Origin of the sequence: Streptomyces olivochromogenes, assembly GCF_001514115.1 — a bacterium.
In the GTDB taxonomy this organism is placed as follows: domain Bacteria; phylum Actinomycetota; class Actinomycetes; order Streptomycetales; family Streptomycetaceae; genus Streptomyces; species Streptomyces olivochromogenes.
Window position 1 is genome coordinate 106659 of record NZ_KQ948453.1, and the last position, 56647, is coordinate 163305.

Below are 56647 nucleotides of genomic sequence, written 5' to 3' on the forward strand. Positions count from 1 at the left end.
TCGTCAGCCTGCCGCGTCGGATCAAAAGTTCGCCCGTCAGTTCGCTGCGCCGGATCAAGAGTTCGTCTGCCGGCCTGTCCTGCCGGAAGGCGAGTTCGCCCGCCCGGGCCGTGCTCCCCACCCGCGGCGCCTTCCCCCCGGCTCCCGACACCCCCGTATCCGCGCCCTGGAACTGCCCAGCCGCGCCCCGCACCCCCAGGGAGGCGTCGTATGAGCGTCCTCGACCGTCTGCTGCGCCGCGATCTGCACTCGCTCGCCGCCCCCTACGCCCTCGACGCGCTGGAACCCGACGAACGCCGCCGCTTCGAGCGTCATCTGCAGGGCTGCCCCCGGTGCGCGGCCGAGGTGCGGGAGCTGGGTGAGGACGCGGTGCGGCTCGCCTGGTCCACCACGGCACCCGCCCCGGCCGCCCTGCGCGAACGGGTCCTGACCGCCGTACGCACGACTCCTCAGGAGGCACCGGACCCGTCACACCCCGCCCACCCGTCGCAGGCGTTGCCGAACGGCGTGCCCCGTGGGCGCGCGGCGCACGGGCCCGCGCGCGGCCGGACCCCGCGCTTCCGGTCGCTGCTCGCCCCGCTCTCCACCGCCACCGCCGCCGCGGCGCTCGTCGTGGCGTCCCTCTTCGCCGTGCAGGCGACGCAGACCCAGGACAAGCTGGACCAGGAGCGGGCCCAGGCACGTGAGATCGCCCACGTTCTGGCGGCCCCCGACGCCCGGGCGACGAGCGACCGGGACGCACAGGGCCGCGGAATCGGAGTGGTCGCCTCCGCATCGGAGCGGCGCGCCGTCGTGACCTTGAGCGGACTTGCCACTCCGTCAGGGGGGCGCGTGCACCAGTTGTGGCTCATGCGCCCCAACGTGCAACCGCGCTCCCTGGGGCTCTTCGAGGGCGACACGCCCTTGATAGCCGACGGACTGAACACCAACGCCACGTCACTCGCTGTCACCGTCGAGCCGCAGGGAGGCTCGACACAGCCCACGACCTCGCCAGTTGCGCAACTCGCCCTGAAATCGGTTGGATTCGGAGAGTAACCGTCAACACCCTTACGGGGAAGGTGAATCCTGTCGCCGCGATACACGAGTGCCACGAGGGAGCGATAGGGTTAGCCTGCCCGGGCCGGGTGGACTCGTACGGGTGGGGAGAGACATGGAACAGATAACAGTGCGCAGCAGGGCACGCGTCCCTGCGATCACCTGCGGGAGCAGCGCGACCAGTTCGCGCCTCGACCGCCATCTGGCGGTGCTGGGCGGCCCTGCCGTCCCGCAGCGCGAGACGGCCGAGGCGACCTCGCTGATGCGTGAACTCACCGCGCGTGACACCGCGCACGACAGCAGCGGGAGGAGCGCGCGCGTACGGCGGGTCTCGCTCTTCGCCCCTCTGAAGCGGCTGCGTCGTTCGCTGTTCGGCGGCCACTAGTACGGTCGCGCGGTACTCGAACCCGCGCTCGGGCGATCACACCGCCCCGGCGTAAGCGCTGCGTTCTCGCCGCCCGTCGTCCCCACGGCACGCAGCGCCGCCCCGGTGTGTTCCCGGAGCGCGGGTGCACCCCCGTTCGTCTTTTTGTGCGCCTCGTTCCCACCCGGCGGCGCGCGGCGGTCTCCGTCTCCCCTTCCTCCCGGCCCCCGGCCGTCGTCAACCCCGGGTGTCCGAACTCCCGTTGGGTCTCACCGCCCGCCGGTCGCGTACCGGCGCACGGCGAGCGGCACGAACACGGCGAGAATGACGGCGCACCAGGTCAGCGCCCCGGCCACTGGATGCGTCACCGGCCAGGCCCCCTCGTCCGGCACCGGTGCGTTTCCGAAGAGGTCCCGCAGTGCCGTGGTCACCGCGCTGATCGGATTCCACTCGGCCACCGTGCGCAGCCAGCCGGGCAGGTTGTCGGTGGGGATGTACGCGTTCGACAGCAGCGGCAGGATGAACGTCGCGGCGCCCAGTTGCCCGGCCGCCTCCTCGCTCTGTGAGGCGAGCCCCAGCACGATGCCGACCCACGTCGTCGCGAACCGGAAGAGCAGCAGGAGTCCGACGCCGGCCACCGCCCGGAGCGCCGACCCCTCGATCCGCCAGCCCACGGCCAGCCCGACCAGCATCAGCGGCACCGTGCCCACGGCGGTGACCACGAGGTCCGCGAGCGCCTGTCCGAGCGGCACGGCGGCCCGGCTCATCGGCAGGGTACGGAAGCGGTCCATCACGCCCCGGTGCGAGTCCTGGGCGGCCTGGAACATGCCGGTCATGATCCCGTTGGCGGCGGTCGCCACCAGTAGTCCCGGCAGCAGGAAGGCGCGGTACTCCTGTCCGGGTGTCGCGAGCGCGCTGCCGAAGACATAGCCGAAGAACAGCAGCATCGTGATCGGCATGGACTGGGTGAGGATCAGCAGCCCGGGATTGTGCCGGATCCGCCTCAGGTGCCGCCCCAGCATCGCGGTCCCGTCGTACGCCAACGTACTCATGTCACAAGCTCCTTGCGGTCGGTGCGGCCTCCGGTGAGGCGCAGGAAGACGTCGTCGAGCGTCGGCGGGCGCAGGCTCGCGTCGAGCAGGGGCACCCCCGCGGCGTCGAGTTCACGGACGAGCCGGGGCAGGGTCAGTGTCGGATCGGTGGTCACCGCCCCGACCGCGTGCCGCTCCGGGGCGAACGCCGGTTCGGAGCCGGTGAGCCGGTCGAGGACGGCCGCCGCGCCGGGCATCGCATCCGCGTGGGCGACGACGACCTCCGCGTACGAGCCGATGAGCGCCTTGAGTTCGGCGGGCGATCCGGTGTGCGCGACCCGGCCGTGGTCCACGAGCGCGATGTCGTCGGCGAGGTGGTCGGCCTCCTCCAGGTACTGCGTGGTCAGCACCACGGTCGTGCCCTCGCCGCGCAGGGCGCGCACGGCCTCCCAGATCTGGTTGCGGCTGGCCGGGTCGAGCCCGGTGGTGGGTTCGTCGAGGAAGAGCACCTCGGGGCGGCGGATCAGGCTCGCGGCGAGATCGAGGCGGCGCCGCATCCCGCCCGAGTAGGTGGAGGCGGGCCGGTCGGCGGCCTCGGCGAGCCCGAAGCGTTCGAGGAGTTCACCGGCGCGCGTGGGAGCGTCCCGCATCCGGTGCAGCCGCGCGAACAGCCGCAGGTTCTCCCGGCCGGTGAGGTCGCCGTCGACGGAGGCGTACTGCCCGGTGACCCCGATGGCGCCGCGCACCGCGGCCGCCTCCCGTACGAGGTCGTGCCCGGCGACCCGCGCGGACCCCGCGTCCGGCCGCAACAGCGTGGTGAGCAGGCGCACCGCCGTGGTCTTGCCCGCGCCGTTGGGTCCGAGCACCCCGCAGACGGTGCCCTCGGCCACCGCGAGATCGAGCCCGCGCACCGCGTGGACGACCTCCCCCTTGGTCCCGAAACTCTTCTCCAGACCTTCACTAAGTACGGCGTACGTAGTTGTCATGGGGTGACCATAGCGCACTACGTACGGTGTACGTAACTAGGATGGTGGCGAGGTGATCGACGACATGACAGGGCGCAGTGCCGTACCCGAAGTGATTTGGGCCCGCCCCAAGCGTGCGGGCCGTGGTCCGCGGGCGGCCTACAGCCGGGCGGACATCGCGGCCGCCGCGGTGCGGATCGCGGACGCGGACGGGCTCGACGCGGTCTCGATGCGGCATGTGGCCACCGAACTGGGCTGCGGCACGATGTCGCTGTACAACTACGTCCCGCGCAAGGAGGACCTGTACGAGCTGATGGTTGACGCCATCAGCGGTGAGCACGAGCCCTGGGAGCCGACGGGCGACTGGCGCGCCGACATGCTCCGGGTCGCCCATCAGACCCGTGCCCTCATGCACCGCCACCCATGGCTGCCGCGCCTGATGTCCCCGGTCTACGGCTTCAGCCCCAACGCCCTGCGCTACCTGGAGCACTGTCTCGTCTGCCTCGACCCGCTGGACGCGTCGTACGGCACGAAGATGGAGCTGATCGCGATGCTCAACGGCGTGGTGACGACGTACGTGGGCAACGAACTGGCCACCGCCGAGCGCACCCGCTCGCTGCCCTGGTCCGAGGAGCAGGAGCAGGCGATGCGGATCGCCTACCTCGGCAGCCGGATCGCGACCGGCGCGTATCCGCGGATGGCGGCCGCCTTCACGCAGGACGCGGGCCCGATCGACCTGGAGGCGGTGTTCGAGCGGGCGCTGGGGCGGGTGCTGGACGCGTTCGAACCGAAGGGGTAGATCTACGGGGCGGTCGGACCTACGGGGTCAGATGAGCGCGAACTGTCCTTCCGGGCCCTCTTCGTGATGATCGAGGACGGACGCGGGCCGGTGCGCCGCCTCCGGAACCGGCAGCACACCCGCCTCGCGCAGCTCCGTCCGCGTGATCGGCGGGCCGATCGTCAACTCGGCCAGCTGGGGACGGAGTTCCGCGAGCAGTGTCAGCACCGTGACGAGTTCCAGCAGCTCGGACGTCCAGGCCTGCTGCCAGCCGGCGGGCCGGATCGCCTCCAGGGTGCCCGGCTCGGGTGGTTCCGCCGGCTCGGTCCTGGCCGCGAACCACTGCTCCAGGACGCGCGCTCCGCCCACCTCGAAGTCCCAGGCCTCCGGCGGCACGGGCGAGATACGGCCCTCGTCGAGGAGGAGAGCCTCCTCGTCGCGGTCGTAGCGCACGTCGACGGGGCGCGACGGGAGCGGGGCGCGGACATAGGGGCGGCGGCCCCCGGGGAGCTTGGGGCGCTCGCCGTCGCGGCGCATCAGCCACAGCATCCGGCGTCCCAATCCGACGCCGTGCGCCCACACCTGCGGGTCCGCGGTGAGCGGGACGGCACACCCCTCCCGGCCCGACCGCGCGACCGCGACCGCCCAGGCGAGTACGTCGACGGGGTCGGGGTCGGGGGAGTGACCGAGGCGGGTGCCGAGGTGCTCCAACAGGCCGGGCGCCAGATTCGGTTCGAGGCCCCCGGGGCGCCGGTGGAGGGGGCGGACACGGCCGCCGCGACCGGTGCTCAGCGGCAGCACGGACGCGACCAGCAGCACCGGCCCCGATGTGTCAGGCACCGCCGTCTGCTCCATCACGAACACCTGCCGGTCGTCGGCCACCCGCCACAACTCGGGGCGCGCCGCGTCGATCAGCCGGTGGTCCGGGATCAGCCACTGCTCGTCGAACGGGCCGTGCAGGACGCGTACAGGCTCCGGACAGGGCCCCGACTCGCGCTCCAGCCGGGCCGTCCCACTGGACTGCCCCGGCAGCTGTCCGACGGCCGAGTGCGTGGTGCGCGAGCGCGTCGGGCCGAACAACGCCTCGCGGCCCTGCCCCTCGGCCTTCATCAGCGTGTCCCAGCGCGCCTTCAGGGACGCCGCGTCGGGCGCCGTCGGCCACCCCCGGCCCAGCCTCGGCGGTGCGACGGACCACGGCATGAGGTCCGCGAGCAGCGGAGCGTCGTCGTGCGTCACGCCCGGCATCGTACGACGTGGGCGCTGCGCGCCGGTCTCGTACGCCATCGTCAGTGGGCGTCGAGGGTGACCGTGAAGGAGAAGCGGTCACCGCGGTAGTGGATGCGGGCCACGTCCAGAGCGCGGCCGTCCTCGCCGTGCACGATGCCCGTGTAGTGCAGGATCGGGCTGAGCAGCGGCACCTGGAGCAGCCGGGCCGTCTCCGGATCCGCGAGCCGCGCCTCCACCGTGTCGGTGATCCGGCTGATGCGCACGCCCACCACGTCCCGCAGCACCTTGGTCATGGGCCAGCGCACCAGGTCCTGCGGGTCGATCCGCGCGGCCAGTTCGGGACGGACGTAGTTGCGCGCGTGGTTCGTCGGCTCACCGGTCTTCTCGTCGCCGCGCAGCCGGTGGTACGTCCCCACCTCGGCCAGATCCGGGAAGTACTCGGCGAGTTCGGCCGGCACCGGCACGCTCCCGTGGTCCAGCAGCTCGGTCGTCATGCCCGACTGCTGCGCGACGATCGTGTCCACCGAGCCCAGCAACCGCACCGGAGCCCCCCGTTGCGCGCTCGGCTCGATGAACGTGCCCCGCCGCCGATGGCGGGTGATCAGTCCCTCGTCCTCCAGTTCCTTGAGCGCCTGCCGCATGGTGAGCACGCTCACCCCGTAGTGGCCCGCCAACCGCTCCTCGGTCGGCAGGCGCAGCGGTTCCTGGGGCGAGCGCCCGAGTATCGAGGCACGCAGGGACTGCGACACCTGGTACCAGAGCGGGAGTTTGCGGTTCAGGACGATCGAGTCCGGGGCGAAGGAGGTCACGAGGGATATCCGTACCGGTCGCCGACGCTCAGTGCAACGGCCTGAAGTGCCGCTGCAGGCCCCGCCACACGTCGTCGTACCCGCTCTGCAGATGCTCCGCGTGCGCCGCCTGCGCCGTGGCGGTCACCGGCCACCGGGTCTCGAACATGAACGCCAGCCCGTCGTCGATCTTCTGCGGCCGCAGCTCGGCGGCGCTGGCCCGGTCGAAGGTCTCCCGGTCCGGCCCGTGCGCCGACATCATGTTGTGCAGCGAACCGCCCCCCGGAACAAAGCCCTCCGCCTTCGCGTCGTACGCCCCCTCGATGAGCCCCATGTACTCGCTCATCACGTTCCGGTGGAAGTACGGCGGCCGGAAGGTGTCCTCGCCCACCAGCCAGCGCGGCGCGAACACCACGAAGTCGACCCCGGCGAGGCCCGGGGTGTCGCTCGGCGAGGTGAGCACCGTGAAGATCGACGGGTCCGGGTGGTCGTAGCTGATCGTGCCGATCACATTGAAACGACGCAGGTCATAGACGTACGGCACATGGTTGCCGTGCCAGGCGACGACATCCAGCGGCGAGTGGTCGTACGTCGCCGTCCAGAGGTTGCCGCAGAACTTGTTGACCACCTCCACCGGGCCCTCGACATCCTCGTACGCGGCGACGGGAGCGAGGAAGTCCCGCGCGTTGGCGAGCCCGTTGGCGCCGATCGGGCCGAGGTCGGGCAGCTGGAAGGGCGCCCCGTAGTTCTCGCACACATAGCCGCGGGCCGTCGGGCTCTGCCCGCCGTCGGACGCGGCGTCCAGCAGCTCCACCCGGAAGCGGACCCCACGGGGAATCAGCGCCACCCCGCCCGGCTCCACGTGCAGCAGCCCGAACTCGGTCCGCAGCAGCAGCCCGCCGCGCTCCGGCACGATCAGCAGCTCCCCGTCGGCGTCACTGAAGACGCGGTCCATCGAGGAGTCGGCGTGATACAGGTGCACGGCCATGCCGGTGCGCTGGGTCGCGTCGCCGTTGCCGCCCAGCGTCCACAGGCCCGCGAGGAAGTCGGTACCCCGCGCCGGCTCCGGCAGCGGGTTCCAGCGCAGCCGGTTCGGGTCCGCCTCGGTCTCCGTGAAGGGCGCCGAGCGCAGCGCCCCGTTGTCCGTGCGCGTGAACGCCGGGTGCGCGGCCGACGGACGGATCCGGTACAGCCACGAACGCCGGTTGTGCGCCCTCGGCTCCGTGAACGCCGTACCGCTCAGCTGCTCCGCGTACAGCCCGAGAGGGGCGCGCTGGGGCGCGTTGCGGCCGTGCGGCAGCGCCCCGGGGAGCGCCTCCGAGCTGTGTTCGTTGCCGAATCCGGTGAGGTAGGTCAGCCCCTCGGCCGTCTTCCTCGCGTCCCCGCTCATGATCGCTCCCTCGCGCCTGATTCCTATGCTTCACCGTAGGATTCAGTTTTTTCGCGCGCAAGAGGTACGTCGAGGTGCGTGGCCGGCGAACGCGCGGCACCGGGAACCTCCGTGCGGAGTACATCCCAGGGTCGGCGGTACGGCCCAAGAACCCGACTCCAGGGGGATCCGCCTGTCAGAGCGTTGTTCTAATGTCCCCGGCATGTCGTGGAAGCGTGGACTGCTCGCCGCGCTCGCGGTCTGCGTCCTGCTCGGCGGATCGGCGGGCTGCGGCACCGGCGCCGCACACGAGCGGAGGGACGCGGTGTCGCCCTCACCCGTGGGCAAAATCCTGGACGATACGGACAAAGAAGGACGGCACTACCGTGAGGTCGACAAGAAGAGCGCACCCGAGGTCGCCATCGAGGTCCAACCCGCCTCCGACGACGGCTGGGACGTCCGCCTGACCGTCCACCGCTTCCGCTTCTCGCCCGCCGACACCAAGGCGGAGGCCGTGGCCGGCCGCGGCGTCGCGCTGCTGTCCCTGGACGGCCGGAACCTCGCCACGCTGCGCACCGCCGAGTACCACCTCGCCGGCGGCCTGGTCACACGCGGCACCCACCACGTCACCGCGCGTCTGTACGCCGACGACCGCACCGCGTGGGCCGTCGGAGGCAAGCCCGTCGAGAGCACGGCGGACATCACCGCCTCCGGGGCCACCGCCTCGACCCGGCCCTCGACACCCGCCTCGCCGCCGCCGTCGAGCCCGTCGGCCCCCGCGTCGACACCGGCATCGACGGCGAGCGGGAACGCAGTCGCGGGCCGTAGCGACACGCGAGGTTCACCGGATCCCGGCGGAAAGGCATCATGAAGCCTGTGCCCCACGCGACCTCGCTGCGCCGCGCGCCCGTTCAGCGGCGCAGCGCCGAACGACTGACCAGGATCCTCGACGCCTGTGCCGACCTCCTCGACGAGGTCGGCTACGACGGCCTGAGCACCCGGGCCGTGGCCCAGCGCGCGGGCGTCCCCATCGGCTCCGTCTACCGCTTCTTCGGCAACAAGCGCGCCATGGCCGACGCACTCGCCCAGCGCAACCTCGAGCGCTACACCGAACGCGTCACCGAACGCCTCCGAGCGACAGGCGCACAGGGCTGGCGCGCCGCCATGGACGCCGTACTCGACGAGTACCTCGCCATGAAGCGCACCGCACCCGGCTTCTCCCTCGTCGACTTCGGCAACCAGATACCCGTCGGCGTCCGCGACGCCGAGCCCAACACCCGCGTCGCCGACCGCCTCACCGACCTCCTCTCCGCCTTCCTCGACCGCACCCCCGACGAAGACCTCCGGCGCACCTTCCTGGTCGCTGTGGAGGCCGCCGACAGCCTGGTCCACCTGGCCTTCCGCATCGCCCCGGAGGGGGACGAGCGGATCATCGGGGAGACGCGGGAGCTGCTGCGCGCGTATCTGGCCAGGGTTCTGGACTGAACCGCTGCACCGCTCTACCGCTCCACGGCCCTACCGCTGCACCGTTCCGTCGCTCCACCGCTGAAGCGCGTGGGCCGGGGGCGGGCTCGCGATTTCCCGACCTCACCCCCTTCAAGCCCTCCCTCCCATCCGTACCGGTCGGTATGCTCGGCCAGGTCCGTGTGCCACCGCCGCCACCGTCCTCCGGGAGGACCCGTGTCCCGCACCTCCGGCGCCACCCCCGACTCCCGCACCGCCCTGCGCGTCTGCCCCCTCTGCGAGGCCACCTGCGGGCTGACCCTCACCATCGAGGGCACCCGGGTCACCGGCGCCCGCGGCGACCGCGACGACGTCTTCAGCAAGGGGTTCATCTGCCCCAAGGGCGCCTCCTTCGGCGCCGCCGACGGCGACCCCGACCGGCTGCGCACCCCCCTCGTCCGCACGGACGGCGAACTGCGCGAGGCCACCTGGCAAGAGGCCTTCGACGCGATCGCGGCAGGCCTCGGCCCGATCGTCGAGCAGCACGGCCCGCACGCCCTCGGCATCGTCCTCGGCAACCCGAACGTGCACACCATGGCCGGCGCCCTCTACCCCACCGTCCTGCTCACGGCACTGCGCACCCACAACGTCTTCACCGCCTCCACGCTCGACCAGATGCCCAAACACGTCTCCAGCGGTCTGCTCTACGGCGACGCCAACGCGATCCCGGTCCCGGACCTCGACCACACCGACCACCTCCTCCTCATCGGCGCCAACCCCCTGGAATCCAACGGAAGTCTGTGCACCGCCCCCGACTTCCCCGGCAAGCTCAAGGCACTGCGCGCCCGCGGCGGCACCCTGACGGTCATCGACCCGCGCACCACCCGTACCGCCAAACTCGCCGACCGCCACGTGACCGTCCGCCCCGGCACCGACGCCCTGCTGCTCGCCGCGATGACGTACGTCCTCTTCGAGGAGAAACTCGTCGACCTGCGCGACCTCGCCCCGCACGTCCAGGACGTCGAAGAACTCGCCACCGCCGTACAGGACTTCACCCCCGAGGCCGCGAGCGAGGCCTGCGACGTGGACGCCGACACCATCCGCGCGCTCGCCCGCGAACTCGCCGCCGCCCCCACCGCCGCCGTCTACGGCCGCATCGGCAGCTGCACCGTCCCGCACGGCACCCTCGCCAGCTGGCTCGTCGACATCCTCAACATCCTCACCGGCAACCTCGACCGCCCCGGCGGCGCCCTCTTCCCGCAGGCCGCCACCGACAAGACCCCCCGCCCCGCCGGACCCGGCCGCGGCTTCGCGCTCGGCCGCTGGCACAGCCGGGTCAGCCGCCACCCCGAGGCCAAGGGCGAACTGCCGCTCGCCGCACTCGCCGAGGAGATCGACACCGCCACACCCGAGGGCAGCCCCGTCCGCGCCCTCATCGCCATCGCCGCCAACCCCGTACTGTCGGCACCCGACGGCAACCGCCTGGACAAGGCGCTCGACTCCCTCGACTTCATGGTCAGCGTCGACCCGTACCTGAACGAGACCGCACGCCACGCCGACGTCGTGCTGCCGCCGCCCCCGCCCTCCCAGAGCGCCCACCACGACTTCGCCTTCAACACCCTCGCCGTACGCAACCAGGTCCGCTACAACCGCCCCGCCGTCCCCCTCGAACCGGGCCGCATGGCCGAGACCGAGATCCTCGCCCGGCTGGTGCTCGCCGCGACCGGCATGCACGGCGCCGACCCGTCCGCCGTGGACGCCATGGTCATCGACTCCACCCTCGGCAAGGCCGTCCAGGACCCGCACGGACCCGTCCACGAACGCGACCCGAAGGAACTCGCCACGCGGCTCACCGGCGAGAGCGGACCCGAACGCAGGCTCGACATGATGCTGCGCCTCGGCCCGTACGGCGAGGGCTTCGGCGCCCGGCCCGACGGCCTGAGCCTGGAGAAACTGCTCGCCCACCCGCACGGCATCGACCTCGGACCGCTGCGCCCACGTCTGCCGCAGCCGCTGAAGACGCGCAGCGGAAAGATCGAGCTGATGCCGGCACCGATCGTCGACGATCTTCCCCGGCTGCGCGCCGCCCTGCGTGAGCGCCCGTCCGCGATCGTCCTCGTCGGCCGCCGCCATCTGCGCTCCAACAACAGCTGGATGCACAACGTCCCCGCCCTCACCGGCGGCACCAACCGCTGCACCCTGCACATCCACCCCGAGGACGCGGCACGCCTCGGCCTCGCCGACGGGGCGGCCGTGCGCGTCAAGGGCGCCGGGGGAGAGGTGGTCGCCCCGGCCGAGGTCACGGACGCCGTACGACGCGGGGTGGTGAGCCTGCCGCACGGCTGGGGACACGACCGCCCCGGCACCCGGATGAGCCATGCGGCCCTCGACCCGGGCGTCAACGTCAACCAGCTCCTCGACGGCTCGCTCCTCGACCCGCTGTCGGGTACGGCGGTGCTCAACGGGGTGCCGGTGGAGCTCGCGGCGTGCCCGTAGCGGGCCTCCGCTCACCGAGACAAGCCTGTGACCTGGAGTTTTGCGCTTATTGCTCGCGTGTCAACATCTTGTTAACGCAATCTTGCGCGACCTAACGTCATCGCACCGCCGTCCCTGGTGGGAGTTCAAGGGCGAACGTTAGGTAATCCAAGTCATGCTGACCATCCTCGGCTTCACCATGATCGCGACCTTCCTGGTCCTGATCATGCTGAAGAAGATGTCGCCGATCGCGGCGCTCGTGCTGATCCCGGCACTCTTCTGTGTCTTCGTCGGAAAGGGCGCCAAGCTCGGTGACTACGTCATCGACGGCGTCACCAGCCTCGCCCCCACGGCGGCGATGCTGATGTTCGCGATCGTCTACTTCGGTGTGATGATCGACGTCGGTCTCTTCGACCCGATCGTCCGGGGGATCCTCAAGTTCTGCAAGGCCGACCCGCTGCGGATCGTGGTCGGCACCGCGGTCCTCGCCGCGATCGTCTCCCTCGACGGCGACGGCTCGACCACCTTCATGATCACGGTCTCGGCGATGTACCCGCTGTACAAGCGCCTCAAGATGAGCCTGGTCGTGATGACCGGCGTCGCCGCCATGGCCAACGGCGTCATGAACACGCTCCCCTGGGGCGGCCCCACGGCTCGCGCCGCGACCGCGCTGAAGCTCGACGCCAGCGACATCTTCGTCCCGATGATCCCGGCCCTCGCCGTCGGCCTGCTCGGCGTCCTCGCCCTCTCGTACGTCCTCGGACGCCGCGAGCGCAAGCGGCTCGGCGTGCTGACGCTGGACGAGGTCCTGGAGCCGGAGACCGAGACGGTGCTCGTCGGCGCGGGTGCGGGCGCCTCCGGCGACGGCGACGGCACCGTCGCCGTCGCGAAGAAGGCGGCGCGCACGGGTGGTCCGGGCGCCGGCACCGGCGGCAGCGGCACTGGCTCCGGCACCGACGCCGATCTGTCCGAAGCGGACGACGACTTCCAGGGTCTCGACCCCCACCGCGCCACCCTGCGTCCCAAGCTCTACTGGTTCAACGCGCTCCTCACGGTCGCGCTCCTCACCGCCATGATCATGGAGTGGCTGCCGATCCCGGTCCTCTTCCTGCTCGGCGCCGCACTCGCGCTCACCGTCAACTTCCCCCACATGCCCGACCAGAAGGCCCGCATCGGCGCCCACGCCGAGAACGTCCTCAACGTCTCGGGCATGGTCTTCGCCGCCGCCGTCTTCACCGGCGTCCTCCAGGGCACCGGCATGGTCGACCACATGTCCAAGTGGCTGGTCTCCAACATCCCCGACGGGATGGGCCCGCACATGGCCCTCGTCACCGGTGTCCTCAGCATCCCGCTCACCTACTTCATGTCGAACGACGGCTTCTACTTCGGCGTCCTGCCGGTCCTCGCCGAAGCGGGCCAGGCACACGGAGTCTCGTCCCTGGAGATCGCCCGCGCCTCGCTCGTCGGCCAGCCGCTGCACATGTCCAGCCCGCTGGTGCCCGCCGTATACGTCCTCGTCGGCATGGCGAAGGTCGAGTTCGGAGACCACACGAGGTTCGTGGTGAAGTGGGCGGCGCTGACTTCGCTGGTGGTGTTGGGGGCGGGGATTCTGTTCGGCATCATCTGACGGGTGGGTGTCGACTGACAGATTCTGTCATCTGTTATCTGTCATCTGAAATCCGTCATCTGTTATCTGTCGGTCGATATCGGCCGGTCGATACCCGTCATCTGCCACCTGTTCTCTGAAATCCGTCATCTGTAATCCGTCACCGGATGGAGGGGTGTCCCCGTGGGGCCCGGTCGGAACCGCGGCTGGCTGCTGCGCCTCGTCATCGCCTTCGGCTTCGCGCAAGGGGCGGTGTCCATGGCCCGGCCCGCCGTCTCCTACCGGGCCCTTGCCCTGGGCGCCGACGAACGCGCCATCGGTGTGATCGCCGGTGTGTACGCCCTGCTGCCCCTCTTCGCCGCCGTACCCCTGGGCCGCCGTACCGACCATGGACGTTGTGCCCCGCTGCTGCCGGTCGGGGTCGTCCTCATCGCGGGCGGTTGCGCGCTCAGCGGTGCGGCGGACTCGCTGGGGGCGATGGCTGCCTGGAGCGGGGTGATGGGCCTGGGTCACCTCTGCTTCGTCATCGGGGCCCAGTCGATCGTGGCCCGGCAGTCCGCGCCGCACGAACAGGATCGCAACTTCGGCCATTTCACCATCGGCGCCTCCCTGGGCCAACTGGTCGGGCCGATCGTCGCGGGCCTTCTGATCGGGGGTCCGGACAGGGCGGGCAGCAGCGCGCAGGCCCTGCTCGTGGCGGGTGCGCTCGCCGCGGTGTCGTTCAGCTCGCTCTGGCGCATCGAGCACCGTACGCCCGCCGAATCCCGTACGGCTCAGGCCGGCCGCGTGCCCGTGCACCGCATTCTGCGTGCCCGGGGCGTGCCCGCCGGAATCCTCATCAGCCTCTCCGTGCTGTCCGCGACGGACGTCCTGACCGCGTATCTGCCCGTGGTCGGCGAGCACCGGGGCATCGCGCCGTCGGTGATCGGTCTGCTGCTCAGTCTGCGCGCGGCGGCGACCATCGCCTGCCGACTGGTCATGACGCCGATGCTGCGACTGCTGGGCCGGGCGGCGCTGCTCACCGCGACCTGTCTGGTGGCCGGTGTGCTGTGCGCGGGTCTCGCGCTGCCCGTGCCGGTGTGGGCGCTGGCCGCGATGCTGCTGGTCCTCGGCTTCTGTCTGGGCGTCGGGCAGCCGCTGTCCATGACGACGGTCGTGCAGGCCGCCCCGGACGAGGCCCGCTCCACGGCCCTGGCCCTGCGGCTGACCGGTAACCGTCTGGGGCAGGTGGCCGCCCCGGCCGCGGCGGGGCTGGTCGCCGGGGTCGCCGGTGTGGCCGCGCCGTTCGTGATGCTGGGCGCGTTGTTGGTGCTGTCCTCGGGGGTCGCGCTGCGCTCGCCGCGGAAGGCGCCCGCGGGCCGTGCCGAGCCCGTTCGGCGCGCAGTGCCCCTGCGTCGCAAGAGCGACATCTGACCTTCCCGACCGGCCCGACGAGGGTGCGGCGACGTGTCTGCGGGCCGGTAGGCGATCGTCCGTTTCCGCCGCACCCGAGCAGGGACGGGAGCCGCGGCGGGAACCGACACGCCGGATCCCGCCGGGTGTCTTCCCCCAGGTGGTCGCGGTCCGTTAACTTCCGTGACTCATACGTCCCTTGCGGCCCGCTCGGGGCGTCTCGACCGTGGAGCGACAGCGCCCTTTGAGCCCCCGGGGGCACCCTTCATGACACGCGCCATCTCCCTGCACCAGGTCAGCAAGTCGTATACGCGCGGTGTCCGCGTGGTGGAGCGGCTGTCGTTGGACATCCGGCCGGGCGAGTTCCTCGTCCTGCTCGGGCCCTCCGGCTGCGGCAAGTCGACCGTGCTCAGGATGATCGCCGGCCTGGAGAGCGCCACTGAGGGCGAGGTGCGTCTCGACGGTGAGGACGCGGGCGATCTGCCGCCGTCCGAGCGGGACATGGCGATGGTCTTCCAGAACTTCGCGCTCTACCCGAGCATGACGGGCCGCGACAACATCGGCTTCCCGTTGCGCATCGAGACCCCCGGCGAGGACCCGCGTCCGCGTGTCGACGCCACCGCCCGGATGCTCGGCATCGAGGACCTCCTCGACCGTTTCCCCCACCAGCTGTCGGGCGGCGAGCGCCAGCGCGTGGCGATGGGCCGTGCGATCGCCCGCCACCCGTCCGCCTTCCTGATGGACGAGCCGCTCTCCAACCTCGACGCCAAGCTCCGCAACCACCTGCGCGCCGAGATAGCCTCGCTCACCAGGGAGTTGGGCGTCACGACGGTGTATGTCACCCATGACCAGGCGGAGGCGCTGTCGCTCGGCGACCGGGTCGCCGTCCTGCGCGGTGGCGTCCTCCAGCAAGTGGGCACACCCCGGACGGTCTACGCGCTGCCCGCGAACGTCTTCGTCGCCGCCTTCATCGGCACCCCGCGCATCAATCTGCTGCGCGGCCTGGTCCGGGCCCCGCTCGACGGGGCCATGTCGATCAGCCTCGGCAAGCAGTATCTGCCGCTGCGCGAGCCCTGGTCGGTGGATCAGCGGTTGCTGCGGGTGCAGCAGGGCCGCGAGGTCATCGTCGGGCTGCGTTCCGAGGCCGTCCGTCTGGCCAAGCCGTCGGAGGCCCGGCCGGGCGAGGTGGCGATCAGCGGTCTCGTGGAGCATGTGGAGTTCCAGGGGCACGAGGTGCTCGTCCACTTCAACACCGGCTCGCGGCCCGCCGTCGTCCCCGATCTGGAGGCGCCGCGCCCGGTCCGCCCGGTCCGGCGCCGCCGTCGCGAGGGCTCGCTGCTCGACCGTCTCCGGGACCGCCGGGCCGGTCTGCGGGCCGGTCCGGTGGTCGATCTCGACGACCCCGCCGACGCGGGTGCCGGGCGCGACGGCGAGATGCCGCCGGAGGGCCGGCTCCCCGGCGACCTGGTGGTCCGCACCACCCCCGACTTCGACCTCCGTCACGGCATGCAGGTGCCCCTCCTTGTCGACCTCGCCCATCTGTTCGTCTTCGACCAGCACGGCGAACGCATCTGCCCCGCTCCGGCGCGGCTGCCGGACCTGGACGAGTGAGGTGAGCAGGGTGAGTCGCGGGAAGACGTCTGGCGCCTGAAAACTAACACCGCTAGTTTGTGGGTCGGACGACGCCGCGAGGCGGACGGCACGCCCCCGCCCGGGAGGAACACGATGAAGGCACATGACGGCATGTACATCGACGGTGCCTGGCGCCCCGCCGCCGGGACGGACACCATCGAGGTCGTGAACCCGGTGGACGAACAGGTTCTCGGCCGGGTGCCGGCGGGTACGGCCGAGGACGTCGACACCGCCGTACGGGCCGCCCGCGCCGCGTTCCCGGCCTGGGCCGCGACCCCGCCCGCCGAGCGGGCCGCGCGGCTCGGCGCCCTGCGTGACGTCCTCACCGCACGCAAGGACGAGATCGCCGAGACGGTCACGGCGGAGCTCGGCTCCCCGCTGTCCTTCTCGCAGGCGGTCCACGCGGCCGTACCGATCCTGGTCGCGGGCTCGTACGCCGAACTGGCGGCCACCTACGCCTTCGAGGAGAAGGTCGGCAACTCGACCGTCTACCAGGAACCGATCGGTGTGGTCGGCGCGATCACACCCTGGAACTACCCGCTGCACCAGATCGTCGCCAAGGTCGCCCCCGCGCTCGCGGCGGGCTGCACGGTCGTCCTGAAGCCCGCCGAGGACACCCCGCTCACCGCCCAGCTGTTCGCCGAGGCGGTCGCGGAGGCGGGCGTCCCGGCCGGCGTCTTCAACCTCGTCACCGGCCTCGGCCCGGTCGCGGGCCAGGCCCTCGCCGAACATCCGGACGTGGACCTGGTCTCCTTCACGGGCTCCACGGCGGTGGGGCGGCGGATCGGGGCGACGGCCGGTGCGGCCATCAAGCGGGTCGCCCTCGAACTCGGCGGCAAGTCCGCCAACGTCATCCTGCCGAGCGCCGACCTCGCCAAGGCCGTCAACGTCGGCGTCGCCAACGTGATGTCCAACTCCGGCCAGACCTGCAGCGCCTGGACCCGCATGCTCGTGCACGCCGCGCAGTACGAGGAGGCGGTCGAGCTCGCCGCGACCGCCGCGGCGAAGTACGGGGACCGCATCGGCCCGGTCGTCAACGCCAAGCAGCAGGCGCGGGTGCGCGGTTACATCGACAAGGGCGTCGCCGAGGGCGCCCGGCTCGTCGCGGGCGGCCCCGAATCCCCGCGCGAGCAGGGGTATTTCGTCCAGCCGACCGTCTTCGCGGACGTCACCCCGGAGATGACGATCGCGCAGGAGGAGATCTTCGGCCCGGTGCTGTCGGTGATCCCGTACGAGGACGAGGAGGACGCCGTCCGGATCGCCAACGACACGGTGTACGGGCTCGCGGGCGCGGTGTGGGCGGGCGACGAGGCCGAGGCGGTCGCCTTCGCGCGACGGCTCGACACCGGGCAGGTCGACATCAACGGCGGCCGGTTCAACCCCAGTGCCCCGTTCGGCGGTTACAAGCAGTCGGGGGTCGGACGGGAACTGGGCGCACACGGCCTGTCCGAGTACCTCCAGACGAAGTCCCTCCAGTTCTAGCCCGTTCCACTCCACTCCACTCCACTCCACTCCGTTCCACTCCATTCCAGTCAGTTCCAGAGTTCTGGGCCGAGGAGCTTTTACGTGGTTCGCGCTGCCGTACTTCCCGCCGTGGGCGCCCCCCTGGAGATCGCCGAGATCGACCTCCCGGCACCCGGTCCGGGTCAGGTCCGCGTCCGGCTGGCCGCCGCCGGCGTCTGTCACTCCGACCTCTCGCTGTCCGACGGCACCATGCGGGTGCCCGTCCCCGCCGTCCTCGGCCACGAGGGTGCCGGGACCGTCGTCTCCGTCGGGGAGGGCGTGACGGGTGTCGCGCCCGGCGACGGAGTCGTCCTCAACTGGGCTCCCTCCTGCGGAAGTTGCCACGCCTGCTCGCTGGGGGAGGTGTGGCTGTGCGCCAACGCGCTGACCGGCGCGGGGGACGTGTACGCGCGGCGCGCCTCCGACGGGAGCGACCTCCATCCCGGCCTGAACGTCGCCGCGTTCGCCGAGGAGACCGTCGTGGCCGCCGGCTGCGTACTCCCCGTCCCGGACGGCATCCCCCTCACCGACGCCGCGCTCCTCGGCTGCGCCGTCCTCACCGGGTACGGCGCCGTCCACCACTCGGCGCGGGTCCGTGCCGGTGAGACCGTCGCCGTGTTCGGGGTGGGCGGGGTCGGGCTCGCGGCGCTCCAGGCGGCGCGGATCGCGGGCGCGTCGCAGATCATCGCGGTGGACATCTCTCCGGAGAAGGAGTCACTGGCACGTGAGGCCGGCGCCACGGACTACGTCGTCGCCTCCGACACCACCGCCCGCGAGATCCGCTCCCTCACCGGCAAGCAGGGTGTCGACGTCGCCGTCGAGTGTGTGGGCCGTGCCGTGACCATTCGCGCGGCCTGGGACTCCACCCGCCGCGGCGGACGTACGACGGTCGTCGGCATCGGTGGCAAGGACCAGCAGGTCACCTTCAACGCGCTGGAGATCTTCCACTGGGGCCGTACGCTGTCCGGCTGCGTGTACGGCAACTCCGACCCCGCGCGGGATCTGCCGGTGCTGGCGGAGCATGTGCGGGCGGGGCGTCTGGATCTGGGGACGCTGGTGACCGAGCGGATCGGGCTGGACGGGATCGCGGGGGCGTTCGAGAACATGGTGGCGGGGAAGGGCGGACGAGCGCTGGTGGTGTTCTAGGGCCTGTCCGGCGTGCTCCGCCGGACAGGCCCTAGTCCCGGGTGGCCCGGTTGTCCACGGGCGGGCGGGGGCTGGTCGTGCGGGTTTCCGCGCCGCTGAAGGCCTTCGGCCGGGGGCGGGAGCGGGACACCGCGACCCCGGCCAGGCACAGTGCGCCGCCCGCGAGCGTGAGCAGCGCCGGTACCTCGTCGAGGAACAGCCAGGACATCGCGACGACGAGCGCGGGTACCGCGTAGGTCGTCGCGCCCATCCGGCTCGCGGTGGTCCGGGCCAGCGCGTACGCCCAGGTCGTGAACGCCAGCGCGGTCGGGAAGACGCCCAGGTAGAGCACGTTGAGGGTGGCGGTGGCGGGCGCGTGGGCCACGTCGTGGACCAGTTGCCCCGCGAACGGCAGGCACGCCACCGTCCCCACCAGACAGCCGAACGTGGTCACCTGGAGGGCGCTCGCCCGCCCGAGCGCCGGCTTCTGTGCGACGACCCCCGCCGCGTAGCCGACGGCGGCGAGCAGGCACAGGACCACCCCGAGCACCGAGGAACCGCCCTCGCCGGACATCGACAGCCCCACCGCGACCGCCCCCGCGAACGACACCGCCATGCCCGCGAGCAGCCGCGGCGGCATCGCGTCGCCGAGCAGCCGGGAGCCGAGCAGCGCGATGAGGATCGGGCCGATGTTCACGACCAGCGCCGCCGTGCCGGCGTCCACCTGCTGCTCACCCCAGTTGAGCACCACCATGTAGAAGCCGAACCAGAGCAGGCCGGATATCGCGATCCCGCGCCAGGCCGCGCGCGGCGGCCACCCCTCCCTGCGTACGAGACAGATGGCGCCCAGCGCGACGGATCCCGCCAGCAGCCGCCCGAGTGCCAGTGCGCCCGGCGAGTACGCCGCGCCCGCGCTGCGGATCGACACGAAGGCGGAGGCCCACAGCACGACCGTGACGGTCGCGGCGCCCGCGGCGAGCAGGTCCGCGCGACGGGCGGACGCGGGGGAGGTGGCGTTCATCATGGTCCCGAGGCTAGGTGGGGTACGGGGCGGGGGGCTCGCGGATTTCGGACGCCGCGGTGGGACATGGCTGCTCAGCGGAGTGCCCTCGCCTCGATGCCCAGGAGTTCCGCGAAGGCCCGCTCGCCGTCCGGCGTGACCTTGACCGCGCGCTCCGAGCCGATACGTACGCACCAGTGGGCGTCCAGGGCGTGACGGCACAGGGCCGCGCCGGCGGTACCCGCGAGGTGGGGGCGGCGTTCGGTCCAGTCGAGGCAGCCGCGGGTGAGGGGACGGCGGCCGGTGCGGTTCAGGTCGATGCCTGCCTCGTCGAACCATCGCAGGCCCGCGTCCGTGAGCGCGAACCCGGTGTCCTGGCGGAGCAGGCCGCGGTGGGTGAGGGCGTCGGTGAGGGTGATGCCGAGGCGGCCCGCGAGGTGGTCGTAGCACGTGCGGGCGCGAGCCATCGCGGAGCCCGTGCCGGCTTCCCGCAGGGTGCGGGGGCGTCGGGTGGTGTCGGGAGCGACCTGGGCGGCGAGGTCCTCGACGAGTTGGGCGACGTGGGGGTCCGCGAGCCGTACGTAGCGGTGTCGGCCCTGTCGTTCCTCGGTGAGCAGGCCGCCGGTGACGAGCTTGCCGAGGTGCTCGCTGGCCGTCGAGGGGGCGACGTGGGCGTGCCGGGCCAGTTCACCCGCGGTCCAGGCGCGGCCGTCGAGCAGGGTGAGCAGGAAGGTGGCGCGGGTCTCGTCCGCGAACATTGCCGCCAGCGCGGCGAGTCCCGGTGCGACCGGATCCGTCGACCTCGTCATGCCTCCCATCATCCGCCCCCTACATTTCGGCCCCCGCCGAACGGTCTCCGCCGAACGGTCTCCGGGCCCAGGAGGGGTCCTGGGCTGCGGGCGGGTGAGGGCTGGTGGCGCAGTTCCCCGCGCCCCTGAAGCGGGGGCTTCGCCCCGCATCTCCGCCGCCCGACTCGTTCGGCCGACGGCCGGTGGGGGCTTGGCGCGCAGTTCCCCGCGCCCCTGAAAGCCTCCAGCAAACCGTCTCGGCGTCGTCAGCTCTCGCCCGTCGCCCTTTCGAACTGCTGCGTCAGCCCGTCCAGCAACGCCCCGAGCCCCACCTCGAAGGCCCGCTCGTCCACCTTCTCCTGCTGCTCGGCGAGCAGGTGGGCCTGCCCGAGGTGGGGATAGTCGGCGGGGTCGTACGCGCTCTCGTCGTCGACGAAGCCCCCGGCGAAGGAACCGAGGGCGGAGCCCATGATGAAGTAGCGCATCAGGGCGCCGATCGACGTGGCCTGGGCCGGCGGCCATCCGGCGTCGACCATCGCGCCGAAGACGGCGTCCGCGAGGCGCAGCCCGGCGGGGCGGCGCCCGGGACCGCGGGCGAGGACCGGGACGATGTTCGGGTGGTCGCGCAGCGCCGCCCGGTAGGACACGGCCCAGTCGTGCAGGGCGGTGTGCCAGTCCCGCCCGTCCTCGAACATCGCCAGGTCGACCTGCGCGCTCACGGAGTCCGCGACCGCTTCCAGGATCTGGTCCTTGGTGCGGAAGTGGTTGTAGAGGGAGGGCCCGCTCACGCCCAGTTCGGCGGCGAGCCGCCGTGTGGAGACGGCGGCCAGACCCTCCGCGTCCACCAGGGCCCGTGCCGTGTCGACGATCCGGTCGGTGCTCAGGAGGGGCTTGCGCGGTCGGGCCATGGCGCACATAGTAGGGCTGCGGGCTTAAACTAGCAGTGCTAATTTAGCTTTTCGAATGTACGGCTTTCAAATGGGGTGACCGTCATGAACCTGGAGCTCAGCGAGGAGCAGACCGCCGTCCGGCAACTCGCCAAGGACTTCGTGGACCGCGAGATCGCCCCTCATGTCGTCGAGTGGGACCGGGCGGAGGAGGTCGACCGCTCGCTCGTGAAGAAGCTCGGCGAGGTCGGCTTCCTCGGACTCACCGTCGACGAGGAGTACGGCGGCAGCGGCGGTGACCACCTCGCGTACTGCCTCGTGACGGAGGAGCTGGGCCGCGGTGACTCCTCCGTACGCGGCATCGTCTCCGTCTCGCTCGGTCTGGTCGCCAAGACGATCGCGTACTGGGGGAGCGAGGAGCAGAAGCGGCAGTGGCTGCCGGGGCTGACCTCCGGCGCGTACGTGGGCTGCTTCGGCCTCACCGAGCCCGGCACCGGCTCGGACGCGGGCAACCTGACGACGAAGGCCGTACGCGACGGCGACGACTACGTCATCAACGGCACCAAGATGTTCATCACCAACGGGACCTGGGCCGACGTCGTCCTGCTCTTCGCCCGCTCCACCGAAGCGCCCGGCCACAAGGGCGTCTCCGCCTTCCTCGTTCCGACCGACACCCCCGGCCTGACCCGCCGCACCATCCACGGCAAACTCGGCCTGCGCGGCCAGGCCACCGCCGAACTCGTCCTGGAAGACGTACGCGTACCCGCGAGCACCATGCTGGCGCCCGAGGGCAAGGGGTTCTCCGTGGCCATGTCCGCCCTGGCCAAGGGGCGGATGTCGGTCGCCGCGGGGTGTGTCGGCATCGCCCAGGCGGCCCTGGACGTCGCCGTGCGGTACGCGACCGAGCGGGAGCAGTTCGGCAAGACCATCGCGCACCACCAGCTCGTCCAGGAACTGATCAGCGACATCGCCGTCGACGTGGACGCGGCTCGGCTGCTGACCTGGCGGGTCGCCGATCTCGTCGACCGCGGGCTGCCCTTCGCCACGGAGTCGTCGAAGGCCAAGCTCTTCGCCTCCGAGGCCGCCGTGCGCGCCGCGAACAACGCACTCCAGGTCTTCGGCGGCTACGGCTACATCGACGAGTACCCGGCGGGCAAGCTGCTGCGCGACGCCCGCGTGATGACCCTCTACGAGGGCACCAGCCAGATACAGAAGCTGGTCATCGGGCGTGCGCTGACCGGGGTTTCCGCCTTCTGAGGCCGACCGGGTTCCCCGTCTTCTGAGTACGCCCGCACGCGGCGCTGAGTACGTGGGCGGATGCGGCGGTGGTCGCCTCCGCCGACCCTTGTCCCCATGAGTGAGACACCCGTCAAGCATCAGAACACGGCGGCCTTCTACGGGCAGGCCGTGGCCTCCTTCTCCGTCGCCATGGTGGCGACCGCCGTCGGTATCTACAAGCTGCACGCCGACGCCTGGGTGCGAGCCTTTCTGGCCATCGCCGTCCTCTATCTGGTGACGTCGTCCTTCACGCTGGCCAAGGTGATCCGGGACCGTCAGGACGCGGGCGCTGAGCGGGCACGCTAAGCGCCCGCTCAGCTTCGGCGGTATGGTGTACCTCCTGTCAGCGAGAGGGGCGAACCAGCGATGAGTACGGCGGAGGAGACGGCCGGCGGCGAGATGCAGCCGTGGGCCGAGGTCACCCCGGACGCGGCCCGGCGGCTGCTCGTCGCCGCCGTGGAGGCCTTCGCCGAGCGCGGATACCACGCGACGACGACCCGGGACATCGCGGGCCGCGCGGGCATGAGCCCCGCCGCGCTCTACATCCACTACAAGACCAAGGAAGAGCTGCTCCACCGCATCAGCCGGATCGGGCACGACAAGGCGCTCGACATCGTGCGCAGCGCGGCGCAGGGCGGCGGCAGCGCCGCCGAGCGGCTCACCGACGCCGTGCGGTCCTTCGTACGGTGGCACGCCGGGCAGCACACCACCGCGCGGGTCGTGCAGTACGAGCTGGAAGCCCTCGGGCCCGAGGCACGGGCGGAGATCGTCGCGCTGCGACGGCAGACCGACGCGGCCGTGCGCGGCATCATCGCGGACGGCGTGGCGGCGGGCGACTTCGACGTGCCGGACGTGCCGGGCACCACGCTCGCCGTGCTCTCCCTCTGCATCGACGTGGCCCGCTGGTTCAACGTCGACGGGCCCCGTACGCCCGACGAGGTCGGCGCGCTCTACGCCGACCTCGTGCTGCGTATGGTCGGGGCCAAGGAGTAGCGGCCCCGGGGCGGGTGGGGGTGCTCAGAGGTAGTAGCGCGACACCGACTCGGCCACGCACACCGGCTTGTCGCCGCCCTCGCGCTCCACGGTGAAGGCCACGGACACCTGGACACCGCCGGTCACGTCCTCGACGCCGGTGATCTGCGCGGTGGCGCGCAGCCGTGAGCCGACCGGTACGGGGGCGGGGAAACGGACCTTGTTCGTCCCGTAGTTGACGCCCATCCTCACGCCTTCGACCTTGATCAGCTGCGGGCCGAAGAGCGGGAGCAGCGACAGGGTGAGGTAGCCGTGCGCGATCGTCGTGCCGAAGGGGCCGGTCGCGGCCTTCTCGGGGTCGACGTGGATCCACTGGTGGTCGCCGGTCGCCTCCGCGAAGAGGTCGATCCGCTTCTGCTCGATCTCGACCCAGTCGCTGTACCCCAGTTGCTCGCCCACCGCGGCCCGCAGTTCGTCGACCGTCGCGAACGTCCTCGGCTCTGCCATCTTCCCGACCTCCCGCATCTCTATGTCTAAGCAACTGCTTAGCATGGTCGGGCGCGGGGCGCATGTCAACGGACCGGACGTGTGACGAAGTAGGTGGGGCGGGTGACGAAGTAGGTAGGGTTGGAGGGGTGCCCCAGATCCCTGAGAAGATCCACGAGCTGACCGTCGGCCAGCTGTCGGCCCGTAGTGGCGCCGCCGTCTCCGCCCTGCACTTCTACGAGTCCAAGGGCCTGATCAGCAGCCGTCGAACCACCGGCAACCAGCGCCGCTACCACCGTGACGCGCTGCGCCGTGTCGCCTTCGTCCGGGCCGCCCAACGCGTCGGCATCCCCCTCGCCACCATCCGCGAGGCGCTCGCCGAACTCCCCGAGGAGCGCACCCCGACGCGCGAGGACTGGGCCCGGCTGTCGCAGGCCTGGCGTTCCGAACTCGACGAGCGGATCAAGCAGTTGAGCCGGCTCCGGGATCACCTGACCGACTGCATCGGGTGCGGTTGTCTGTCCCTGGAGAACTGCGTGCTGTCCAACCCGGACGACGTCTTCGGCGAGCGCCAGGCGGGCTCCCGGCTCATGGTGGAACGCGTCACCGCGCCTCCGAAACCGCAGCGGTCACAGGGAGCGCAGGAGTCGCAGCGCGCGGCCGAAGAGTGCTGCTGAGGACACCCCCTCGGCCCGCCCCGTGGCCGGGCTGCGGGGTGCCCTCGGCTCGCTCCACGGCCGGGCGGAACCGCGGCTCCCGTGCCGCGACCGCCCAGCCCGTCACTCGTACTCCGTGCCGCCCTTGCGGGTCAGATACGCCGGGCTGACCGCCTTCGCGATGGCCCGGCCGCCGGTGACCGGGCTGTAGCGCTCGACGGCAGGGCGTATCACGACGCCCTCCCGCAGATGCAGTGCGCGCCCGGACACGGTCTCCCGGCCCGAGGCGACCTCCAGGACGCGGTCGATGTCGTACGGGCCCTCGTACAGCCTTGGCACCAGCGGCAGTTCGCCGTCGAGGAGCGCGGCCGCGTCCAGCCAGTGGACCTCGCCGGCGATCTCCGCGGACACGTCGAACACGGCGTAGCCGAGAGACTCGCGGCGGCCGTCGGCGCCGTACGACAGGTCCTGCACGCCCGCCCCGTACACCTCCCCGAAGACGCCGACCCGGCGGGCGCCGAGCCGTTCGGCGAGCCGGGCCGCGGCCGCCGCGACGCCGTGGGCGTGGACGGCACGCCAGTACAGATTGCGGGAATCCTCCTTGAGGGCGAGGGACTTGGCGCCGAAACCCTTGGAGGAGACGTACGCGCGGTCCTGGTCGGCGAGGTAGGTCAGCAGGCAGGCCGAGCCGTGCAGCTTCTCCGTCAGGACGACGTTCTCGCCCGGCGCGAAGATGTCCGGGTACCGCTGGATGTTCTCGATGTCGACCCAGGGCAGCAGATCGGGCGCGGACTCGACGTCGCCGTTCATGGTGGGCGGGATCGGCGGCACCCACTTGACGATGCCGAGCGCCTCGGCGAAGTCGGTGCCGTCCGCGGCGGCCCGTGCCAGGTCGACGTCGGCCAGCGCCTTCGGGCGGCAGACGATGCCCTGCGACAGCTCACCGCGCAGGCGTACGGCCTTGACGCGGTCCGAGCCGGGGCCCGCGAGGCGTCCGGTCAGGCCCAGCTCCTCGATGAGCGTGGTGGGGAGCACGGACTGCTCGGGGATGTAGACGGCACTCTCGCCGGTGCGGTAGGCGCCCTTGGCGACGACGGCTCGGTACAGGCCCACCTGGGCCAGTTCGAGCGCGTCGGCGTTCGGATGCTCGTGGACGGTCAGCACTTCGGCGGTGACGCGCAGCGTCGACATCGGGACTCCTCGGGTTCCGCGGGTACCTCAACGGGGTTTCATCGAGCCCAACTGTCCCGAGGAGAAAGCGGTGGAGCGAGCGGATTTGCGCCTGCTAGCGTCGGCCCACCGGGTGTCTTCAGTGGCGCCCCCGTCGAGGTCGGCGCCCCGAAGGGGCGCGGGGAACTGCGCGCCCAGCCGCGCACGATCCCGCAGCCGACGACTCACCCGCAGTTCCCGTAACCCGGTCGACCCCGAGCCCTACCCCGACCGCCGACCGTCGACCCCTGCACCCGCCCCCCGTTCAACCCGGCGGAGCGCTCACACAGAGACGAGCAACCGCCCGCGCCTGGCCTCCGCCAGCGCCTCGGGCGTGAGGACGGGCCGCGGTACGACGATTCCGCAACCCGTGCAGACGGGACCCGACGACGGTTCGTGGGCCAGGTCGTACTTCCAGGTGAGGCGCTCACCGGTGCAGACCGGGCAGCAGGTGCCCGGTTCGCGCTCCAGCGCGGCGATCAGCCGGCGCAGCACCTCGGCCAGTGATTCGTGGGGGTGGATCCGCGGATCGTCGCACCACGCGACGCCGAATCCGCCCCAGGTCAGCCGATGCCAGTCGTCCACGCTGCCCGGCCGGCGCAGCCCGTCGTGCTTCTCCTTCTTGCGGCGCTCGGCGAACTCGACCTCGTAGGCGAGCCAGACGGAGCGGGCCTCCTCCAACTCGTCCAGTGCGGCCACGAGCCGCGCTGGATCGGGGGACCGGTCCTCGGGGCCGAACCCGGCCCGGGAGCAGAGATGGTCCCAGGTCGCCCGATGCCCGTAAGGGGCGAACCTCTCCAGGCACTTGCGCAGTGAATAGCGTCGCAGTGCCAGATCATTCCTCGGATCTCGCACCTGTCTCGCCAGACTCCGAAAACCCGCCATCGCCCTGCACCTCCGTCACACCTGCACCTGTACTTCGGTCACTTCGGCGTTGCCGTCCCAGGGACGTCGCCGAGTAGACGTATCGACACGCGATTCGGCTCCATCCAATTTCCGATGAGCGCCATAAGTCACCGGCCGAACTCCCTCCGGCCTACCTCCCGTCGCTGTCAGCCACCTGTTGACAAGCTCGTGGGCCGGGATGAGCGGGGTGTCGCCGGATCCGCATGGCCCGTCGATCTCTAAACGGCTCGTGACCTCTGAACAGCTCAGTGATCGTTGAAAAGTTGACGCATGTTCATCTTCCAACTCGGGGATACCGGCGGTAACGTCCGGCCCACCCCCGTCGGTAGGAGCAGCCATGCCACGACGCACCCCACGCACCGCACCCGACAGACAGAGAACTCCCCGCAGATTCCCCAAGTTCCTGGGGGCGGCATCCATCTGTGCTCTCATAGCCGCCCTGCTGTCCCCGCTGACCCAGGCGGCGGCCGCCGACAACACGACCGCGCTCGCCGCCAACGACTACTGCGGCGGCCAGTGTTCCGACATCCTCCCGCCCGGTCAGAACGGCAACGCCACCCTCGCCCAGATCCTCCTCAACCAGGCCTTCGGCATTCAGCCCGACCACGCCGAGGACCAGCTCGGCCCCTACAGCAACCTGGCCTCGGGTGCCGCCACGCTCACCGACGCCAAGATCAACGACTTCTTCAACGACGCGTCCTTCGGGGTCGCCTCCGACCAGGTCGCCTCCACCACCGCGCCCGGCGGACGCACCGACGTGACGATCGTCCGCGACAAGAAGACCGGTGTGCCGCACATCACCGGCACCACCCGCTACGGCACCGAGTACGGCGCCGGATACGCCGCCGCCCAGGACCGGCTGTGGCTGATGGACGTCTTCCGGCACGTCGGCCGCGGCCAGCTGACCTCCTTCGCCGGCGGGGCCCCCTCCAACCAGGGCCTGGAGCAGGAGTTCTGGCGCAACGCCCCCTACACCGAGGCCGATCTGCAGACCCAGATCGACAACGCCATCGCGAACAACGGCGCCCGCGGCCAGCAGGCCCTCGCCGACGCCAACGCCTACATCGACGGCATCAACGCCTACATCGACGCCTCCGACAGCGGCCGCTACTTCCCCGGTGAGTACGTCCTGACCGGCCACAAGGACTCCATCACCAACGCCGGCACCATCGACCACTTCAAGATCACCGACCTGGTCGCGCTGGCCTCCGTCATCGGCTCGCTCTTCGGCTCCGGAGGCGGCGGCGAGGTCAACAACGCCATCTCGCTGCTGGCCGCCCAGTCCAAGTACGGCGTGACCGAGGGCACCAAGGTCTGGGAGTCCTTCCGCGAGCGCAACGACCCCGAGGCGGTGCTCACCGTCCACAACGGCGAGAGCTTCCCGTACGCCTCGAAGCCCGACACCGCGCAGGGCGAGGCCCTGCCCGACGCCGGCTCGGTGACCCAGGAGCCACTGGTCTACGACCGCACCGGCAGCGCGGGCACCGCCACCGCCACCAGCGCCTCGGCGACGGCGGCCGCCACCACCCTCACCTCGGCGAAGCGCGGGATGTCCAACGCCCTCGTGGTGAGCGGCAAATACACCGCCAGCGGCCACCCCATCGCCGTCTTCGGGCCGCAGACCGGCTACTTCGCGCCACAGCTCCTCATGCTCCAGGAGATCCAGGGGCCGGGCCTCAGCGCGCGCGGCGCCTCCTTCGCGGGCCTGAGCATGTACGTCGAACTCGGGCGCGGCCAGGACTACTCCTGGAGCGCGACGACCTCCGGCCAGGACATCATCGACACGTACGCCGTCGAGCTGTGCCAGGACGACTACCACTACCTGTACCACGGCACCTGCACCGCCATGGACAAGGTCGAGCGGACCAACTCCTGGAAGCCCACCACGGCCGACGGCACCGCGGCGGGCTCGTACCGCATGCAGGTCTACCGGACCAAGTACGGTCCCGTGGAGTACCGCGCGACGGTCGGCGGCAAGAAGGTCGCGTACACGACCCTGCGCTCCTCCTACATGCACGAGGCCGACTCGATCATCGGCTTCCAGATGCTCAACGACCCGGACTACGTGAAGAGCCCACAGACGTTCCAGAGCGCGGTGCAGCACATCAACTACACCTTCAACTGGTTCTACGCCGACTCCTCGCACACCGCGTACTACAACAGCGGTGACAACCCGGTGCGGGCGGCCGGCGTCGACGCCGAGTTCCCGATCTGGGCGCAGGCCGCGTACGAGTGGCAGAACTGGGACCCGACGACGAACACCGCCTCGTACACCCCGCCGTCCGCGCACCCCAACTCCATCGACCAGGACTACTACATCTCCTGGAACAACAAGCAGGCCAAGGACTACACCACGGCCCCCTGGGGAGACGGTTCCGTGCACCGCGGGAACCTCCTGGAGGACCGGGTGAAGAAGCTGGTCGCCGCGGGCGGGGTGACCAGGTCCTCGCTCACCAAGGCGATGGCCGACGCCGCGCTGGCCGACCTGCGGGCCGAGGACGTGCTGCCGAAGCTGCTGAGGGTCATCAACAGTTCGACGGTCACGGACACCACGGCCGCGGCGGCGGTGACCAAGCTGTCCGACTGGGTGACGGCCGGCGCCAAGCGCAAGGAGACCTCGGCCGGTTCGAAGGCCTACGCCAACGCCGACGCGATCCGCATCCTGGACGCCTGGTGGCCGCTGCTGGTGAAGGCCGAGTTCCAACCCGGTCTCGGCACCGACCTGTACACGGCCTTCTCCAACAACCTGCCCATCGACGAGTCCCCGTCGGCCGCGCACGGCCCGACCGGCGCGCACGCCGGAAGCTCCTTCCAGTACGGCTGGTGGAGCTATGTCGACAAGGACATCCGGGCGGTCCTTGGTGAGTCGGTGCAGGGCGGACTGTCGCAGAAGTACTGCGGCGGCGGCACCCTCAGCGCCTGCCGGGACGCCCTGATCAGCACACTCAAGACGGCGGCCGGCCTGACCGCCGCCCAGGTCTACCCGGGCGACGACCAGTGTTCGGCGGGCGACCAGTGGTGTGCCGACTCGATCGTCCAGCGGACGCTCGGCGGCATCAAGCACGGCAAGATCACCTGGCAGAACCGGCCGACCTACCAGCAAGTGGTGGAGTACACGTCGCACCGGTGACCCCGGAGCGCGACGCGGACTCCCGGCGGCGGGTCATTGAACACGGCCCGCCGCCAGCACCACCTGCGCCAGCTCCCGGTGGCAGATGTCGCTGTGGGCCCCGCTCGGGGGCCCGCCGCGGTTCACCACCGCGCACGCGTCGACGTTCACGCACCCCGACACCGGCAGCTTCGCGCGCAGCGCGTCGGCGAGCGTGAACGTCTTCGTGCCCTCCACCGCCTGCACCCCGTCGTGTCCCATCGCGCCCCAGCGGGCACCCAGGAGGTGTCCGGGGCCGAGGTCGACGCCCAGCACCGAACGGTCGTCGTCCGCCATCCGGGAGGCCAGCGGATAGATCGTGCCGAGCGCCGTGTCGAAGTGGGAGTAGCAGCACACCACAGGGCCGTCGACGCGGCTCTGCAGACCGTGCAGCGCACCGCTCGCCCCCGGGTCGCCGGGCAGCCGCGCGGCGAACGCGTAGTGCGAGAACGCCCCTTGGAGCAGCGTCACGGACTTCACCGTGCGCACGCCCTCGGGCAGTCCGCGCAGCGCGAAGGAGACCAGCCGCCCGCCGAAGCTGTGTCCGACCAGATGCACCCGCACCCCGGGCGCGGCGGACGCGAGCTGCCCGAGCGTGCGCCCGAGCCCCCGCTCACCCACCGTTCCCGCGCGCCGCTTCATGGCGTAGTACGTGGCCTGGCGCAGCAGTTCGCGCGCCCCGTCCCAGGGCCGCGGCAGGGTGAAGGTCTCGCCGGGGGCCGTCATCCCGGCCAGCGCCTCGGCGAACTCGCCGCACACCGTGACCGTGTCCCCGAAGAGCATCGCGGGGTCGCCCTGCGGCGCGCCCTGCGCGAGCGTGTCCGCGGCGAAGGCGGCCTGCGGTCCCTGCGGTGGTACCTCCACGAGCAGCCGCACCAGGCGCCCGAACTCCTCCAACGAGGCGCCGTCGTCCGGCTGTTCGTCCAGCAGGCGCGCGATCTGCTCGACGATCGTCGCCCGGCCCGGGAACACCTCCAGGAGCGCGCGCCGGGTGTCCTTGTCGAGCGCGGTGCGGGCGGCGGCGGGCAGGTCGGCGGGGACGGCGGCGGCCACCGACCGGGGAAAGTCGGGGATCGGTTCGTCCGAGAACCGCATCGAGGGCCACACCACACCGACGTAGCCCAGACGCGCGTGCGGCGCGAGGCCCGGCACGGGCGCGAAGAACTGGCTGTAGAGGCGGGTCGCGCCGGAGCGGTCGTTGTTCCAGCCGTGTGCGAAGACGATCAGATCACGCACTGTGCGCCGGGGCACCTCCGCGAGCAGCCGGTCCCTTTCCCGGCCGTCCACGTCCCCGTCCGCGTCGAAGGTCAGCTCCCAGTAGGGAGAAACACTGACTGCCGGATCCGCCATGGCAATCTCCCTCGTCCCCCGAAGGCGGTGCGATGTGGGCGCATCGTCCTACCGGGGGCGAAGATTGGCCATACGTCACGACCCGACCGCGGAAAAGAAGTTCTTTCCGCTCATCCGTAGAGGAGATATTCCTTCCGGATCCTTTGGAAGGCCTTCAGTTCGTCCTGCCAGGCGGCCACGACCTCGTCGGTCGTCGCCCCCGCGTCGATCATCGTGCGCACCTCGGCGGAGCCGGTCAGCTTGTCGATCCAGTTGTCCGAGCGCCAGGCGAAGCCGCTCCAGACCTTCTTGGCGGTCACCAGGAGGGCGATTCCGGTGCGGACGGGGTCGTACGCGGCCCGGTCGTCCACATGGATCTGCACGCCACCGATCGTCTTTCCCTGGAACTTGGAGAAGGTCGGAGCGAAGTACGCCTCCCTGAAGCGCACGCCCGGGACCTTGAGCCGGTTCGCCTCCAGAGCCCATCGGCCGTCGATGCCCTCCGCGCCCAGCAGCTCGAACGGACGGGTCGTGCCGCGCCCCTCCGACAGGTTCGTCCCCTCGAAGAGACACGTTCCGGAGTACACCAGGGCGGTGTCGGCCGTCGGCATGTTCGGGCTCGGCGGCACCCAGGGCAGGCCGGAGGCGTCGTAGAAGTCCGACCGCTTCCAGCCCGACATCAGTACGGTGGTCAGCTCCACCGGCGCCGCCAGGAACTCCCCGTTGAACAGCCGCGCGAGCTCCGCCACCGTCATCCCGTGCGCCTGCGCGACGGGCTGCCGGCCGACGAACGTCGCGAACTCCTTGTGCAGCACCGGGCCCTGGGCGGCCCGTCCGGTCACCGGGTTCGGCCGGTCCAGCACCACGAAGCGCTTGCCCGCGAGCTGAGCCGCCTCCATGCAGTCGTACAGCGTCCAGATGTACGTGTAGAAGCGCGCGCCCACGTCCTGGATGTCGAAGACGACGGTGTCCACGCCGGAGGTGGTGAAGACGTCGGCGAGAGGCTTGCCGCTCTTGAGGTACGTGTCGTAGACCGGGAGTCCGGTCGCCGGGTCGTCGTAGCGGCCCTCGGAGCCGCCGGCCTGCGCGGTGCCGCGGAAACCGTGTTCCGGGCCGAAGACGGCGGTCAGCTCGACGTGGGGGTCGGCGTGCATGACGTCGACGATGTGGCGAACGTCTCTGGTGACACCGGTGGGGTTCGTGACGACGCCGACACGCCGGCCGTGGAGGGCGGCGTAGCCGCTTGCCTGGAGCTGCTCGAAGCCGGTGCGGAGGGGACTGTCGTGGGTCGTCGTGGCGGGGGTGGCGGGGGTGGTGAGGGTGGTGGGGGTCGCCGCGAAGGCGGCGGTGGCGGTGGCCGTGGCTGTGGCGGTGAGGAGGGCTCGGCGGGAAGGGCGCATGGGGGGACCTCCGTGATCGCGGAAGGCTGGCACCGGCACGTTAGGGCTCCCGCCGGCCGTTTGGAAGCTGCGGGTGGTTCGTGGCTGGTCGCGCCCACGCGGCGGAGCCGCATATGGCAGAGCCCCGCGCCCCTGAAGAGGCGCTCCTGCGGGTCGGAGCTGCCAAAGGGCCCTTCCCCTGCTACATACCGACTGGTTAGTCTGGGGTCGCAGCTGAGCCGTGTTGTGTCGCGTCGTGTCGAAGGAGACCGATGGTGGAAGCCGTGCAGGATGCGGGAGTGGTCGTCACCGGGGCCGGAGGTGGCATCGGGGCCGCGCTGGCCCGTCGTTTCGCCGCCGAGGGGGCCCGGGTCGTCGTCAACGACCTGGACGCCGCCAAGGCGAAGGCCGTGGCCGAGGAGATCGGGGCGATCGCGGTGCCCGGCGACGCGTCCGCGATCGTGGCCGAGGCCCGGGACGCCCTCGGGGGCACCATCGACGTCTACTGCGCCAACGCGGGCCTCCCCTCGGGCGGCAGTGAGTCGGCCGACGAGAAGGTCTGGGCGCTCGCCTGGGACGTCAACGTGATGGCGCACGTCCGGGCGGCCCAGGAGCTGCTCCCGGCCTGGCTGGAGCGCGGCAGCGGCCGGTTCGTCTCCACCGTCTCCGCCGCCGGACTGCTCACCATGATCGGCGCCGCGCCCTACAGCGTCACCAAGCACGGCGCGTACGCCTTCGCCGAGTGGCTGTCGCTGACGTACCGCCACCGCGGCGTGAAGGTGCACGCGATCTGTCCGCAGGGCGTGCGCACCGACATGCTCGACGCCACCGGCAGCGCGGGCGACCTGGTCCTGCAGCCCACCGCCATCGAGCCGGAGGCCGTCGCCGACGCGCTGTTCGCGGGGATCGAGGAGGACCGCTTCCTGATCCTGCCGCACCCCGAGGTCGCCGGGTACTACCAGGTGCGGGCCGCCGAACCGGACCGCTGGCTGACGAACATGAACCACATCCAGCAGAAGTGGGAGGCGACCCGGTGACCACCTACGCCGACCGGCCCTGGGTGGCCCTCCTCAATGACGCCCAGAGCGGCCCGGTGAGCCCGGCCGACTCCCTGGTGCACGCCCTGCGCGGGGCCGTGGCGGACGCTCCGGACCGCGCCGCGCTCGCCTACTTCGACGGGCGGCTGAGCTACCGCGAGGTGGACGAGCTGAGCGACTCCGTCGCCGGGCACCTCGCCGCCCGCGGTCTGGAGCGCGGCGACCGCGTCGCGATCCTGCTCCAGAACTCCCCGCACTTCGTGCTCGCGCTGCTCGGCGCCTGGAAGGCGGGCGCGACCGTCGTGCCGGTCAACCCGATGTACAAGTCGGGCGAGGTCCGCCACGTCCTGCACGACGCGGACGTACGCGCCCTGGTGTGCTCCGACCGCGCGTGGGAGTCGTATCTGCGCGAGACGGCTGCCGACTCGGCCGTGAGCGTCGTCCTCACGGCGTGTGAGTTGGACTTCCAGACTCGGGGCGACGCGCGGGTGCTGACCTTCGAGCGGCTGCCGCAGGCCGCGGACGCCGACGATCTGGTGGCGGTCGCCCGGGCGGGCCACAAGGCCCCCGCGGGGCGTGCCGCGGAGCCCTCCGACATCGCGCTGATCAGCTACACCTCGGGGACGAGCGGCACCCCCAAGGGAGCCACCAACACGCACGGCAACATCATGTACAACGCCGAGCGGCAGCGGACGGGCCTCGGGCTGCCGGAGGCGCCCGTCTACTTCGCGATGGCGCCCCTGTTCCACATCACCGGGATGGTCTGCCAGCTCGCCGCCTGCCTCGACAGCGTGGGCACGCTCGTCCTCGCCTACCGCTTCGAGGCGGGGGTCGTCCTCGACGCGTTCGCCGAGCACAGGCCGCTGTACACGGTCGGCCCGTCGACCGCCTTCATGGCGCTCGCGGCGCATCCGGCGGTCACGCCGGACCACTTCGCCTCCTTCGTGAACATCTCCTCGGGCGGCGCGCCACTGCCGCCGGCCCTGGTGGAGAAGTTCCGGGCCGGTTTCGGGCCCTACATCCGCAACGGCTACGGACTCACCGAGTGCACCGCGCCCTGCGCCTCCGTACCGCCGGGCCGGGAGGCTCCCGTCGACCCGGTCTCGGGCACGCTGGCCGTCGGTGTGCCGGGCCCCGACACGGTCGTACGCATCGTCGACGACCAGGGCCAGGAGGTGCCCTTCGGCGAACAGGGCGAGATCCTTGTACGAGGCCCCCAGGTCGTGCCCGGCTACTGGCGCCGCCCCGAAGCCACCGCCGAGACCTTCCCGGACGGTGAGCTGCGCACCGGCGACATCGGATTCATGGACCCCGAAGGCTGGCTCTACGTAGTCGACCGCAAGAAGGACATGATCAACGCTTCCGGCTTCAAGGTGTGGCCCCGCGAGGTCGAGGACGTGCTCTACACGCACCCCTCGGTCCGGGAGGCGGCCGTCGTCGGCATCCCCGACGGCTACCGCGGCGAGACCGTGAAGGCCTACATCAGCCTGCGGCCCGGCGCGGACGAGGACCCCGACGCGCTCGCCGCGTACTGCAAGGAGAGACTGGCCGCCTACAAATATCCGCGGCATGTGGAGATCCTGCCCGAGCTGCCGAAGACGGCGAGTGGCAAGATCCTCCGTCGGGAACTGCGTTCCCGTCCCCAGGACTCCCAGTAGACGACCAGTAGACGTCCAGTGGACGACGCGTTTCACCGGACAACGCTTGAAAGGCAGGTGGCGGCAGTGCCCAGGACGACGGACGGAGACGGTACGCCCGTCCCGCAGCGGCTCTTGGCCGCCGCCACCAGGCTCTTCGCCGAGCAGGGCTACGACCGCACCTCCGTGCAGGAGATCGTGGAGGCGGCGGGCGTCACCAAGGGCGCGCTGTACCACTACTTCGGCTCCAAGGACGACCTCCTGCACGAGGTGTACGCCCGCGTGCTGCGGCTTCAGCAGGAGCGGCTGGACGCGTTCGCCGATGCCGACGCGCCGGTCGAGGAGCGGCTGCGGGGTGCCGCCGCCGACGTCGTCGTGACCACGATCGACAACCTCGACGACGCGGCGATCTTCTTCCGCTCCATGCACCACCTCAGCCCCGAGAAGGACAAGCAGGTGCGCGCCGAGCGCCGCCGCTACCACGAACGCTTCCGCGCGCTCGTGGAGGAGGGCCAGAAGAAGGGCGTCTTCTCCACCGCCACCCCGGCCGACCTGGTCGTCGACTACCACTTCGGCTCGGTGCACCACCTGTCGACCTGGTACCGCCCCGACGGCCCCCTCGCCCCCCAGGAGGTCGCCGACCACCTGGCCGACCTGCTGCTGCGGGCGCTACGTCCGTAGTTCTGCCCCGGACCCCGTACGCGCAGTTCCCCGCGCCCCTGAAGAGGGGCGCGGGAACTGCGCGATCTTTTGCGGGGGTCTGGGGGCGCAGCCCCCAGGGGACGGGAACGGGCAGGGGCGGCGGGGGCGAAGAAGCCCGTCACCGCCCCACCGGACCGGACGGTCACACGTACTTCTTGATCTCCCGTCGCGCCAGCGACCGCTGGTGCACCTCGTCCGGGCCGTCCGCGAGCTTCAGCGTCCGTGCGCTCGCCCACAGCTCGGCCAGCGGGAAGTCCTGACTGACACCGCCCGCGCCGTGCAGCTGGACCGCCTTGTCGAGGATGTCGACGACCGTGCGCGGGGTGGCGATCTTGATGGCCTGGATCTCGGTGTGGGCGCCCCTGTTGCCGACGGTGTCCATCATCCAGGCCGTCTTCAGGACCAGCAGACGCAGCTGCTCGACGGCGACGCGCGCGTCCGCGATCCAGTTCTGGACCACGCCCTGCTGGGCGAGGGGCTTGCCGAAGGCCGTACGGGACACGGCCCGGCGGCACATCAGCTCGATCGCCCGCTCGGCCATGCCGATCAGCCGCATGCAGTGGTGGATACGGCCCGGGCCGAGCCGCGCCTGGGCGATGGCGAAACCGCCGCCCTCCTCGCCGACGAGGTTGCTCACCGGGACGCGGACATGGTCGAAGACGACCTCCGCGTGCCCGCCGTGGGAGTGGTCCTCATAGCCGTACACCTGCATGGCGCGCCGGACTTCGAGCCCCGGGGTGTCGCGCGGGACCAGGACCATGGACTGCTGGCGGCGGATGTCCGGCCCGTCCGGGTCCGTCTTGCCCATCACGATGAAGATCTTGCAGTCCGGGTTCATCGCCCCGGAGATGTACCACTTGCGGCCGGTGATGACGTACTCGTCACCGTCGCGTTCGATGAGCGTGGTGATGTTGGTGGCGTCGGAGGAGGCCACCTCCGGCTCGGTCATCGCGAACGCCGAGCGGATCTCACCGGCGAGCAGCGGCTCCAGCCACTGCTTCTTCTGCTGCTCGTCGCCGAACTGCGCGAGCACCTCCATGTTGCCGGTGTCCGGCGCGGCGCAGTTCAGCGCGGTGGGCGCCAGGTGCGGGCTGCGGCCGGTGATCTCGGCGAGCGGCGCGTACTGGAGGTTGGTCAGCCCGGCGCCGTACTCCGCGTCGGGCAGGAAGAGGTTCCACAGGCCCTGCCTGCGGGCCTCCGCCTTCAACTCCCCGACCACGGCGGGCGTGTCCCACGGCGAGGCCAGCCGGGCGCGCTGCTCCTCCGCCACCGCCTCCGCCGGGTAGACGTACTCGTCCATGAAGGCGAGCAGCTTCCCGCGCAGTTCCTCGGTACGCGCGTCGAATGCGAAGTCCATCTCGGATCAGCCTTCCTGAAGAGTGGTCAGACCGTGCTCGATGAAGAACGGGACCAGTTCACCGATGCGGTCGAAGCCGGCGCCGACCGTCTGGCCGAGCGTGTAGCGGTAGTGGATGCCCTCCAGGATCACGGCGAGCTTGAACCAGGCGAACGCCGTGTACCAGGCGACGTCGGACACGTCGCGCCCCGAGCGCGCGGCGTACCGTTCGACGATCTCGGCCGGGTCCGGGTGCCCGGCGGCCGAGGCGGTCGTGCTGATGGGGGAGTCGGGCAGGTCCAGCGGCGCGCTGTACATCACCAGCAGGCCCAGGTCGGTGAGCGGATCGCCGAGCGTGGACATCTCCCAGTCCAGGATCGCCTTGATCCGGTCGTCCTCGCCGATCAGCACGTTGTCGAGCCGGTAGTCGCCGTGCACGACGGAGGGCGCGGGGGAGTGCGGCAGCTCGCGGCCGAGGGCGGCGTGCAGTTCGTCGATCCCGGCGAGCTCACGGTTCCTGGAGGCGTCCAGCTGCTTGCCCCAGCGGCGCAGTTGCCGGTCGAGGAAGCCCTCGGGGCGCCCGAAGTCGGCGAGGCCCACGGCGGCGGGGTCGACGGCGTGCAGTTCGACGAGCGTGTCGACGAGCCCGAGCACCGCGTCCCGGGTGCGCTCCGGGCCGAGCGGGGCGAGCTGCTCGGCGGTGCGGTACGGGGTGCCGGCCACGAACTCCATGACGTAGAAGGGCGCGCCCAGCACCTCCTCGTCCTCGCACAGCAGCACCGGACGCGGCACGGGGACCGCGGTCGGGTGCAGCGCGCTGATGACGCGGTGCTCGCGCTTCATGTCGTGCGCGGTGGCCAGTACGTGCCCGAGCGGGGGCCGTCGGACGACCCAGCTCGAGGTGCCGTCCGTGACCGCGTACGTGAGGTTCGACCGTCCGCCCTCGATCAGCCGGCCGGTCAGCGGGCCGTGCACCAGACCGGGCCGCTCGCCGTCGAGCAGGCCGCGCAGTCGGTCCAGGTCGAGACCTGGCGGGTGGTCGGGGCTCATGATTTCTCCTGCACGCCGGGAAACGGGACGTGACCATGATGCCGACCAGTCGGTATGTCGTCCAGCGCCCGGGCGAAACGTGATCGGCGTCTCCCTCCGGGAGCCGGGGGAGACGCCGGGGCGTGCTTGCCTCTAGTGGTCGTCCCAGTGGCCGTCGTGCTCGGCGTGGCGGTGGCCGTCGTGCAGGTAGTCGACGTGGTCGCCGTGCGCGACCGCCGGGTGCCCGCAGCCCTCGCCGTGCCGGTGGCCGTGCTCGCCGTGCGCCGTGTGACCGCTCGGCTCGCACTCGTCCCAGTGTCCGGAGTGCTCCCGGTGCAGATGTCCGTCGTGCGCGTAGTCGACGTGGTCCCCGTGCGGCACGGCGGTGTGCCCGCAGTCCGGGCCGTGGGTGTGCTCGTGGGTCGGATGCTCCAGGTGAAGGGTGGTCATGGTGCTCGCCTTCGTGAGTGGCGTGGAATGACGGCTCAGGCTAGCGCCAGAAAGAACCGCATTCATCACCATTTGCATCGTTACGCCCCATTTGATCCCGCTCAGAACACCAGTGCCACCGCGCACACGGCCAGGGCGACCGTGCACAGGGTCGCCGCCGTCGCGTGCCGCGGCGCGAGCGCGGGCGGACCGTCGGTGCCGGACGTCGCGAGCACCCGGATGCGCCGGTGCGCGAGGGCCAGGAAGCCCAGCCACAGAGCGCAGCACAGGGCGCAGGCCGTCACGTCGATCGCCGACGGACCGCCGTGCAGCGCCGCCTTCGCCGCGAGGACCGCGGCGACGGTGCTCGACAGGGTCGTACGCCGCCACGCGAGCCGCGTACGCTCCGGCTGCAGCCCCGGATCCCGCTCGGGACGGTGCCGGGTGCCGGGCGCGGTCATCCTTCCCAGCCGACGAGGACGACGACGACCATCGCGACGGCCACGATCGCGACGGCGATGCTCAGCAGTGCCGGGAAGCGCGACACGGGAAGGTCCTCCCCGCGGCGCATCGCGCGCTCGCAGCGCACCCAGTGATTGACGGCGCGCAGCGAGCAGAGCACGCCCGCCGCCAGCAGGGCCAGCGCGAGACCGACCCGCCAGCCCCAGCGCAGGTCCGGCAGGAACTGATCCACGGCGAAGCCGCCGCCGATCAGCGCCAGCGCGGTGCGCAGCCAGGCGAGGAAGGTCCGCTCGTTCGCCAGCGAGAACCGGTAGTCGGGCGTGACGCCCTCCTGCCGGACCTCCTCGGGCGCGAACCACAGCCGGACGTTCCGTACGAATTCGATCACGTCATCGACCCTACCGGGGCCCGGCGGGGGCTCAGTCGGTGCCCGTCGCCCGGTAGTCCTTCAGGCGCTCGTACGCCGCCAGGCCGTCCGGCACCCACGTCCAGTCCGTCAGGTGCCGCTCCACCTCCTCCTCGGTGAGGAAGTCGTGCCAGGCGACCTCCTCCGTCTGGGGGTTCACCGGGAGCTCGCAGCGGACCTCGTACACGGCCGACCACCAGGTCTGGCCGGAGCCGTTGTCGTAGAGGAACCTGAAGAGGGGGACGGGCTCAGGGAGTCCGGAGACCCCGAGTTCCTCCTCGGCCTCGCGCAGGGCCGCGCAGTCGTAGGACTCGCCCGCGCCCACGACCCCGCCGACGAACATGTCGTACAGGGAGGGGAAGACGAGCTTGGTGGGCGTGCGGCGGTGGACGAAGAGGCGGCCCCGGGCGTCCCGGGCCTGGATGAACACGCAGCGGTGGCGAAGACCGCGCGCATACGCCTCGCCGCGCGGGGACTGCCCGATGACCACGTCGTTCTCGTCCACGATGTCGAGGATCTCGTCAGCGGCGCTCATGGCCCCATCCAAGCAGCCGCCGGCACCGGGCGCGGTGCGCGCCGTCCGTGCGGTCCGACGCGGCGCCGTCGTACGCCCTCAATGCGGCTGGAGGTCCCGTACCGACTCGGTCTTGGTGGTGCCCGACGGCATCGCGGGGTGCATGCCCAGCAGGACGATCCCCGCCACGATCGCCGCGAGCCCCGCCGCTTCCCAGGTGAGTGCCCCCACGTCCGTGTGCAGCTTGTCCCCGAGGAAGCCCACGCCGCACACGATTCCGGCCAGCGGCTGGGCGGCGGTGAGCGCGGGCAGCGACATCCGCAGCTCCGCCGTCTCGAAGGCGCTCTGCACCAGCACGAGGCCCGTCACCCCGAGCGCGAGCACCCCGTACGGCTGCCAGCCGGTCAGCAGCTCACTGAAGCCGCCGGCGCCGAACCGCTCCCCGCTGACCCGGGTGAGCGCGTCCTGCACGCCGTACAGCATCCCCGCGGCCAGCGCGAGCAGGACGGGCGCCGCGGTCATCCGGGAGCGCTTGGCGTAGGTGGTGAGGAGCAGCGCGAGCCCGATCATGATGCCGATGATCAGCCAGTGCCGCAGCGGATCGGTCACCGAGTCGCCGCCCTTGGGCTTGCCCGCCACGATGAACGCCGTGACCCCGCCCGCGAGCAGGACGAGGCCCGCCCAGCCCTGGCGGCCCAGGGGGTGCTTGGTCTGGTGGCGGGTGAGCGCGAGCGCGAAGAGCAGATTGGTCGCGAGGAGGGGTTCCACCTGGGAGATCTCGCCCTTGCCCAGGGCGACCGCGCCGAGGATCATGCCGCACACCATGAGCCCGATGCCGCCCAGCCAGCGGGGCACCCGGATGAGGTCGAGCAGCAGGCGCCAGGAGAGGAAGTCGCTCAGCGGGGCGTGCGAGGCGGCGTTCTGCTGGAGCACGAAACCGAAGCCCAGACAGCAGGCCGCGCTCACCGAGAGGATCAGAACGAGAACCGACACGCTGGGTACCTCGATACGTTCGGGTGAGCACGGGTCACGGTCGCGTATTGCCGCCGACTGTAGTGCCATCGACCGGGCCCTGCCCACGGGAGTACCCGGAACCGGGCAGTTGACTCGGTCACTCTTCTTGCCGAAGGATCTGACCGATCAGTAACAACGGCCGGTCGAGCGGTGGCCCCGCCTGTTCGGCCGGTACCGATGACTGATGTCTTCCGTACCACTGTCTCATCAACCAACGACGATGCCGCCGGCTCGTGACGAAGCCGACAGAAGCCGACCGGAAACGTCGGCAGGCCGAGAGGACGGGCCCATGGCCTACGACGCAGATGTGATCGTGATCGGAGCGGGCCTCGCGGGGCTCGCCGCGACCGCGGAGCTCGTCGACGCGGGCCGCAAGGTGATTCTCCTCGACCAGGAACCGGAACAGTCGATCGGTGGCCAGGCCCACTGGTCCTTCGGTGGACTCTTCTTCGTGAACTCGCCCGAGCAGCGCCGGATGCGGATCAAGGACAGTCACGCGCTCGCCCTCCAGGACTGGATGGGCACGGCCGGCTTCGACCGGGCCGAGGACCACTGGCCGCGCCGCTGGGCCGAGGCGTACGTGGACTTCGCGGCCGGTGAGAAGCGGTCCTGGCTGCACCAGCAGGGGGTCCGCTTCTTCCCGGTGGTCGGCTGGGCGGAGCGCGGCGGCTACGACGCCAACGGCCACGGGAACTCCGTGCCGCGCTTCCACATCACGTGGGGGACCGGGCCGGGAGTGGTCGCGCCCTTCGAGCGGCGGGTACGCGCCGGGGTCGCCCGGGGGCTCGTCCAGCTCAAGTTCCGCCACCGGGTGACCGGGCTGTCCCGCAGCGCGGGCACCGTCGACACGGTCACCGGGGAGATCCTGGAGCCGTCCGGCATCGCGCGCGGGCAGGCCAGCAGCCGTACGGTCGCCGGGGCGTTCGAACTCAAGGCACAGGCGGTGATCGTCACCTCGGGCGGTATCGGCGGCAACCACGACCTGGTCCGCGCGAACTGGCCCGAGCGGCTCGGCACGCCGCCCGAGAAGATGGTCGCGGGCGTCCCCGCGCACGTCGACGGCAAGATGCTCGGGATAGCCGAGGAGACGGGCGCGCACCTCATCAACCGCGACCGCATGTGGCACTACACCGAGGGCATCCAGAACTGGAACCCCATCTGGGAGAACCACGGCATCCGCATCCTGCCGGGCCCGTCCTCCCTCTGGCTGGACGCCCGCGGGAACCGGCTCCCGGTGCCGCTCTTCCCGGGCTTCGACACCCTCGGCACGCTCGAACACATCATGAAGACCGGCTACGAGTACACCTGGTTCGTGCTCGACCAGAAGATCATCGGCAAGGAGTTCGCGCTCTCGGGCTCGGAACAGAACCCGGACCTGACCGGCAAGTCGATCAGGGACGTGATCGGCCGGGCGCGCGCCGACGTACCGGGCCCCGTCAAGGCGTTCATGGACAACGGCGCGGACTTCGTCGTCGAGAAGGATCTGGGCGCCCTGGTGCGCGGCATGAACGCCCTCACCAAGGAGCCGCTGATCGACGAGGCCGCGCTGCGCCGCGAGATCGTCGCGCGCGACCGGGAGATCGCGAACCCCTTCACCAAGGACCTCCAGGTGATGTCGATCCGCGGCGCCCGCAACTACCTCGGGGACAAGCTGATCCGTACGGCCGCCCCGCACCGCATCCTGGACCCCAAGGCGGGCCCGCTCATCGCCGTCCGTCTGCACATCCTCACCCGCAAGAGCCTGGGCGGGCTGGAGACCGACCTCTCCTCGCGGGTGCTGACGGAGGGCGGCGACCCGCTCTCCGGCGTGTACGCGGCAGGCGAGGCGGCCGGCTTCGGCGGTGGCGGAGTCCACGGCTACCGCTCCCTGGAGGGCACCTTCCTCGGGGGTTGCCTCTTCTCCGGCCGCACGGCGGGCCGAGCGGCCGCCAAGGCGGTGGGCTGACCCCCGGAAGAGTCCCCCGCATTTCGCTCCGGTGGGCCCGGCTCCGCGGGGGACCGGTCCATGGTCGGGTTTCAGCCGTGACCCGGACTCCGGCGAGCCGGGGCCCGGGCGCGGCCCGGCCCCCGCGGGGAGTCGGGCTCACCCCCCGGAGAGAACCGTCCCACCAGCCCGTTCCCGTCCCGGAGAGCGTGCGAGCGAACATCAACTCTGCGCCATTCAAGGCAAGTTGAAACGTGTGGCGGACCGATCGGGCCTTGACTTGAACCCTCAGCCAAGGGTTTGCTGTGCGTGATCACCCCTTGACCAGCCGCGTCTGTGAGGAACCCCCCGCGGTGTCGCCACCCCCGCCACCCCCTCCTCCCCTCGGCCGCGGCCGCAAACGCGCGGTCCACGCCTTCGACGCCGCGCTCGACGACGCCGAACTCGTCGCCGCGCGCACCTCGTTGGCCCAGGGGCGATGGACCGCGGTCCGTGCACTGCTCGCCGCCACCGGCGACGACTGGGACCGCCGCGGACACCGCGTCACCGTCCTCGCCCAGGAGCCCGCCGCCCTCGCCTGGGCCCGTGACTGGCAGCTCGCGGAACCCGAGTCCGCCGACGCCGCCGTGCTCCTCGCCTGCGCCACCGTCCAGCGCGCCCTGCACGGCAAGGACCGTCCGGAGCGGGCCCGCGAGGCCTGCGACGCCGCCGCCGCGCTCGCGCCCGCCGACCCGACCCCCTGGCTCGGCCTGCTGATACTGGAGCGGGCGCGCGGCAGCGAGGGCGACGTGGTCCGGCTCTTCGACGAGGTGCGTCACCGCTACCCCGAGCACCACCACGCCCACCACCTGATGGTCGCCCGGCTCGCCGAGCGGCGCGCCGAGGCCGGCCAGGACCCCCTCCACGAGGTCTACGACTTCGCGAACTGGGCGGCCGAACAGGCGCCCGCCGACTCTCCGCTCGCGATGCTGCCCGTCGTCGCGCACGCCGAGCGCTATCGCGTGCTGGCCGGCGCCGGCAGCGAGTCCACCGACCCCGCCGCCTCCGGGCACTGGGTCGGACGCCGGGCCCGCCAGGTGATGAAGGCCGCCTTCGACTGGTGGCTGGAGTGGGAGGGCGAGGACCACCCCCGCCGCCACCTCGACCTCAACTTCCTCGCCCACGCCAAGTTCTGCGAGGGCCGGGGCGCCGAGGCCGCCGCCCTGTTCCACCGCATCGGCCCGCACGCCACCCCCGAGCCGTGGTCCTACCCGGACCGCGACCCGTACCAAGCCTTCCGTGCCGCCCGCGACAGCGCCCTCGGCACGGTGTGACCCCACCCACAAGAAGTCGAGAAACCCGAAAGGACGGCCCCGCGATGACGACGGGCAGTTCGAGCACATCGAGCAGTTCGAACACGGGTAGACCCGCCACGGCCGGTGGCGCCATCAGCACCTTCAAGGGCCAGGACCGCGCCCTGCACGCGGGCCGGCTCGGCACGGGAGGTCTGCTGCTCTCCGTCCTCGCGGCGACCGCCCCCCTCATGGTGGTCGCGGGTGTCATGCCCACCACATTCGCGGTGATGGGCATCGTCGGACAGCCGCTGCTCTTCGTCATCCTCGGCGTGGTGCTGGTGCTCTTCAGCGTCGGGTACGCCGAGATGAGCCGCCACGTCCACAACGCGGGCGCCTTCTACGCCTACGTCGCCCGCGGTCTCGGCGGCACCGCGGGCGCCGGCGCCGCCGCGGTCGCGCTCGTCGCCTACAGCGCCCTGCAGTTCGGCATCTACGGCATCTTCGGCTTCGAGGTCTCCGGGCTGTTCGCCACCTACGCCGACGTCGAAGTCGCCTGGTGGATACCGGCGCTGATCGCCGTCCTCGCCGTCGGCGCGCTCTCCTGGCTGAAGATCGACGTCAACGCGCGTGTACTCGGCGTCCTTCTGGTCGTCGAGGTGGCGCTCGTCGTCATCTTCGACATCGCCGCCGTCGCCGACCCCGCCAAGGAGGGCCTCTCCCTGCACGCCTTCAACCCCGACACGCTCACCGGGGCGGGCGTCGGCACCGCGCTGTGCTTCTGCATCGCCGCCTTCACCGGCTTCGAACAGGCACCGGTGTACGCCGAGGAGACCAGCCGCCCGCACATCCTCGTGCCGCGCGTGATGTTCCTGGCGATCGGCTTCGTCGCCGTCTTCTTCGCGCTCAGCTCCTGGGCGCTGACCGTCGCCGCGGGCCCCTCGGGAATCGTCGGGGCGGCGCAGAAGCAGAGCGCCGGACTGCTGTTCTTCCTCACCGAGTCACGTCTCGGGGGCACCTTCACCGACGTCCTGCACGTCCTCTTCGTGACCGGCATGTTCGCGGCGCTGCTCAGCTTCCACAACGTCGTCGCGCGGTACGCCTTCGCCATGGGCCGGGAAGGACTGCTGCCCTCCGCCTTCGGCAGGACCACCGGCACCAGCGGCGCGCCCGGCACCGGCTCGCTGCTGCAGACCGGCGTCTCCGCGATCGTGCTGATCGCGTTCGCCGTGACCGACGACAAGCCCACCGGCGACCCGACCGCGCCCGTCCTGCACCTGTTCACCTGGGCCGGCAACGTCGGCGCGCTCGGCGTCATCCTGCTGATGGCGGCGGCCTCGCTCTCCGTGATCGTCTTCTTCGCCCGCCGCGGAGCCGCCCGTGCCCAGGCCTGGCGCCTGGCCACCTCGGCGATCGCGGCCGTCGCCCTCCTCGTGATCGCGGGCTACACGGTCAAGGACTTCGACGTCCTGGTCGGCGCCGGTCCCGACTCCGCGCTCAGCTGGCTGCTGCCCGCCCTGATCGCGGCCGCCCTGGTCGTCGGCCTGGTGCAGGGCCTGGTGCTGCGCTCCCGCAAACCCGAGGCGCACGCCCGTATCGGCCTGGGCAACGAGGCGTTCCAGCTGGACAAGGCGGCGGAGTCCACCTCTTGATCCGGAGCTCCTGATCCGGAGCCCCGATCCGGGACTCCTGTTCTGAGAAGCGTGTGAGAAGTGGTTACGGAAATCTGACGAGCACCCGCTGCCGCTGGCCTCAAGGGGGTCGCGGGTGCTCGTATGGGTGTGTGAACCCTGAACAGTCCCCACGGCGGGGAGCGGACCGGCCCCGGGAACGCCCACCGGAGGACCCGGAAGCCTCCGGCGCGCCCATCGGCCGCCGGCTCCTGCTCGGCACGCTCGGACTCGGCGCCTTCGGCGTGCTGGCCGCGCCCACCCTGCAGCGCGGCCTGGAGTCCCTCTTCGCCGACGACCCCACGGGCCTGACCGGCCTGCTCCCCAACGGCGGCGGTTTCCGCTACTACTCGGTGACCTCCTCCGTCCCGCACAAGGACGCGTCGAACTACCGCCTCACCATCGACGGACTGGTCGACCACCCCCGCAGCTACACCCTGGCCGACCTCAAGGCCCTGCCGCAGACCCGGATCGTGCACGACGTGCAGTGCGTCACGGGCTGGCGGGTGCCCGGCACCCCCTTCCAAGGCGTACGGCTGTCCCATCTCCTGGACGCCGCCGGGGTCCAGACCAAGGGCCGCGCGATCCGCTTCACCTGCTTCGACGGGGCGTACACCGAGAGCCTCACGCTCCAGCAGGCCCGGCGCCCCGACATCCTGGTGGCCCACCGCATGCAGGACAAGCCCCTCGGCCACAACCACGGCGGCCCGGTCCGCCTCTACGTCGCCCCCATGTACTTCTACAAGTCCGCCAAGTGGCTCTCCGGCATCACCGTCACCGAGGACGTCCGTCCCGGGTACTGGGAGGACCGTGGCTACGACGTGGACGCATGGGTCGGCCGCTCGAACGGACGCGACGATGCACCCACGAGTTGACGACACCCCGACCCTCGCCGCGCCCGCGCCGCGCGTGAGGCGCTTCAGCCGCGCCGAGCGCTGGGTGCACCGCGTGACCGCCCTGCTGATGGGGATCTGCGTGGCGACGGCGGCGTGCCTGTACCTCCCGATGTTCGCCGAGCTCGTCGGCCGCCGTGAGCTGGTGGTCAGGGTCCACGAGTGGGCGGGCCTGATGCTCCCGGTACCGGTCCTGGCGGGCCTGGTCTCCCGTGCCTTCCGCGCGGACCTGGGCCGCCTCAACCGCTGGGGCCCGCACGACCGTACGTGGCTGCGCGCGGCGCTACGACGGGACCGGCGCCCCTCGTCCCGGCCCGCGGCCAAGTTCAACGCGGGCCAGAAGACCTATGCTGCCTGGATCGCCGGCGCGACCCTGGTCATGCTCGCCACGGGGCTGCTGATGTGGTTCACCCACCTCGCCCCCCTGATGTGGCGCACCTCGGCGACCTTCGTCCACGACTGGCTGGCGCTCACGATCGGCGTCGTCCTCGCGGGCCACATCGGCATGGCCCTCGGCGACCCGGAGGCCCGCCGCGGCCTGCGCACGGGCTCGGTGAGCCGGGAGTGGGCGAAGCGCGAGCATCCCCTCTGGCGGCCCTAGACCCTGTCGGGTGTGCCGGGGGGACTGCTGCGGCCCCCGGCACACCGCCTAATCCTGCTGGACCTCGAAGTCCAGCAGGACCTTGCACGAGCGGCTGCGGTCCGCGGCCAGGGTGAACGCCGACTCCGCCGCACCGAGCGGGACCACCGCGCTGACCAGGGAGTCGAAGCGCGGCTCGGCCGCGAGCAGGACCAGCGCTTCGTCGAACTCCTCGTCGAAGCGGAACGCGCCCCGCAGCTCGATCTCCCGGCTCACCACCAGGTTCCCCGCGAACGGGCTCTGTCCCGGCGGCAGCATGCCGAGCTGGACCACGACCGCGCCGCGCCGCACCAGGCGCAGGCAGGTGTCGAGGCCCGCGGCCACCCCGGACGCCTCGACGGCCACGTCGACCTCCGTCGGCCACCCGGGATCGGCGGGATCGTCGGCCCGTACCACCGCGTCCGCGCCCGCCGCGACGGCGTACGACAACGCCTGCGGCAGCAGGTCCGTCACGGTCACCCGGGCCGCGCCCGCGGCCTTCGCGGCGGCCACCACGAGACAGCCGATGGGCCCGGCCCCCGTCACCAGGACATGCCGGTCCTGCACCGCACCGGCCCGTCGGACGGCGTGCAGCGCCACCGACAGCGGCTCGGCGAGCGCCGCCCGCCGCAGCGGGAGCCCCGCGGGCAGCTCCCTCAACTGCCGGGCGGGCACCACCACCTGGGCGGCGAAGGCGCCCTGCACATGCGGGGTGCGCGCCGCGCTGCCCAGGTAGCGGGTGTCCCGGCAGACGTTCGCCCGCCCGTCGGCGCACTCCGGGCACACCCCGCACGGGGTCGCCGGGTGCACCGCCACGGCCGTACCCGGCGCGGGCCCGGTGGCCCCGTCGCCGTACGACAGCACCGTCCCCACGACCTCGTGGCCCAGCACCATCGGCTCGCGCAGCCGGAAGTCCCCGACGCCGCCGTGCCGCCAGTAGTGGAGGTCCGACCCGCACACCCCGCCGTACCGGACGGCGACGAGCGACTCGCCGGGCCCGGCGGAGGGGACCGGCAGTTCGTCGACCCGCAGGTCATCCTGCCCGTGAATCACACAGCCGAGCATCGTCAGGCCCCTTTCACCGTGTTCATCGCGCGGTCCGCTTCACAGCACACTCGTCATGCCGCCGTCGACGTACAGCACCTGCCCGCTCACGAAGTCCGCCGCGGGCGAGGCGAGGAAGAGCACCCCGCCGACCAGGTCCTCCGTACGGCCCCACCGGCCGGCCGGGGTGCGCCGCCGCACCCAGGCGCTGAACTCCTCGTCCTCGACGAGGGGCCGGGTGAGCTCCGTCTCGATGTAACCGGGGCCGAGTCCGTTCACCTGCACCCCGTACTGCCCCCAGTCCGCGCACATGCCCTTGGTGAGCATCTTCAGCGCGCCCTTGGTGGCCGCGTACGGGGCGATTCCCGGACGGACGACCTCGCTCTGCAACGAGCAGATGTTGACGATCTTTCCGTGGCCGCGTTCCGTCATCCGCCGCGCCGCTTCGCGGCCGACCAGGAACGCGCTGGTCAGGTTGGTGTTCAGGATCCGGTGCCAGTCGGTGTCCGTGAACTCCAGGAGCGGCGCCCGCAGTTGCATGCCCGCGTTGTTGACGAGGATGTCGAGCGGGCCCACCCGGTCCTCGACGTCGGCTATTCCGGCGGCCACCGAGGGGCCGTCCGTGACGTCGAAGACCGCGGTGTGGACGTCGCCGGGCAGCTCCGACGCGGCCTTGGTGAGCCGGTCGGCGTCCCGTCCGTTGAGGACGACCGTGCAGCCCGCCTCCAGGAGCCCGCGGGCCAGCGCGAACCCGATGCCCCGGCTGGATCCCGTGACCAGGGCCCTGCGACCGCTGATGTCGAACAGAGGGTGGCTCATCCCCGTACTCCCGTCTCTCATCCTCATACCCCTGGACGACCGGCGACTAGATGACCAGCGACAGCAGCAGGACCAGCCCGCCCGCCACCACCGAGATGATCGTCTCCATGACGGACCAGGTCTTGACGGTCTGGCCGACGCTGAGGCCGAAGTACTCCTTGACCAGCCAGAAGCCGGCGTCGTTGACGTGGCTGAAGAAGAGCGAGCCGGCGCCGATCGCGAGGACCAGGAGCGAGGTGTGGGCGGTGGACATGTCGGCCGCGAGGGGCGCGACCAGGCCGGCGGCCGAGATGGTGGCGACGGTCGCGGAGCCGGTCGCGAGGCGGATGGCCACCGCGATCAGCCAGGCGAGCAGCAGCGCGGGGATCGACCAGTCCTTGGAGATGTCCAGGATCATCTGGCCCACGCCGGAGTCGATCAGGGTCTGCTTGAAGCCGCCGCCCGCGCCCACGATCAGCAGGATGCCGGCGATGGGGGCGAGGGACTTCTCGACGGTGGTGGAGATGCGGTCCTTGGTGAAGCCGGCCGCGCGGCCCAGCGTAAACATGCCCACGATCACGGCCGCGAGCAGGGCGATCAGCGGGGAGCCGACGACGTCGAAGACGCGCTGCACCATGTGGGTGGGGTCGTCCACGATGATGTCGACCAGCGCCTTGGAGAGCATGAGGACGACCGGGAGCAGCATGGTGGCGAGGGTGGCGCCGAAGCCGGGCCGCTTGTCCAGTTCCTCGGAGGCGCGGGTGGGGATCATGCGGTCGGGGGCCGGGACGTCGACCCAGCGGGCCGCGACCTTCGAGAAGAGCGGGCCCGCGATGATCACCGTCGGGATGGCGACCAGGACGCCGAGGGCGAGCGTGATGCCGAGGTTGGCCTTGACCGCGTCGATGGCGACGAGCGGGCCGGGGTGCGGCGGGATCAGGCCGTGCATCACGGACAGACCGGCCAGCGCCGGGATGCCGATGCGCATCAGGGAGTAGTTGCCGCGCTTGGCGACCATCAGTACGACCGGGATCAGCAGCACGATGCCGACCTCGAAGAACAGCGGCAGACCGATCACCGAGGCGATCAGCACCATCGCCCAGGGCATGGCGCGCCCGCCGGCCTTGGCGAGGATGGTGTCGACGATCTGGTCGGCGCCGCCGGAGTCGGCGAGGAGTTTGCCGAGGATCGCGCCGAGCGCGATCAGGACGCCCACACCGGCGACGGTGGCGCCGAGGCCGGTGGTGAAGCTGACGATGGTCTTGTCGAGCGGGGCCCCGGCGAAGGCGCCGAGGGCGAGCGAGCCGATGGTCAGGGCCAGGAATGCGTGCAGCTTGAACTGGGTGATGAGCAGGACGATGACGGCGATGCCCGCCAGCACGGCGATGCCCAGCTGAGCATGGCCCGCCGAGGTGATCGGCTCGACGGTGTCCGCTGCCAGCATCTCGACGCTGAGTCTGGTCACGGTGGTCCCTTGCTTGAGAAACGTACGTGGGGAAGGTGTCGGGGAAGGTGTTAGAGCGAGGGTTGGGCAAGCCCCTGGAGTGCGGCGACGGCCCGTTCGGTGATCTCGCCGGGGTCGCCGGAGACGTCCACGGAGACACCCGCCTCGTCCGCTTCCAGCGGCTGGAGGGTGGCGAACTGCGAGTCCAGCAGCGCCGTCGGCATGAAGTGCCCCTGACGGTGCGACATCCGGTCCTCGATGAGCGCGCGGTCACCGGTCAGATGGACGAAGACGACCCCGGGCGCCTCGGCCCGCAGCCGGTCGCGATAGCTGCGCTTGAGCGCCGAACTGCTGACCACTCCGCCGAGCCCGTGCCGGTCGTGCGCCCAACGGCCGATGGCGTCCAGCCACGGCCAGCGGTCGTCGTCCGTCAGCGGGGTCCCGGCCGACATCTTGGCGATGTTGGCCTGTGGGTGGAAGTCGTCGCCCTCGGCGTACGGAACGCCGAGCCGGGCCGCAAGCAGGGGACCGATGGTGGTCTTGCCGGTGCCTGCGACGCCCATGACCACGACGACATGGGGGGTGCGCACTTGCTGCATCGTGCTCTCACTGTCTTCGTCGACATCTGATGTCGACGACACTGAAACTCATTAGGTACGACGAATTCAAGAGTGTGTGACATATAAGTCTGACTTTTTGTTCCAGGGCTCCGCCTCGTACGCTGACCCCATGACCACACGGGGCCGGGGGCTGCACGGACATGTACTGGAGTCCCTCGGGCCGGCGATCACGGCGGGCGAGTACCCGCCGGGGAGCGTGCTGCGCACCGACGAACTCGCGCAGCGCTTCGAGGTGTCACGCTCCGTGATGCGCGAGGCGGTCAGGGTGCTGGAGTCCATGTACCTGGTCGAGTCCCGCCGCCGCGTCGGCGTCACCGTCCGCCCCAAGGCCGAATGGAACGTGTTCGACCCTCAGGTCATCCGCTGGCGGCTGGCCGGCGCCGACCGCCCCCACCAGCTGCGATCGCTCACCGTGCTGCGCTCCGCCGTCGAGCCGATCGCCGCGGGCCTGTCCGCCCGCCACGCCACCGCCGCGCAGTGCGCGGAGCTCACCGAGTGCGCCCTCGGCATGGTGGCCAACTCACGCGGCCACAAGCTGGAGGAGTACCTCGTCCACGACGTGGCCTTCCACCGGGTGATCCTCAACGCCTCCGGCAACGAGATGTTCGCCCGTCTCGGTGACGTGGTCGCCGAGGTCCTCGCGGGCCGCACCCACCACGAGGTGATGTTCGAGGACCCCGACCCGGCCGCCGTCACCCTGCACGTCCAGGTCGCCGAGGCGGTCCGCGCGGGCGACGCGTCCCGCGCCGAGGAACTCACCCGCAAGATCACGGTCGGCGCGCTCCAGGAACTGGACATCCTCGCGCCGTAGGCGTCCTACCCCAGGAAGTCGCCGTCGACGTACACCCAAGCCCCGTCGACCCGCTCGAACCGGCTCCGCTCGTGCAGCGAACCGCCCCGGTAGGAGGCCCGGAAGGTCACGGTCCCCGCGGAGTGGAAAGCCGACCCCTGCCCCGTGTCGAGGATCTCCAGACCCGTCCACCGCATCCCCGGATCGAAGTCGACCCGCGCCGGCCGTGTCCGCGGATGCCAGGTCCGCAGCAGATAGCCCTCGTCCTCCTGGACGAAGGCGCAGTACCGCGACCGCATCAGACGCTCCGCGGTCGGCGCGAGCGCCTCACCGCGATGAAAGCGCCCACAGCACCGCGCGTACGGCTCGGGCAGCCCGCACGGGCAGCTACGACTGGTCATGACCGCCATTCTCTCCCAGCCCGAAGGGGCCTCTCTCGCAACCCGGAGGGGCCCTACGCCGAGTCGGCGTTGGTCGGCGGGTACGTCGGGCGGGCCGGCATCGGCGCGACGGTTACGGCCAGGGTGGGCAGCGGCGGCAGCTTCGCCGTACGCACCCAGGCCCCGAACAGGTCGTCCAGCGGCTCGGCCGAGTACCGGGCGGCGTGCGCGGTGAACACCGCCGTGGTGACCGCGCCGCCCCGGTGCAGGGCGGCCCAGCCGCGCAGCATACGGAAGAACGCGTCGTCGCCCATCGCGCAGCGCAGCGCGTGCAGGGTGAGTCCGCCGCGCTCGTAGAGCCGGTCGTCGAACATCAGCTTGCGGCCCGGGTCGGACAGCACCAGGTCCTTCGGCTGCCCGGACAGCTTGCGGTGCGCGAGAGCGGCCAACTGCTGGGCCGTACGGCCGCCCGACCGCTCCGACCACAGCCACTCGGCGTACTTCGCGAAGCCCTCGTTCAGCCAGATGTGCCGCCAGTCCGCGATGGACACGCTGTTGCCGAACCACTGGTGTGCCAGCTCGTGCGCGACCAGCCGCTCCGAACCCCGCGCCCCGTCCACGTGGTTGGCGCCGAACAGCGACAACCCCTGCGCCTCGACGGGGACATCGAGCTCCTCCTCGGTCACCACGACGGCGTACTCGCCGAACGGATACGGCCCGAAGATCTGCTCGAACAGCTCCATCATCGCGGGCTGCCGCGCGAAGTCCCGGGAGAACGCGGCGAGCAGGTGCGCGGGCAGATGCCCCGTCTGCGGTACGCCGCCGAGCCCGGGGTCGCCGAGCAGCACCGTCTGGTACTTCCCGATCGACAGCCCGACCAGATAGCTGGAGGTCGGCGCCGCCTGCTCGTACACCCAGGTCGTCGTCGACGCCTTCGTCGTACGGGTGAGCAGCCGCCCGCCCGCCACCACCGAGTACGCCGACGGCGTCGTGATGGAGATCTGGTACGAGGCCTTGTCGGCGGGGCGGTCGTTGCACGGGTACCAGGAGGGCGCGCCGATCGGCTGGCTCGCCACCAGCGCCCCGTCCTCCAGCTCCTCCCAGCCGAGTTCGCCCCAGGGGCTGGGGACCGGCTTGGGGTTGCCCGACCAGTGCACCTCCACGGTGAACGCGGCACCGGCCCGTATCGGCTTCGGCGGGCGGATGCGCAACCGGCCGCCCCGGTGCGTGTAGTGCGGTGCCTTGCCGTCGACCCGGACCCGGCCGATCCGGAAGTCGGCCAGGTTCAGCTGGAACTCGGCGAGTGGAGCCCGGCCCGCTATGGCGTTGAGCCGCGCGGTGCCGGACAGCCGGTTGGGGCCGGGGCGGTAGTCCAGCGCGAGCTCATACCGGTGCACCCGGTAACGGGGATCACCGTTGGCCGGGAAGTACGGGTCCGAACCCACTGCCTGCTGAACGCTCACGCTTGCGTCTGCTCCCTGCGCTGTGCTCGTACGACGTGCCGGTGCACCGTCCCCGGACGCCGTACGGGCCGCGCCTAGGAACGCCATGCCTCGATCGGGTTGCCCAGCCAGCGGGTGTCGTCGGGGACGGATTCCGCCGCCATGACGAGCGAGGCGGGTCCCAGCGTGCTGCGCGCCCCGACTGTGCTGCCGGGAAGGACGATTCCGCCCGGGCCCAGAGTGGCGCCCTCACGGAGGACAACAGTATCCGTCCGCAAGATCCGGTCGTGGAAGAGGTGGGTCTGCAGGACACAGCCCCGGTTGACCGTGGTCGCGTCCTCCAGGGTCACCAGGTCCGTCTCGGGTAGCCAGTAACTCTCGATCCATGCCCCCTTGCCGATATGGGCGCCGAGGCCGCGCAGCCACGCCGTCATCAGCGGCGTACCGGGCACGGATCCGGCCAGCCACGGCACGGCGACGACCTCGACGAAGGTGTCCGCCAGCTCGTTGCGCCACACGAAACCGCTCCACAGCGGGTGCTCGCCCGCCCGGTGCCGGCCCACCAGCAGCCACTTCGCCACGATGGACGTCAGGCAGGCCAGCACGCCGACGCCCAGGAACACGACTCCGGCCAGCAGCGGCGCCCAGACGCCCAGCGCGCTCAGCGCGGCGACGGTCAGGACCGCCAGCGCCGCCGAGCAGAACACCGGCACGATCCGGCACAGCTCCACGAGGGCCCGCGCCCACAGCAGCCGCGCGGGCGGGTCGTAGGTACGGCTCTGATCGCCGTCCTGCGTCGAGCGCGGCAGCTTCACCGGCGGCAGACCCAGGTACGAGCTGCCCTTCTTCGCCTTCTTCGGGGTCGCCGACAGCACCCCGACCAGCCCGCCGTCCGGCACGCTGCGGCCCGGCGCGGTCATCCCGGAGTTGCCCAGGAAGGCCCGGCGGCCGATCTCGGCACGCCCGATCCGCATCCAGCCGCCGCCCAGCTCGTACGGCGCGGTCAGGGTGTCGTCGGCGAGGAAGGCGCCCTCGCCCACGGTGGTGAGACTCGGCAGCGCGAGGACGGTGGAGACCTCGGCACCCCGGCCGATCCTCATACCGAGCAGCCGCAGCCACACCGGCGTGATCAGCCCGGCGTACAGCGGGAACAGCGTGTCGCGCGAGCGGTCCATCAACTGCGTGACGGTCCAGGCCTGCCAGCCGATCCGGCTGTGCGTCGGGTACGTGCCTTCACGCAGGCCCAGGCTGAGCAGACGCACGCCGACCAGGAGCAGCAGCGCGTACGCGAGCCCGAAGGCGAGCGTGGCCGGGACCAGCGCGAGCGCCGCGCCGCGCAGGGCCGCACCGAGCCCGGCGTCCGCGCGCACGAACGGATGAGCCACCAGGAGCGCGGCCACGGCGGAAAGAACAGGCAGCGCGGTCAGCGCGAAACCGGTCGCGCCGTACATCGCCCGCCAGTACGTACCCCGGCGCGGACGCTCCTTGGGCCAGGCACGCTTCGCCTTGCCGAGCTTGCCGGCGGGCGCTCCGGCCCAGCGCTGCCCGGTGGGAATCTGCCCGGCGACCGCCGAGCCCGGCGCCACCTCGGCCCGCTTGCCGACGCGCGCGCCCGGGAAGAGGATGCCGCGCGTCCCGACCACCGCACCGGCGCCGACCTTGACCTGCCCGATCTCCAGCCGGTCACCGTCCAGCCAGTACCCCGACAGGTCCACCTCGGACTCGACGGCGGCACCCCGGCCCAGCTTGAGCATGCCGGTCACCGGCGGCAGCGAGTGCAGATCGACGTCCTTGCCGACCTTGGCGCCCAGGGCACGCGCGTACCGCTCCAGCCAGGACCCGGTCAGCGAGGCCGCGCCACTGAACTCGGCCAGCCGTTCGGCGGTCCACAGCCGCAGATGCACACTTCCGCCCCGGGGGTAGCGTCCGGGCTTCACCCGGCGCAGCAGCAGCCGCGCCCCGCCCGCCGCGATCGCGAGCCGCCCCGGCGGGCTGTGGAGCACGACCGCCCCGGCGCCGACGAGCCACCACGAGGCGCTCGGCGCCCAGGGGTACGGACCGAACCAGTGCAGTACGTTCCCGAGCGCGGCCAGCGCCACGGTCCAGCGCAGCCCCATCAGCGTGAACAGGGGTATCAGCAGGAACAGCTGGGTCACCTTGGCGCGCAGTGGCACCGGGGCGATCACCCGGTCGCCGCCGTCGTCCTGCGCGGACTTCTCCAGGCGCCGGGCCAGCTTGCGCAGAACGGGCTGCTGGTAGATGTCGAGCACGGCGGCGCTGGGGTAGCGGGTGCGCAGCCGGGTGGTGAGCTGGGCGGCGGCGAGGCTGCCACCGCCGATCGCGAAGAAGTCGTCGGACCCGCTGCCGACCGGGATGCCGAGGACCTCGCTCCACTGCTCGGCGAGCCAGGCCTCG

Annotated in this window: 52 protein-coding genes (1 of these 52 running past the window's edge); 25 read left to right on the plus strand and 27 right to left on the minus strand. The window is 71.4% G+C overall.

Annotated features, from left to right (window positions below):
- Window positions 1-210 precede the first annotated feature (210 nt).
- Both AQJ27_RS10085 and AQJ27_RS10090 read left to right on the plus strand, forming a co-directional pair.
- Window positions 211-1035 carry an anti-sigma factor gene (locus AQJ27_RS10085; protein ID WP_067365072.1) on the plus strand — a complete coding sequence of 275 codons (825 nt, stop codon included), beginning with the start codon at window positions 211-213 and terminating at the stop codon, window positions 1033-1035.
- A 115-nt stretch (window positions 1036-1150) separates the two neighbouring features.
- A complete protein-coding gene (locus tag AQJ27_RS10090; protein WP_067365075.1) occupies window positions 1151-1420 on the plus strand; it encodes a hypothetical protein in 270 nt (89 codons plus the stop codon).
- Between the two features lie 248 nt (window positions 1421-1668).
- Here AQJ27_RS10090 and AQJ27_RS10095 read toward each other — a convergent pair whose 3' ends face one another.
- Window positions 1669-2451: an ABC transporter permease gene (locus AQJ27_RS10095; protein ID WP_067365078.1), complete on the minus strand. Its 783-nt coding sequence runs from the start codon at window positions 2449-2451 to the stop codon at window positions 1669-1671.
- Window positions 2448-3416 (minus strand): ATP-binding cassette domain-containing protein, encoded by a 969-nt coding sequence (locus AQJ27_RS10100; RefSeq protein ID WP_067365081.1) that lies wholly within the window; start codon window positions 3414-3416, stop codon window positions 2448-2450. Before AQJ27_RS10100 ends, AQJ27_RS10095 begins: the two co-directional genes overlap by 4 nt.
- A gap of 64 nt (window positions 3417-3480) precedes the next feature.
- Between AQJ27_RS10100 and AQJ27_RS10105 the strand changes: the two genes are divergently transcribed.
- Entirely contained in the window at window positions 3481-4194 is a 714-nt protein-coding gene (locus tag AQJ27_RS10105) for a TetR/AcrR family transcriptional regulator (RefSeq protein ID WP_067366364.1), read from the plus strand.
- Window positions 4195-4221: 27 nt separating this feature from the next.
- On the opposite strand, the gene AQJ27_RS10110 is transcribed toward AQJ27_RS10105, so the two are convergent.
- The 3 genes from AQJ27_RS10110 to hmgA are packed head-to-tail and all read right to left on the minus strand — an operon-like array spanning window position 4222 to window position 7578.
- On the minus strand, window positions 4222-5418 hold the full coding sequence (locus AQJ27_RS10110; protein ID WP_067366366.1) for a type ISP restriction/modification enzyme: 1197 nt from the start codon (window positions 5416-5418) through the stop codon (window positions 4222-4224).
- Between the two features lie 41 nt (window positions 5419-5459).
- A complete protein-coding gene (locus AQJ27_RS10115) occupies window positions 5460-6209 on the minus strand; it encodes a GntR family transcriptional regulator (RefSeq protein WP_054231081.1) in 750 nt (249 codons plus the stop codon).
- A 28-nt stretch (window positions 6210-6237) separates the two neighbouring features.
- A complete protein-coding gene (gene hmgA, locus AQJ27_RS10120; RefSeq protein WP_067365084.1) occupies window positions 6238-7578 on the minus strand; it encodes a homogentisate 1,2-dioxygenase in 1341 nt (446 codons plus the stop codon).
- 202 nt (window positions 7579-7780) lie between these two features.
- Between hmgA and AQJ27_RS10125 the strand changes: the two genes are divergently transcribed.
- The 8 genes from AQJ27_RS10125 (at window position 7781) to AQJ27_RS10160 (ending at window position 18754) form a co-directional block, all read left to right on the plus strand.
- On the plus strand, window positions 7781-8428 hold the full coding sequence (locus AQJ27_RS10125) for a hypothetical protein (RefSeq protein ID WP_067365087.1): 648 nt from the start codon (window positions 7781-7783) through the stop codon (window positions 8426-8428).
- Window positions 8425-9042, plus strand: coding sequence for a TetR/AcrR family transcriptional regulator (locus AQJ27_RS10130; RefSeq protein WP_067365090.1), 618 nt, complete (start codon window positions 8425-8427; stop codon window positions 9040-9042). Before AQJ27_RS10125 ends, AQJ27_RS10130 begins: the two co-directional genes overlap by 4 nt.
- 195 nt (window positions 9043-9237) lie before the next feature.
- The gene (locus AQJ27_RS10135; protein ID WP_067365093.1) at window positions 9238-11496 is read left to right on the plus strand and encodes a molybdopterin oxidoreductase family protein; all 2259 of its coding nucleotides are present in this window, start codon (window positions 9238-9240) and stop codon (window positions 11494-11496) included.
- A 154-nt stretch (window positions 11497-11650) separates the two neighbouring features.
- Window positions 11651-13102: a CitMHS family transporter gene (locus AQJ27_RS10140; RefSeq protein ID WP_067365097.1), complete on the plus strand. Its 1452-nt coding sequence runs from the start codon at window positions 11651-11653 to the stop codon at window positions 13100-13102.
- A 162-nt stretch (window positions 13103-13264) separates the two neighbouring features.
- Entirely contained in the window at window positions 13265-14494 is a 1230-nt protein-coding gene (locus tag AQJ27_RS10145) for an MFS transporter (RefSeq protein ID WP_067365100.1), read from the plus strand.
- Between the two features lie 246 nt (window positions 14495-14740).
- The gene (locus AQJ27_RS10150; protein ID WP_067365103.1) at window positions 14741-16084 is read left to right on the plus strand and encodes an ABC transporter ATP-binding protein; all 1344 of its coding nucleotides are present in this window, start codon (window positions 14741-14743) and stop codon (window positions 16082-16084) included.
- A gap of 114 nt (window positions 16085-16198) precedes the next feature.
- Window positions 16199-17587: an aldehyde dehydrogenase family protein gene (locus tag AQJ27_RS10155; protein WP_067365106.1), complete on the plus strand. Its 1389-nt coding sequence runs from the start codon at window positions 16199-16201 to the stop codon at window positions 17585-17587.
- Window positions 17588-17671: 84 nt separating this feature from the next.
- Window positions 17672-18754: a Zn-dependent alcohol dehydrogenase gene (locus AQJ27_RS10160; RefSeq protein ID WP_067365109.1), complete on the plus strand. Its 1083-nt coding sequence runs from the start codon at window positions 17672-17674 to the stop codon at window positions 18752-18754.
- Between the two features lie 31 nt (window positions 18755-18785).
- Here AQJ27_RS10160 and AQJ27_RS10165 read toward each other — a convergent pair whose 3' ends face one another.
- From AQJ27_RS10165 to AQJ27_RS10175, 3 genes are all read right to left on the minus strand, one after another.
- Window positions 18786-19757, minus strand: coding sequence for a DMT family transporter (locus AQJ27_RS10165; protein WP_079064896.1), 972 nt, complete (start codon window positions 19755-19757; stop codon window positions 18786-18788).
- Between the two features lie 71 nt (window positions 19758-19828).
- The gene (locus AQJ27_RS10170; protein WP_096240009.1) at window positions 19829-20554 is read right to left on the minus strand and encodes a metalloregulator ArsR/SmtB family transcription factor; all 726 of its coding nucleotides are present in this window, start codon (window positions 20552-20554) and stop codon (window positions 19829-19831) included.
- Window positions 20555-20787: 233 nt separating this feature from the next.
- Window positions 20788-21429 carry a TetR/AcrR family transcriptional regulator gene (locus tag AQJ27_RS10175; protein ID WP_067365115.1) on the minus strand — a complete coding sequence of 214 codons (642 nt, stop codon included), beginning with the start codon at window positions 21427-21429 and terminating at the stop codon, window positions 20788-20790.
- 84 nt (window positions 21430-21513) lie between these two features.
- Between AQJ27_RS10175 and AQJ27_RS10180 the strand changes: the two genes are divergently transcribed.
- The 3 genes from AQJ27_RS10180 to AQJ27_RS10190 all read left to right on the plus strand — a co-directional run bounded on the left by AQJ27_RS10180 (window position 21514) and on the right by AQJ27_RS10190 (window position 23679).
- Window positions 21514-22665: an acyl-CoA dehydrogenase family protein gene (locus AQJ27_RS10180; RefSeq protein ID WP_067366370.1), complete on the plus strand. Its 1152-nt coding sequence runs from the start codon at window positions 21514-21516 to the stop codon at window positions 22663-22665.
- Window positions 22666-22761: 96 nt separating this feature from the next.
- Window positions 22762-22992: a YiaA/YiaB family inner membrane protein gene (locus AQJ27_RS10185; RefSeq protein ID WP_067365118.1), complete on the plus strand. Its 231-nt coding sequence runs from the start codon at window positions 22762-22764 to the stop codon at window positions 22990-22992.
- 60 nt (window positions 22993-23052) lie between these two features.
- The gene (locus AQJ27_RS10190; protein WP_067365121.1) at window positions 23053-23679 is read left to right on the plus strand and encodes a TetR/AcrR family transcriptional regulator; all 627 of its coding nucleotides are present in this window, start codon (window positions 23053-23055) and stop codon (window positions 23677-23679) included.
- A 24-nt stretch (window positions 23680-23703) separates the two neighbouring features.
- Here the strand turns inward: AQJ27_RS10190 and AQJ27_RS10195 are convergent, their stop codons facing one another.
- Window positions 23704-24165 (minus strand): MaoC family dehydratase, encoded by a 462-nt coding sequence (locus tag AQJ27_RS10195; RefSeq protein ID WP_067366373.1) that lies wholly within the window; start codon window positions 24163-24165, stop codon window positions 23704-23706.
- Window positions 24166-24293: 128 nt separating this feature from the next.
- Between AQJ27_RS10195 and soxR the strand changes: the two genes are divergently transcribed.
- Window positions 24294-24821, plus strand: coding sequence for a redox-sensitive transcriptional activator SoxR (gene soxR, locus AQJ27_RS10200; protein WP_067365124.1), 528 nt, complete (start codon window positions 24294-24296; stop codon window positions 24819-24821).
- Window positions 24822-24923: 102 nt separating this feature from the next.
- Here soxR and AQJ27_RS10205 read toward each other — a convergent pair whose 3' ends face one another.
- A complete protein-coding gene (locus AQJ27_RS10205; RefSeq protein ID WP_067365127.1) occupies window positions 24924-25991 on the minus strand; it encodes an RNA ligase (ATP) in 1068 nt (355 codons plus the stop codon).
- 300 nt (window positions 25992-26291) lie between these two features.
- Window positions 26292-26894 (minus strand): hypothetical protein, encoded by a 603-nt coding sequence (locus tag AQJ27_RS10210; RefSeq protein ID WP_067365130.1) that lies wholly within the window; start codon window positions 26892-26894, stop codon window positions 26292-26294.
- A gap of 358 nt (window positions 26895-27252) precedes the next feature.
- On the opposite strand from AQJ27_RS10210, the gene AQJ27_RS10215 reads away from it, so the two are divergent.
- Complete coding sequence (locus AQJ27_RS10215) at window positions 27253-30045, plus strand: penicillin acylase family protein (RefSeq protein WP_067365133.1); 2793 nt, start codon at window positions 27253-27255, stop codon at window positions 30043-30045.
- Between the two features lie 33 nt (window positions 30046-30078).
- On the opposite strand, the gene AQJ27_RS10220 is transcribed toward AQJ27_RS10215, so the two are convergent.
- Window positions 30079-31413 (minus strand): serine-threonine protein kinase, encoded by a 1335-nt coding sequence (locus AQJ27_RS10220; RefSeq protein WP_067365137.1) that lies wholly within the window; start codon window positions 31411-31413, stop codon window positions 30079-30081.
- A 110-nt stretch (window positions 31414-31523) separates the two neighbouring features.
- Window positions 31524-32792: an exo-beta-N-acetylmuramidase NamZ family protein gene (locus tag AQJ27_RS10225; protein ID WP_067365140.1), complete on the minus strand. Its 1269-nt coding sequence runs from the start codon at window positions 32790-32792 to the stop codon at window positions 31524-31526.
- 251 nt (window positions 32793-33043) lie between these two features.
- Here AQJ27_RS10225 and AQJ27_RS10230 point away from each other — a divergent pair, with 251 nt between their 5' ends.
- The 3 genes from AQJ27_RS10230 to AQJ27_RS10240 all read left to right on the plus strand — a co-directional run bounded on the left by AQJ27_RS10230 (window position 33044) and on the right by AQJ27_RS10240 (window position 36126).
- Window positions 33044-33808 carry an SDR family oxidoreductase gene (locus AQJ27_RS10230; protein WP_067365143.1) on the plus strand — a complete coding sequence of 255 codons (765 nt, stop codon included), beginning with the start codon at window positions 33044-33046 and terminating at the stop codon, window positions 33806-33808.
- Window positions 33805-35466 (plus strand): class I adenylate-forming enzyme family protein, encoded by a 1662-nt coding sequence (locus tag AQJ27_RS10235; RefSeq protein WP_067366377.1) that lies wholly within the window; start codon window positions 33805-33807, stop codon window positions 35464-35466. The genes AQJ27_RS10230 and AQJ27_RS10235 overlap by 4 nt, the downstream gene beginning before the upstream one ends.
- Before the next feature lie 66 nt (window positions 35467-35532).
- On the plus strand, window positions 35533-36126 hold the full coding sequence (locus AQJ27_RS10240) for a TetR/AcrR family transcriptional regulator (RefSeq protein WP_067366380.1): 594 nt from the start codon (window positions 35533-35535) through the stop codon (window positions 36124-36126).
- Window positions 36127-36289: 163 nt separating this feature from the next.
- Here the strand turns inward: AQJ27_RS10240 and AQJ27_RS10245 are convergent, their stop codons facing one another.
- From AQJ27_RS10245 to AQJ27_RS10275, 7 genes are all read right to left on the minus strand, one after another.
- Window positions 36290-37504 (minus strand): acyl-CoA dehydrogenase family protein, encoded by a 1215-nt coding sequence (locus tag AQJ27_RS10245; RefSeq protein ID WP_054231104.1) that lies wholly within the window; start codon window positions 37502-37504, stop codon window positions 36290-36292.
- Between the two features lie 6 nt (window positions 37505-37510).
- Window positions 37511-38533, minus strand: a complete 1023-nt coding sequence (locus AQJ27_RS10250) for a phosphotransferase family protein (RefSeq protein WP_067365146.1) — start codon at window positions 38531-38533, stop codon at window positions 37511-37513.
- 132 nt (window positions 38534-38665) lie between these two features.
- Window positions 38666-38962, minus strand: a complete 297-nt coding sequence (locus tag AQJ27_RS10255) for a hypothetical protein (RefSeq protein WP_054231106.1) — start codon at window positions 38960-38962, stop codon at window positions 38666-38668.
- Between the two features lie 101 nt (window positions 38963-39063).
- Window positions 39064-39402 carry a DUF202 domain-containing protein gene (locus AQJ27_RS10260; protein ID WP_067365149.1) on the minus strand — a complete coding sequence of 113 codons (339 nt, stop codon included), beginning with the start codon at window positions 39400-39402 and terminating at the stop codon, window positions 39064-39066.
- Window positions 39399-39791, minus strand: a complete 393-nt coding sequence (locus tag AQJ27_RS10265; RefSeq protein ID WP_054231108.1) for a YidH family protein — start codon at window positions 39789-39791, stop codon at window positions 39399-39401. Before AQJ27_RS10265 ends, AQJ27_RS10260 begins: the two co-directional genes overlap by 4 nt.
- A 31-nt stretch (window positions 39792-39822) precedes the next feature.
- Window positions 39823-40344 (minus strand): NUDIX hydrolase, encoded by a 522-nt coding sequence (locus tag AQJ27_RS10270; RefSeq protein WP_067365152.1) that lies wholly within the window; start codon window positions 40342-40344, stop codon window positions 39823-39825.
- 78 nt (window positions 40345-40422) lie between these two features.
- A complete protein-coding gene (locus AQJ27_RS10275) occupies window positions 40423-41316 on the minus strand; it encodes a DMT family transporter (protein ID WP_067365155.1) in 894 nt (297 codons plus the stop codon).
- Window positions 41317-41626: 310 nt separating this feature from the next.
- Here AQJ27_RS10275 and AQJ27_RS10280 point away from each other — a divergent pair, with 310 nt between their 5' ends.
- From AQJ27_RS10280 to AQJ27_RS10300, 5 genes are all read left to right on the plus strand, one after another.
- Window positions 41627-43282: an FAD-binding dehydrogenase gene (locus AQJ27_RS10280; RefSeq protein ID WP_067365158.1), complete on the plus strand. Its 1656-nt coding sequence runs from the start codon at window positions 41627-41629 to the stop codon at window positions 43280-43282.
- 332 nt (window positions 43283-43614) lie between these two features.
- Complete coding sequence (locus tag AQJ27_RS10285) at window positions 43615-44574, plus strand: hypothetical protein (protein ID WP_235613607.1); 960 nt, start codon at window positions 43615-43617, stop codon at window positions 44572-44574.
- Window positions 44575-44618: 44 nt separating this feature from the next.
- The gene (locus AQJ27_RS10290) at window positions 44619-46184 is read left to right on the plus strand and encodes an APC family permease (protein ID WP_067365166.1); all 1566 of its coding nucleotides are present in this window, start codon (window positions 44619-44621) and stop codon (window positions 46182-46184) included.
- Between the two features lie 131 nt (window positions 46185-46315).
- Complete coding sequence (locus AQJ27_RS10295) at window positions 46316-47077, plus strand: molybdopterin-dependent oxidoreductase (RefSeq protein WP_067365169.1); 762 nt, start codon at window positions 46316-46318, stop codon at window positions 47075-47077.
- On the plus strand, window positions 47061-47696 hold the full coding sequence (locus tag AQJ27_RS10300) for a cytochrome b/b6 domain-containing protein (protein WP_067365172.1): 636 nt from the start codon (window positions 47061-47063) through the stop codon (window positions 47694-47696). The genes AQJ27_RS10295 and AQJ27_RS10300 overlap by 17 nt, the downstream gene beginning before the upstream one ends.
- Before the next feature lie 48 nt (window positions 47697-47744).
- Here AQJ27_RS10300 and AQJ27_RS10305 read toward each other — a convergent pair whose 3' ends face one another.
- The 4 genes from AQJ27_RS10305 to AQJ27_RS10320 are packed head-to-tail and all read right to left on the minus strand — an operon-like array spanning window position 47745 to window position 51599.
- On the minus strand, window positions 47745-48779 hold the full coding sequence (locus AQJ27_RS10305; RefSeq protein WP_067365176.1) for an L-idonate 5-dehydrogenase: 1035 nt from the start codon (window positions 48777-48779) through the stop codon (window positions 47745-47747).
- A gap of 39 nt (window positions 48780-48818) precedes the next feature.
- On the minus strand, window positions 48819-49577 hold the full coding sequence (locus AQJ27_RS10310) for an SDR family oxidoreductase (protein ID WP_067365180.1): 759 nt from the start codon (window positions 49575-49577) through the stop codon (window positions 48819-48821).
- 46 nt (window positions 49578-49623) lie between these two features.
- On the minus strand, window positions 49624-51021 hold the full coding sequence (locus AQJ27_RS10315; protein WP_067365185.1) for a GntT/GntP/DsdX family permease: 1398 nt from the start codon (window positions 51019-51021) through the stop codon (window positions 49624-49626).
- A 50-nt stretch (window positions 51022-51071) separates the two neighbouring features.
- Entirely contained in the window at window positions 51072-51599 is a 528-nt protein-coding gene (locus AQJ27_RS10320; RefSeq protein WP_079064898.1) for a gluconokinase, read from the minus strand.
- A gap of 130 nt (window positions 51600-51729) precedes the next feature.
- On the opposite strand from AQJ27_RS10320, the gene AQJ27_RS10325 reads away from it, so the two are divergent.
- Window positions 51730-52431 carry a FadR/GntR family transcriptional regulator gene (locus AQJ27_RS10325; protein ID WP_067365189.1) on the plus strand — a complete coding sequence of 234 codons (702 nt, stop codon included), beginning with the start codon at window positions 51730-51732 and terminating at the stop codon, window positions 52429-52431.
- 5 nt (window positions 52432-52436) lie between these two features.
- Here AQJ27_RS10325 and AQJ27_RS10330 read toward each other — a convergent pair whose 3' ends face one another.
- The 3 genes from AQJ27_RS10330 to AQJ27_RS10340 all read right to left on the minus strand — a co-directional run.
- Entirely contained in the window at window positions 52437-52811 is a 375-nt protein-coding gene (locus AQJ27_RS10330) for a YchJ family protein (protein ID WP_159064338.1), read from the minus strand.
- 53 nt (window positions 52812-52864) lie between these two features.
- Entirely contained in the window at window positions 52865-54253 is a 1389-nt protein-coding gene (locus AQJ27_RS10335; RefSeq protein ID WP_235613608.1) for a M1 family metallopeptidase, read from the minus strand.
- Window positions 54254-54327: 74 nt separating this feature from the next.
- A protein-coding gene (locus AQJ27_RS10340; RefSeq protein WP_067365198.1) for a Pls/PosA family non-ribosomal peptide synthetase crosses the window boundary here: on the minus strand, window positions 54328-56647 show its 3' portion. 1556 nt of this gene lie beyond the right edge of the window; only the last 2320 of its 3876 coding nucleotides appear in the window; its start codon lies off the right edge, out of view — the gene reads right to left on this strand; its stop codon occupies window positions 54328-54330.

Coding starts and splice junctions, on each gene's coding strand:
- AQJ27_RS10085 (WP_067365072.1), top strand. CDS start 211: ATGAGCGTCCTCGACCGTCTGCTGCGCCGCGATCTGCACTCGCTCGCC.
- AQJ27_RS10105 (WP_067366364.1), top strand. CDS start 3,481: ATGACAGGGCGCAGTGCCGTACCCGAAGTGATTTGGGCCCGCCCCAAG.
- AQJ27_RS10310 (WP_067365180.1), bottom strand. CDS start 49,577: ATGAGCCACCCTCTGTTCGACATCAGCGGTCGCAGGGCCCTGGTCACG.
- AQJ27_RS10175 (WP_067365115.1), bottom strand. CDS start 21,429: ATGGCCCGACCGCGCAAGCCCCTCCTGAGCACCGACCGGATCGTCGAC.
- AQJ27_RS10330 (WP_159064338.1), bottom strand. CDS start 52,811: ATGACCAGTCGTAGCTGCCCGTGCGGGCTGCCCGAGCCGTACGCGCGG.
- AQJ27_RS10100 (WP_067365081.1), bottom strand. CDS start 3,416: ATGACAACTACGTACGCCGTACTTAGTGAAGGTCTGGAGAAGAGTTTC.
- AQJ27_RS10245 (WP_054231104.1), bottom strand. CDS start 37,504: ATGGACTTCGCATTCGACGCGCGTACCGAGGAACTGCGCGGGAAGCTG.
- AQJ27_RS10215 (WP_067365133.1), top strand. CDS start 27,253: ATGCCACGACGCACCCCACGCACCGCACCCGACAGACAGAGAACTCCC.
- AQJ27_RS10230 (WP_067365143.1), top strand. CDS start 33,044: ATGGTGGAAGCCGTGCAGGATGCGGGAGTGGTCGTCACCGGGGCCGGA.
- AQJ27_RS10210 (WP_067365130.1), bottom strand. CDS start 26,894: ATGGCGGGTTTTCGGAGTCTGGCGAGACAGGTGCGAGATCCGAGGAAT.
- AQJ27_RS10280 (WP_067365158.1), top strand. CDS start 41,627: ATGGCCTACGACGCAGATGTGATCGTGATCGGAGCGGGCCTCGCGGGG.
- AQJ27_RS10195 (WP_067366373.1), bottom strand. CDS start 24,165: ATGGCAGAGCCGAGGACGTTCGCGACGGTCGACGAACTGCGGGCCGCG.
- AQJ27_RS10170 (WP_096240009.1), bottom strand. CDS start 20,554: ATGATGGGAGGCATGACGAGGTCGACGGATCCGGTCGCACCGGGACTC.
- hmgA (WP_067365084.1), bottom strand. CDS start 7,578: ATGAGCGGGGACGCGAGGAAGACGGCCGAGGGGCTGACCTACCTCACC.
- AQJ27_RS10270 (WP_067365152.1), bottom strand. CDS start 40,344: ATGAGCGCCGCTGACGAGATCCTCGACATCGTGGACGAGAACGACGTG.
- AQJ27_RS10130 (WP_067365090.1), top strand. CDS start 8,425: ATGAAGCCTGTGCCCCACGCGACCTCGCTGCGCCGCGCGCCCGTTCAG.
- AQJ27_RS10325 (WP_067365189.1), top strand. CDS start 51,730: ATGACCACACGGGGCCGGGGGCTGCACGGACATGTACTGGAGTCCCTC.
- AQJ27_RS10095 (WP_067365078.1), bottom strand. CDS start 2,451: ATGAGTACGTTGGCGTACGACGGGACCGCGATGCTGGGGCGGCACCTG.
- AQJ27_RS10110 (WP_067366366.1), bottom strand. CDS start 5,418: ATGCCGGGCGTGACGCACGACGACGCTCCGCTGCTCGCGGACCTCATG.
- AQJ27_RS10190 (WP_067365121.1), top strand. CDS start 23,053: ATGAGTACGGCGGAGGAGACGGCCGGCGGCGAGATGCAGCCGTGGGCC.
- AQJ27_RS10150 (WP_067365103.1), top strand. CDS start 14,741: ATGACACGCGCCATCTCCCTGCACCAGGTCAGCAAGTCGTATACGCGC.
- AQJ27_RS10300 (WP_067365172.1), top strand. CDS start 47,061: ATGCACCCACGAGTTGACGACACCCCGACCCTCGCCGCGCCCGCGCCG.
- AQJ27_RS10140 (WP_067365097.1), top strand. CDS start 11,651: ATGCTGACCATCCTCGGCTTCACCATGATCGCGACCTTCCTGGTCCTG.
- AQJ27_RS10320 (WP_079064898.1), bottom strand. CDS start 51,599: ATGCAGCAAGTGCGCACCCCCCATGTCGTCGTGGTCATGGGCGTCGCA.
- AQJ27_RS10165 (WP_079064896.1), bottom strand. CDS start 19,757: ATGATGAACGCCACCTCCCCCGCGTCCGCCCGTCGCGCGGACCTGCTC.
- AQJ27_RS10260 (WP_067365149.1), bottom strand. CDS start 39,402: ATGACCGCGCCCGGCACCCGGCACCGTCCCGAGCGGGATCCGGGGCTG.
- AQJ27_RS10205 (WP_067365127.1), bottom strand. CDS start 25,991: ATGTCGACGCTGCGCGTCACCGCCGAAGTGCTGACCGTCCACGAGCAT.
- AQJ27_RS10220 (WP_067365137.1), bottom strand. CDS start 31,413: ATGGCGGATCCGGCAGTCAGTGTTTCTCCCTACTGGGAGCTGACCTTC.
- AQJ27_RS10090 (WP_067365075.1), top strand. CDS start 1,151: ATGGAACAGATAACAGTGCGCAGCAGGGCACGCGTCCCTGCGATCACC.
- AQJ27_RS10290 (WP_067365166.1), top strand. CDS start 44,619: ATGACGACGGGCAGTTCGAGCACATCGAGCAGTTCGAACACGGGTAGA.
- AQJ27_RS10255 (WP_054231106.1), bottom strand. CDS start 38,962: ATGACCACCCTTCACCTGGAGCATCCGACCCACGAGCACACCCACGGC.
- AQJ27_RS10225 (WP_067365140.1), bottom strand. CDS start 32,792: ATGCGCCCTTCCCGCCGAGCCCTCCTCACCGCCACAGCCACGGCCACC.
- AQJ27_RS10155 (WP_067365106.1), top strand. CDS start 16,199: ATGAAGGCACATGACGGCATGTACATCGACGGTGCCTGGCGCCCCGCC.
- AQJ27_RS10185 (WP_067365118.1), top strand. CDS start 22,762: ATGAGTGAGACACCCGTCAAGCATCAGAACACGGCGGCCTTCTACGGG.
- AQJ27_RS10250 (WP_067365146.1), bottom strand. CDS start 38,533: ATGAGCCCCGACCACCCGCCAGGTCTCGACCTGGACCGACTGCGCGGC.
- AQJ27_RS10125 (WP_067365087.1), top strand. CDS start 7,781: ATGTCGTGGAAGCGTGGACTGCTCGCCGCGCTCGCGGTCTGCGTCCTG.
- AQJ27_RS10180 (WP_067366370.1), top strand. CDS start 21,514: ATGAACCTGGAGCTCAGCGAGGAGCAGACCGCCGTCCGGCAACTCGCC.
- AQJ27_RS10305 (WP_067365176.1), bottom strand. CDS start 48,779: ATGCTCGGCTGTGTGATTCACGGGCAGGATGACCTGCGGGTCGACGAA.